Origin of the sequence: Pseudomonas frederiksbergensis (assembly GCF_900105495.1) — a bacterium.
In the GTDB taxonomy this organism is placed as follows: Bacteria; Pseudomonadota; Gammaproteobacteria; order Pseudomonadales; family Pseudomonadaceae; genus Aquipseudomonas; species Aquipseudomonas frederiksbergensis.
Genome location: NZ_FNTF01000002.1, coordinates 1550935 through 1608605, shown reverse-complemented (window position 1 = coordinate 1608605; position 57671 = coordinate 1550935). Strand labels below are relative to the sequence as shown.

Here is a 57671-nt window from a genome sequence, read left to right as displayed (position 1 = left end):
TGACCGCCGATGTCAGGCGCGGCCAATCGTCGTCTTCCAGGCGACCGGCACGAACCTTGGTCTGGTCGATCCGGCCGAGGGACGACAACATACGCATGATCAGCGATTCGCCTGGCATCTCCAGCGAGTAGACCAATACGCATTTGTCACTGCGCAGCACGGCGTTTTCCACCAGGTTCATCGCAAAGGTGGTTTTACCCATGGATGGACGGCCGGCAACGATGATCAGGTCAGACGGTTGCAGGCCGCTGGTCATACCGTCGAGATCGGTATAACCGGTGGACAGGCCGGTAATCGCGTTGTCGGTGTTGAACAAGGTGTCGATGCGGTCGATGGCCTTGGTCAACAGGTCATTCACGCTCACCGGGCCGCCGGTTTTTGGCCGGGCCTCGGCGATCTGGAAAATCTGCCGTTCGGCTTCGTCGAGAATCTCTTCAGCCGAGCGGCCTTCCGGGTTGAAAGCGCTGTCGGCGATTTCTGTGGCGATGCCGATCAACTGTCGCAACGTTGCCCGTGCACGGACGATCTGGGCATAAGCCTTGATGTTGGCGACGGACGGCGTGTTTTTTGCCAGTTCGCCAAGGTATCCGAGACCACCGACTTGCGAGGTCTGACCTTCCTTGTCCAATTGCTCGGCAAGGGTCACGACATCGATCGGGGAGTTCTGGTCGGCGAGCTTGGCGATCGCGCGGAAGATCAGGCGGTGGTCATGTCGATAGAAATCACCGTCCGACACTTGATCGAGCACGCGTTCCCAGGCGTTGTTGTCCAGCATCAAACCACCGAGCACGGCCTGTTCGGCCTCGATGGAATGCGGCGGCACCTTCAGGGCAGCGGTTTGCAGATCGTATTGCTCAGGAGCGGAGATATCGTTCATGGCCACTTGAAATAGTTTTGTGAAAATCAGGAACTGCAGAAAGACAAAGGGCACGACCTGTAAACAGGATCGTGCCCGATGTTACCGGCAAGTACCCGAGGGTACCAGCCGACAAGTGCTGCTTAAGCTGCTACCACGACAACGCGTACGGTGGCTTCAACTTCGGCGTGCAGGTGCACGGCTACGTCGAATTCGCCTACGTTGCGGATAGTGCCGTTCGGCAGACGAACTTCGCTTTTTGCAACTTCAACGCCAGAGGCGGTCAGTGCATCAGCGATGTCGTGAGTACCGATCGAACCGAACAGCTTGCCTTCGTCGCCAGCGGTGGCAGTGATAGTCACTTCCAGCTCAGCCAGTTGGGCAGCGCGGCTTTCAGCCGAAGTTTTACGATCTGCTGCGGCTTTTTCCAGCTCAGCGCGACGCTCTTCGAACGCAGCCAGGTTGGCAGCGGTCGCAGCGGTAGCTTTGCCGTAAGGCAGCAGGTAGTTACGACCGTAGCCAGCCTTAACGTTCACTTTGTCACCCAGGTTGCCCAGGTTGGTGACTTTTTCCAGAAGGATCAGTTGCATGTGAAAATCCTCTTAACTTTTAACCTTCACCGTTCGCGCTATCGACGTCTTTCGGCGTCGAACGACCGCGAAAATCAATCAGGCTGTCGACGATGGCCAAGACCACCAGCAACGGATAGATCAGCTGCATGAACAGCAACAGCGTGACGTACAACCCCACCAGCCAGAACCTGGCCAGTCGCTTTTGCGCCACCAGCCCATGAATCAGGGCCAGCCCGGCGAACACCAGCGGTACACTGCACAACGGCGTCAACATGGCCATCTGCGGACCGATGTTCGGCCCCAGAAGCATGAACGCCAGCAGTAACATCGCCAGCCCCAGCGGGAATCGGATGGCGCGAAACTCGCGACCAAAACCACCCGGGTTGTACAACAACGCCTGCCAGTAGCGCCCGACAAGCAGGCTCAGCACACTGACGATTTGCAACAAAGCCGCAATCAGGCCGGTCAGGACCGGTGCGATCAGGGACGCAAATTGCGCTTGCTCGTCTACCGACAACTTCTGGTAGACATCACCGAGTAGCGACGGCATGACTTTTATCAAAGCCTGCGCCAGCATCTCGATTTGGGGAGCAAAAACTGTCCCCAGCACCACTGAAAACACCACTCCCATCGCTATGCTGACCAGCAGCACGCGGTTCCAGGACTCGCTTGCGCGCAAAACCAACGCAAGGCTCCAAGACCCCAGCAGCACCAGAAGTGCCCGTGGGTCATCGGAATAAAACCACCAGATCAACGCCGGCAGCAGTCCCAGAGCAAGAACGCCCAGGGCGTCCTTCAATCCGCGCCGCAGGAGCACAAGGCAACCCGCGGCAGCACCCAACCAATACAACAACGGCAACGTTGCGCATCCGGCCACTACCAGAGTGGCCTGCATACGGCCGCGCATGATGAACTCAGCTATGGCACGCATGCTTTCAATCCTTTGCTACGTGTCGACTGCCCGGTCTCAGCGGCCGTGGCTGTCGGTGTAGGCCAGCAGGGCCAGGAAGCGGGCGCGCTTGATAGCGGTGGCCAGCTGACGCTGATAACGTGCTTTGGTACCGGTGATGCGGCTTGGAACGATTTTGCCGGTCTCGGATACATAAGCTTTCAGAGTGTTGAGATCTTTGTAATCGATCTCTTTCACGTCTTCAGCGGTGAAGCGGCAGAATTTACGACGACGGAAGAAACGTGCCATGTAATAGGCTCCTCAAAAGGTCCGTGGATTACTCGTCAGCGTTATCGCTGTTGTCGCTGTCATCACTATCAGCGCTTTCAGCGCCTTCGTGCTCAGGACGGTCGCGACGCTCACGGCGCTCACTGCGGTTTTCTTCAGCCTTGAGCATCTCGGATTGGCCGGTAACGGCTTCTTCGCGACGGATGACCAGGTTACGGATCACTGCATCGTTGTAGCGGAAGTTGTCTTCCAGCTCGGCCAGGGCCTTGCCAGTGCACTCAACGTTCAGCATCACGTAGTGAGCCTTGTGAACATTGTTGATTGCGTAGGCCAGTTGACGACGGCCCCAATCTTCCAGACGGTGGATTTTGCCGCCGTCTTCTTCGATCAGCTTGGTGTAACGCTCTACCATGCCGCCGACTTGCTCGCTTTGATCCGGGTGGACCAAAAAGATGATTTCGTAATGACGCATGAATGCTCCTTACGGGTTGTAGCCTGCCGCTCAAAAGCGGTCAGACAAGGAGTGAATGACACTTATGGACTTGCTTGCGATAGACACATGCGTGCCTGCCGTCACAGCAAGGGGCGCAATTGTAGAGAAGGGACGGAAGAGGCGCAAGGCAATTGGTGATTATTTGAACAACCACGACTATTTGCCCAAAACACAAACCACTGTGGGAGCTAGCCTGCTAGCGATGAGGAAATAACATTCAATATTGATGTTGAATGTGACTCCGCCATCGCTAGCAGGCTAGCTCCCACAGGAGGGGTTTAGCGCTGGATCAGGACTTCTTGGCCGTTCCGGCAGCCTTGACGCTGCGCTGGCGCCGGGCTTCGAACAGGCAGACGCCGGTCGCCACGGAAACGTTGAGACTGCTGACGCTACCCGCCATCGGCAGGTGCACCAGGTAGTCGCAAAGATCGCGGGTCAGGCGACGCATGCCGCTGCCTTCAGCCCCCATGATCAGGATGGTCGGGCCGGTCATGTCTTGCTGATACAGACTCTGCTCAGCTTCACCCGCCGTACCGACGACCCACAAGCCGCGCTGCTTGAGCTTTTCCAGGGTGCGCGCCAGATTGGTCACCGCAACCAACGGAATCACTTCCGCCGCGCCGCAAGCCACTTTACGCACCGTCGGGGTCAAGGTCGCCGACTTGTCCTTTGGAACGATCACCGCCAGTGCGCCCGCCGCATCGGCAGAACGCAGGCAAGCGCCAAGGTTGTGCGGATCGGTCACGCCGTCGAGCACCAGCAACAGCGGTGCGCCTTCGGTGCGATCGAGCAGTTCGTCGAGCATCGCCTCGCCCCAGACCTGGCTCGGACTCACCTCTGCCACCACGCCCTGGTGCACGCCTTCAACCCAGGCATCCAGCTCACGGCGCTCGGCATTGCCGACGGCCACGCGATTTTCGCTCGCCAACTCGATCAGCGTTTGAACACGCGGATCACTGCGGCCTTCGGCCAGCCAGATCTGCTTGACGCGTTTTGGGTGGTGACGCAGCAACGCTTCTACAGCGTGCACGCCGTAGATCTTTTCCAACTGACTCATGACTTGGCCTTCGGTTTACGCGCCCCGCCGCTTTTGGCGGCTGGAGCAGAACCCGCTTTTGGCGGGCCTTTACGGTGTTTGCTCGGTTTGGCTGGCTTGCCGCCGGGAGCCTTGTCAGGCGCCGACCGTCCGGTCTTTCCCCCAGACGCCGCTTTACCGCCGCTTTTCGCTTCAGACAGCAACGCCTGCTTCAATTCGCGGCTTTTGCGCAGCTCGGCATTTTTCGCCGCGGCATCGCTTGGGCGATAGGCTTCGACAGCCTTTTCCTTGGCAGGACGACGACCGGTTTTCGCCGGGGCCGGTTCTGCAGCCGTTTTGGCAGCCGGTGCAGCCGTTTCAGTCCCGCGCTTCTTGCGACCGATCGGCGCACTGATGGTCTTTTCAGCCATCTCGAAGTCGATCTTGCGTTCGTCGAGGTCGACGCGCATGACCCGCACTTCAACGGTATCGCCAAGACGGAAGCTGCGACCGGTACGCTCACCGGCCAGGCGATGGTGCACAGGATCGAAGTGGTAGTAATCGCCCGGCAGCGCGGTGACGTGCACCAGGCCTTCGACGTAGATATCAGTCAGCTCGACGAACAGGCCAAAACCGGTCACGGCAGTGATCACACCCGGGAACGACTCGCCCACACGGTCTTTCATGAACTCGCACTTGAGCCAGTTCACAACGTCGCGGGTCGCTTCGTCGGCACGGCGCTCGCTCATCGAGCACTGCTCGCCGAGCTGCTCCAGGATCGCTTCGTCGTACGGGTAGATGCGCGCTTTCGGAATGGTCATCGCGCCAGCACGGCGAACGTGCGGGGTGTCCATTTTCGAATGGATGACGCTGCGAATCGCCCGGTGCGTGAGCAAGTCCGGGTAGCGACGGATCGGCGAGGTGAAGTGGGTATAGGCTTCGTAATTCAGGCCGAAGTGGCCCTGGTTATCGGCGCTGTACACCGCCTGGCTCAACGAACGCAGCATGACAGTCTGGATCAGATGGAAATCCGGACGGTCCTTGATGCTCGCCAGCAATGCCTGGTAGTCCTTCGGCGACGGGCCGTCCTTGCCTTTGTGCAGGGACAGGCCGAGCTCGCCAAGGAAGGCGCGCAGCTTTTCCAGACGCTCCGGTGGCGGGCCATCGTGGACGCGGTACAGCGCAGGAATTTCGTGCTTTTTCAGGAATTCGGCGGTGGCCACGTTGGCCGCCAGCATGCATTCCTCGATCAGCTTGTGCGCATCGTTACGAACGGTCGGACGGATTTCGGCAATCTTGCGCTCGGTCCCGAAGATGATCCGGGTTTCCTGCGTTTCGAAATCGATCGCGCCACGCACGTGACGCGCGGCCAGCAGCACTTTGTACAGTGCGTAAAGCTGCTTGAGGTGCGGCAGAACGTCGTTGTACTCGCCACGGAGCTCACGCGCCTCGGTGAGTTTCGGCGTTTCCAGCATCGCGCTGACTTTGTTGTAGGTCAGGCGAGCGTGGGAGTGAATCACCGCTTCGTAGAAGCAGTAGTCGGTCATCTCGCCGGATTTGGAGATGGTCATCTCGCAAACCATGGCCAGGCGATCCACGTGCGGGTTCAGCGAGCACAGGCCGTTGGACAGCTGCTCAGGCAGCATCGGCACGACGCGCTCGGGGAAGTACACCGAGTTGCCACGAACCTGGGATTCGTTGTCCAGCGCCGAACCTATTTTCACGTAGCTGGAAACGTCGGCGATCGCCACGTACAACTTCCAGCCGCCGGAGAACAGGCGCAGCTTGCCCGGCTTGGCTTCGCAATAGACCGCATCATCGAAGTCACGCGCATCTTCACCGTCGATGGTCACGAACGGCAGATGGCGCAGGTCGATGCGCTTCTCTTTGTCTTTCTCTTCGACTTCCGGCTTGAGCTTGGCGGCTTCTTTCAGCACAGCCTCAGGCCAGACGTGGGGAATATCGTACGTGCGCAGGGCAACGTCGATTTCCATGCCCGGCGCCATGTAGTTACCCACGACTTCGACCACGTCGCCTTGCGGCTGGAAGCGTGGCGTCGGCCAGTGAGTGATCTTCACTTCGACGAACTGACCGATCTGGGCGTTGGCGTTACGGCCTGGAGTCACCAGCACTTCCTGCTGGATCTTCGGATTGTCCGCAACGACGAAGCCAATACCGCCCTCTTCGAAGTAACGGCCAACGATGGTCTCGTGGGCACGGGACACCACTTCGACGATCATGCCTTCGCGGCGACCGCGACGGTCGAGGCCGGAAACACGGGCAAGGGCACGATCGCCATCGAACACCAGACGCATTTGCGCCGGGCTCATGAACAGGTCGTCACTGCCGTCGTCCGGGACCAGGAAGCCGAAACCGTCACGGTGACCGCTGATGCGGCCCAGGATCAGGTCGAGCTTGTCCACCGGCGCATAGGTGCCGCGACGGGTATAGATGAGTTGAGCGTCGCGCTCCATGGCGCGCAGGCGGCGGCGCAGGGCTTCGATCTGGTCTTCTGTGGTCAGACCAAACTCTTCAACCAACTGCTCGCGGTTAGCAGGCGAACCCCGATCAGCAAGATGCTGAAGGATCAGTTCGCGGCTAGGGATAGGGTTATCATATTTTTCCGCTTCACGAGCGGCCTCGGGATCGAGGGACTGCCAATCGGCCATTAGAGAGTTTTCACCTTGTCTATATGCGGGTTAGTTTGGCATAGGCGTAATGAAACGGGAAATTTCAGGCTGTGACAGCCCATCTAAAGCCCTATATCGACACCGAGAAGCTGAATTAAATGCCACTGGTAAAATTTTCCAGGTTTTTTCGACCTCAGGGGTTTACAGTTAAAAAGACGCTCCGTATAGTGCGCGCCATCGACGACGCAGACGCATTGCCGATAATGCCCAGATGGTGAAATTGGTAGACACGCCAGCTTCAGGTGCTGGTGACCGCAAGGTCGTGGAAGTTCGAGTCTTCTTCTGGGCACCAATTTCGAGCTTGAGATTAGATCAATTTCAAGACTCATACAAAAACCCGCGAAAGCGGGTTTTTTGCATTCCAGGCCCCTGGATTATTAAAACTAAATCAGGGGTTTACAGATCAAAAAGCTCTCCGTATAGTGCGCCACATCAACAGCGGCGACGCTGAAGATAATGCCCAGATGGTGAAATTGGTAGACACGCCAGCTTCAGGTGCTGGTGACCGCAAGGTCGTGGAAGTTCGAGTCTTCTTCTGGGCACCAATTCAAATTTCAGAGTCGATCTGAAATTTCACAAAAACCCGCGAAAGCGGGTTTTTGCGTTTCTGGCTTTCGAAAAACCAGAGGCCGCACGTACGCTGGGCGCGGCGTTTGCGCTGGTGTTTCTGGAGCGATGAGGGAACTGACGGCGACGCTACTGCTGAGTCCAACCGGGCTCAATACGCTGGCGACGGAAGTCTGGGCACATACCGCGAATGTGGAGTTTGCGGCGGCTGCGCCTTATGCGGCGTTGTTGATTTTGGTGTCGGGTTTGCCGGTTTATCTACTTAAACTACCCGGGTGTATTTGAGCCGCTGAGATTGCCATCGCGAGCAGGCTCGCTCCCACAGGGAAATGCATTCCCATGCGGGAGCGAGCCTGCTCGTGAAGAGGCCAGCCCAATCAATACACATTTAAGCCCTGAACTGCCCCAGGCTTGCCTTCAATTGCGCCGCCAACCCATCCAGCACCTTGCCGCTGGCCGTGGTTTCCACCACTGCCTGAGCCGCTTTCTCAGCCTGTGCATGAATGGTCTCAACCCGACCGCGTACCGCTTGCGCGCCTTGCGCCTGATGCGCCGCTGCCTGCGTTGCCAGACCAATCGCCGCATGAACCTGCTCGACTGACGCCTGCACCGATTGCTGCAACCGCGCACTGTCACGCAGCACCAGCAAACCTTCGCTGGCCTGACGCCCAGCCTGACCGATCGCTGCCACCGCCTCACGCGCACCTTGTTGCAAGGCAACGATGTGCGCCTGAATGTCGCCAGTGGAGCTCTGCGTCTTGCTCGCCAGCGCTCGCACCTCGTCAGCGACCACGGCAAACCCGCGACCAGTCTCGCCCGCACGCGCCGCTTCGATGGCGGCGTTCAGCGCCAGCAGGTTGGTTTGCTCGGCGATCCCGTGAATCACCGTCAACACCACTTCAATCTGCTCACTCTGCTGTGCCAGCCGCTCGATGACTTTCGCCCCGGTGTCGACCTGCCCGGCCAACGCCTCGATCAGGCCGCCGACTTTCGCCGAGGTCCGCGTGTTTTCATCTGTCGCCGAACGAATATCCACCACTTGCTGCAAGGCCGCCTGCATGGCATGACTTTCAGACTGTGCTTCGTCAGCCATTTGCGATAGCGCACGCAGGCTTTCGGCCACTTCATCGCGTTGCATGCCCGCCGCTTTGTCGGCCCCGGCATTGCGCAAGGTCATCGCGCCGATTTCCACACCGGTACGCTGAGCCACATCGCCCGCTTCGCGCACGATCGGCTGCAACTTATCCACAAAGCGATTGACCGCCGAGGCCATGTCGCCGATCTCATCCTTACTGTTGATCTGCACGCGCTTGGTCAGGTCGCCCTCGCCCGCCGCCAGGTCATCCATGGCCGCAATCAGCAGCTTCAGACGATTGACCACGCGACGACCCAGCACCACAGCCAGCAACAGCAATACGCCGAAGCCCACCACCGCCAGGCCCATGCCGATGCGCCAGCGCAAAGTGCCCGCGGCTTCCTGCACGGTGCTGGTGGTGTTGGCCTGCATCTCTGAAGCCGTTGCCTGCGCCGACTTCAGGCGCGCGCCCATCGCTGCCGCACTATCAGCCGCCGCGCCTTTGAGGCTGTCGCCCACCAATTGATCACTGCTGGCGATCAGCGCCGAGAAGCGCTTGTCGAGGGCGGCCAGATCGACTTCCACGGAAGCAGTCGAGACGCCCATCAAGACCTTGCCGATTTCCACGCCATTGGGGCTGATGGAGGCTTCGAGGTAGTAGACCGACGGATCGTTCTTCGCCGCATCCAACACTTTGTCCAATGCGCGCTCGCCCTGGCCTTTCTCCAGCAGCGCTTTGTTGATCGGGTTCTCGCGGTTCAGATAGCGCGTCAGGTGCTGGCCGGTAGCGTCGTCGTAGATTACGAACAGCACGTTGGGATTGCGCTGGGCCCGGCGGGCGAATTCGGACAGGGTTGGAACGTCGCTGTCCCACATGGCCCGAGGTGCGACCGAAGCCAGAAGCTGCGCCATATCGTTGGCGGAGTCCTTCAGATCCTTCTCCAGCGTCGCACGCAGCTGTGCTTGTTCGTCCTTCAATCGCGAGGACAAACCCACCGCAAGACGCTGACGCGTGCTGGTAGAAAGGCTATCGAGGCTCGACGTGACTTCACGCCCTGCCTGCTCAAGTTCCCCGGAAAGTTTTTGACTGTCGGCACCCAGGCGCACACCCAGATCGGCTTCGAGCGCGGTCACTGTGCTCCGGGTCAGAGCGACAGCTACAAGCACTTGCACCAAAAGGGCGATACCCAGGGTAACGAACACAGGCCGCAATAGACGGCTTTGTAACAGTGAGAGAATGGCTGACACTTAAAATCCCTCTGCTTGGCGCCATTAAATTGATGGCGCACTGGAAGCGATGCTTTTAATCAACATCACAGCAAAGGTCGTGCCGCCCGACAGGCAGATACGACAAAGGCCCCAAATGAGGGGCCTTTGTGTTTTACATCAACGACTTATTAAGCGAACGGATGACGCAAAACGATGGTTTCGTTGCGGTCCGGGCCCGTCGAAATAATGTCGATCGGCGCACCGATCAGCTCTTCAACGCGCTTGATATAAGCACGGGCGTTAGCTGGCAGCTCTTCCATGGTTTTGGCACCCACAGTCGACTCGGTCCAGCCCGGCACTTCTTCGTACACAGGCTGCAGGCCCACGTAGCTGTCAGCATCAGTCGGGGCAACGGCATTGCCTTGCGCATCTTTGTAGCCGACGCAGATGTTGATGGTTTCAAGGCCGTCGAGCACGTCGAGCTTGGTCAGGCAGATGCCCGAGATGCTGTTCACATCGATGGCACGACGCAGGATAACGGCGTCGAACCAGCCGCAACGGCGGGCACGGCCGGTGGTAGCACCGAACTCGTGACCTTGCTTGGCCAGGTGAGCACCCACTTCGTCAAACAGCTCAGTCGGGAATGGACCCGAACCTACGCGAGTGGTGTAAGCCTTGGTGATGCCCAGGATGTAATCCAGGAACATCGGGCCAACGCCCGAACCGGTCGCCACGCCACCAGCGGTGGTGTTGGAGCTGGTCACGTACGGATAGGTACCGTGGTCGATGTCGAGCAACGAACCTTGGGCGCCTTCGAACATGATGTCTTTGCCGGCGCGACGCAGGTCGTGCAGCTCGGCCGTCACGTCCAGCATCAGCGGCTTGAGCAGCTCAGCGTATTCCTTGCACTCGGCCAGGGTTTTTTCGAACTCGATGGCAGGCTCTTTGTAGTAACCCACCAGCATGAAGTTGTGGTAATCCACCAGTTCACGCAGCTTGTCTTCAAAGCGCGGCATGTTGAGCAGGTCGCCCACACGCAGGCCACGCCGTGCAACCTTGTCTTCGTACGCCGGGCCGATGCCGCGACCGGTCGTACCGATCTTCAGTTCGCCACGGGCCTTTTCACGGGCCTGGTCCAGCGCTACGTGGAAGGACAGGATCAGCGGGCAGGACGGGCTGATGCGCAGGCGTTCGCGCACCGGTACGCCTTTCTCTTCCAGCTTGATGATTTCCCGCAGCAGAGCGTCGGGTGCAACCACCACGCCGTTGCCGATCAGGCACTGCACGCCTTCACGCAGCACGCCCGACGGAATCAGGTGCAAGACGGTTTTTTCGCCGTCGATCACCAGGGTGTGACCAGCATTGTGGCCACCCTGGTAGCGCACTACGGCGGCAGCATGTTCGGTCAGCAGATCAACGATCTTGCCTTTGCCCTCATCACCCCATTGGGTGCCCAGGACTACGACATTCTTACCCATAACACTTGTCCTCATTCGCGCAAACTTGGTGCCGGCGGCAGCCGGCAGGAAAACTCAAGAAGCCAGTGGCGATACTTGCCAAAGCCCGTTCTGCTGAATCAATTGCCGGTCGCAGTCCGCTTCACGGGCGGCGGCCAAAGGTTGTCCAGGCAACGCCTGAACGACACGCTGACCCTCACTGCGCAACTGGCAAACCTGCTGCCAGAGAGCGGCATCCGTACTGTCAGGCATCCAGATACCGCCAGACGGTAACTCGATCTCAGCACGCCCCAGGGTCACCAGGGTTTTCAAATCGGTAGAGAAGCCGGTTGCCGGACGGGCGCGACCGAAGTCGGCACCGATGTCGTCGTAACGACCGCCCTGAGCAATGGACTGGCCAACACCCGGTACGAATACCGCGAACACCACACCGGTGTGGTAGTGGTAGCCGCGCAACTCGCCCAGGTCGAAATACAACGGCAACTCAGGGAAACGCGTGGACAGACGCTCGGCAATCGCCAGCAGATCATCCAGAGCCGCCAATACTGGCGCCGGCGCATTCGCCAGGCGCTCGCGGGCAGCGCTCAATACTTCACGGCCGCCACACAGATCGACCAGCGCCCGCAGCATGCCCGACAGATCGGCTGGCAGGCCTTCGGTCAAGGTAATGACCTCGTCGATGGCCTTACGTTGCAACGCATCGAACAACTGTTGCTCGACTTCACCGGACAGACCGGCGGCGCGAGCCAGCCCGCGATAGATACCCACATGACCGAGGTCCATGTGCACATCCGGCACATCGGCCAGTTGCAGCATAGCCAACATCAGGCTGATGACTTCCACGTCGCTGCTCGGGCTGGCATCGCCGTACAGCTCGGCACCCAGCTGGATCGGGCTGCGCGAGGACGACAAGGCGCGCGGCTGAGCGTGCAGCACGCTACCGGCATAGCACAGACGGCTCGGGCCTTCGCGTCGCAAGGTGTGCGCATCGATGCGCGCCACTTGCGGCGTGATGTCGGCACGGAAACCCATCTGCCGGCCCGATTGCGGGTCGATGACCTTGAAGGTACGCAGATCGAGGTCCTGGCCCGCGCCGGTCAGCAGGGATTCCAGGTACTCGATATGGGGAGTCACGACAAACTCGTAACCCCAGCTCTGGAACAGATCCAACACCTGACGACGCGCGACTTCAATGCGCGCCGCTTCTGGTGGCAGTACTTCTTCGATGCCATCTGGCAGCAGCCAGCGGTCTACCGTTGCCATTACGCCATTCCCCTATGATCCGGGCGGCAAGCCTTTGGGCGAGCCTTGAGTGAAGCAGAAAATGATCGGTTCATGCGCAAACCACGCGCATGAACAACGCGGCGAAAAGCCCAAATCGGCTTCACCAACCACTTTCCTCGAAAAACCTGTCGAGTCATTCAACTCGCACGCCTGCATAAAAACAGCAATCAAACGTGCAGACGCAAAAAAGCCGGGAATTTCCCGGCTGCCGCATCATACACACGTTTTCCCAAAGGATCACCCCGCCCGAGGCGTTAGCCGCCAGGCGGGGGATGATTCAGGTCAGCGCCGTATCAAGGCTTGGCTTTTTCCAGGTAACGGAAGAAGTCGCTGCTTGGGTCCAGGACCATGACGTCGGATTTGTTCGCGAAGCTTTCACGGTAGGCACGCAGGCTACGGTAGAAACCGTAGAACTCCTGGTCCTGGCCGTAGGCCTTGGAGTAGATCGCAGCGGCCTGGGCATCACCATCACCGCGAACCTCTTCAGATTCACGATAGGCTTCAGCCAGCAACACGCGGCGTTGACGATCAGCATCGGCACGAATGCCTTCTGACAGCTCGTTACCCTTGGCGCGGTGCTCGCGAGCTTCACGCTCACGCTCGGAACTCATGCGTTCGAACACGCTGCGGTTCACTTCTTTCGGCAGATCAATGGCCTTGACCCGAACATCGACAACTTCGATGCCCAGCTCTTTTTCCGCCATCTTGTTCAGCGAAGCCGTGATATCGGTCATCAGCGCATCGCGCTCACCGGACACCACTTCATGCAGCGTGCGCTTACCGAACTGGTCACGCAGGCCCGATTCCAGACGACGGGAAAGACGCTCGTCGGCAATCTGCTTGAGGCCGGAAGTCGCGGTGTAGAAGCGCTCGGCATCTTTCACGCGCCACTTGGCGTAGGCATCGACCATGACGGCTTTCTTTTCCAGCGTCAGGAAGCGTTGTGTCGGCGCATCGAGCGTCATCAGGCGTGCGTCGAATTTGCGCACCTGGTTGACGTAAGGCACTTTCACATGCAGGCCTGGCTGAACATCAGCCTGGACCACGCGACCGAACTGCAGCAGCACCGCACGCTCGGTCTGAGCCACGATGTAGAAGCAGTTCCAGGCAGCGATCGCCACGACGACGCCGACAATAAGGGCGATCAGCGATTTATTGCTCATCAGCGACTCTCCCTGGTACGTGCTGGCTGTTGCTGCAGATCGGCTGCCGCACGCGCATTCGCTTCATTGCTGCTGGCTGCCGCACCGGTCACCGAAGTGCTGGTGTTGCGACCACTTTCGACCATTTTATCCAGCGGCAAGTACAGCAGATTGCTCTGGCCATTCTTGTTCCCGGTTACGAGAACCTTGCTGGTATTGCTGAAGACTTCCTGCATGGTGTCCAGGTACAGACGCTCACGGGTGACTTCAGGTGCCTTGCGGTACTCGGCCACCAGTTTGGTGAAGCGATCGGCCTCACCCTTGGCTCGCGAGACGGTTTCGTCACGGTAGCCATTGGCATCTTCGATGATGCGCTGGGCCTGACCACGAGCTTCCGGCACGACGCCGTTGGCATAGGTTTCAGCCTGGTTGCGCGAACGCTGCTCGTCTTCACGGGCGCGGATCACGTCATCGAAGGCTTCCTGCACTTCACGCGGTGCGGCTGCGCTCTGTACGTTGACCTGGGTGACGGTGATGCCGGTGCGATAGGTATCCATGAAGCGTTGCAGACGCTCCTTGATTTCGCTGGCCATCAATTCACGACCTTCAGTCAGCACCTGGTCCATCGCGGTGGAACCCACTACGTGGCGCAAGGCACTTTCGGTCGCGTGCTGAAGGCTGATTTCCGGCTGGTCAACGCTCAACACGAAGTCCTGCAGGTTGCTGATCTTGTACTGCACGGTCAGCGGCACTTCGACGATGTTTTCGTCTTCAGTGAGCATTTGACCCTGCTTGGTATAGGCACGCTCACGCGTGACGTTTTCCAGGTACTTGCGATCCAGCGGCGGGAAATAGATGTTCAGACCCGGGCCGACAGTCTCGTAGTACTTGCCGAAGCGCAGCACCACGGCTTGCTCCTGCTCGTCGACGACATACACCGCGCTGTACAGCCACACCGCTGCCAACACGACCAGACCGATGCCGAGCAGACCGCCGAAGCCGCTACTCCTGCCCGAACCGCCACCGTCATCACCGCGTTTCTTACCACCACCGAACAACCCGTTCAGGCTTTCCTGCAGCTTTCGGAAGGCCTCGTCGAGATCCGGTGGTCCCTTGCGGTCGCCGTTATTGCGGCGCTTGCCACCCCAAGGATCCTGATTATTCGAGTTGCCACCCGGCTCATTCCAAGCCATAGCGCTCTCCATCTGATAAAGCAAAGACGCACCCACGGCGCGCCGACCAATGCTACAGAATGCCTGTCACCGCGGCACAACCGCTTTTTCAGGCTTTTATTGCAAAGTGTGTTGTTCGATGAACTCTGTCGGCACAACGCCTTCACGGCTGACCAGCCGATTGAGCTCCGAGCGCGGTAATCGAACGGCCAGCAAGCTGACACCTTCTTCGTCGTGTTCTTCTTTCTGCACCGCTCCGAGCTCGAAAAACTGCGCACGCAGTCGAGCGAATCGTTGCGGCAAACGCAAGGTACCGATAAACAACTCACTGCCCAGCAACTCGGCAATGGCTTGCTCAAGCAATTCCAGACCACTGCCATCACGCGCCGACAGCCAGACCCGTTGAGGCTTACCGTTTTCGTCTCGCTGGATTTGTGGCTCAACGCCTTCAAGCAAATCGAGTTTGTTATAGACCTCGAGGATCGGCAAGTCCTGGGCACCAATCTCGCCCAGCACCACCATCACCTGCTCGATCTGCAACATGCGATCCGGTTCGGCCGCATCGATCACGTGCAACAGCAGGTCTGAGTTGCTCGACTCTTCGAGCGTAGACCGAAATGCCTCGACCAGTTTGTGGGGCAAGTGGCGTATGAAACCCACCGTATCGGCCAGGACAATCGGCCCCAGGTCGTCGAGTTCCAGACGGCGCAAGGTCGGGTCCAGCGTGGCAAACAACTGGTCAGCCGCGTAAACGTCGGATTTCGTGACGTTATTGAAGAGCGTGGATTTGCCGGCGTTGGTATAGCCCACAAGGGACACGGTAGGAATATCCGCACGCGAACGGCCGCGTCGCGACTGTTCGCGCTGACTGCGTACTTTTTCCAGTCGGCCCTTGATCTGTCGCAGGCGTACCCGCAGCAAACGGCGGTCGGTTTCCAGCTGGGTTTCACCCGGGCCACGCATACCGATACCGCCACCCTGACGCTCAAGGTGGGTCCAGCCACGAACCAGCCGGGTGCTCATGTGATCAAGCTGGGCCAGTTCTACCTGGAGCTTGCCTTCATGGGTACGGGCGCGCTGGGCGAAAATATCGAGAATCAGACCGGTACGGTCGATCACGCGACACTCGAAAACACGTTCGAGGTTACGTTCCTGACTGGGCGTGAGGATGTGATTGAAGATGACCAGATCGGCCTCTTTGGCATGGACCAGGTCGCGCAACTCTTCGACCTTGCCGCTGCCAATCAGGAATTTGGCGGTTGGCCGATGACGCGGCACGTTAAAAAACGCAACGGTCTCGGCGCCGGCCGAATTAGCCAATTCCTGAAACTCCTGCGGATCTTCGCGCGCCTCAGGGTCCTGTCCATCCAAGTGAACGAGGATCACTCGCTCACCACCACCGTGGCGCTCAAAGAACAAAGGAGACTCCTATCAGGCGTTACCTGGCTCAGCATCACCTGCTTCGGATTCGGTTGCACTAGGCAGACGAATTGGACGAACCGGCACCACTGTAGAGATAGCGTGTTTGTAAACCATCTGGCTGACGGTGTTTTTCAGCAGGATAACGAACTGGTCGAAAGACTCGATCGTGCCTTGCAGCTTGATCCCGTTGACCAGATAGATGGAAACCCCCACTTTCTCTTTACGTAAAGTATTCAAGTAAGGGTCTTGTAGCGAATGCCCTTTTGACATGTGCCGCACTCCTTTAAGGATTCAATATTAAAAAATAGGTAATCAGATGACTTGTGGCCGTCACACCCCCAAGGATAGACGGCAATTGCAAGGACTCAGCTCAATATGGAGATGGTCCCAAGGTATTTCAAGGCGCGCGGCAGATTGTCGCAATCGAGGCTGTCCAACCAATGTAAATCAGCCCAACTGCGCAGCCAGGTGAACTGGCGCTTCGCCAATTGGCGCGTGGCAATGATTCCACGCTCCTGCATCTCGGCTTGCGTCAGCTTGCCATCCAGGTAATCCCAGACTTGTCGGTAGCCTACTGCACGTATAGACGGCATCCCCGAATGCAGGTCACCTCTATCTCGCAGGGCTACGACCTCGTCGATGAATCCCTGTTCCAACATATTCGTGAATCTTTGTTTAATTCGCTCGTGCAGTACCTGGCGATTTGCCGGAGCAATGGCCAAGTTCGCGACAGTATAGGGCAATTGTTGCAGTCCAGAGGCGGCTGCTTCAGTACTTTGCGCAGATTGTTGCAACCTGAGTGCAGTCATGCTCTGACCACTGACGCGATAAACTTCCAGCGCTCGACTCAGTCGCTGCGGATCGTTCGGATGAATACGCGCCGCAGATTGCGGATCGATGACTGCCAATTGATCGTGCAAGGCTTGCCAGCCAAGGCGTGCGGCCTCTTCTTCGATCTGTGCGCGAATGGCCGGGTCAGCCGCCGGCATGTCTGCCAGACCTTCGACCAAAGCCTTGTAATAGAGCATTGTGCCGCCCACCAGCAGCGGAATTTTGCCCCGCGCGGTGATCTCGGCCATGGCTTCGAGGGCATCGCGACGGAAATCGGCGGCCGAATAGCTCTCTGCCGGATCAAGAATATCGATCAAACGGTGTGGAAATTCAGCCAGAAGCTCTTTTGAAGGCTTGGCGGTGCCGATGTCCATGCCACGGTAGACCAGCGCCGAATCGACGCTGATCAGCTCACACGGCAAGACTTTGGTGAGTTCGATAGCCAGGTCGGTCTTGCCGGCGGCGGTCGGGCCCATCAGGAAAATCGCAGGAGGGAGCTGGTTCATCAACGACCGCGCAAGAACAGTTTGTCCAGATCGTCCAGACCCAGTTGGGTCCAGGTCGGTCGGCCATGGTTGCATTGACCGCTGCGTTCGGTGTTTTCCATATCGCGCAGCAGACCGTTCATTTCGGGGATCGCCAGACGCCGATTCGCCCGAATCGCGCCGTGGCAGGCCATGGTGCCGAGCAGTTCGTTCAGGTGCGCCTGAATCCGGTCGCTGGTGCCGTATTCCATCAAGTCCGCCAGAACGTCACTGACCAATCGATTGGCTTCAGCTTGCTTGAGCAAGGCCGGAATCTGCCGGATCGCCAGGGATTCCGGGCCCAGACGCTGCAATTCAAAGCCCAGGCGCTGGAACCACGCGACGTGTTCTTCGGCGCAATCGGCTTCACGCTGACTGACCGCCAGCGACTCCGGCACCAGCAGCGGCTGACCGCTCAGGCCTTCGCTGGCCATGGCGATTTTCAGGCGCTCGTACATGATCCGCTCATGAGCCGCGTGCATGTCCACCAGCACCAGGCCCTGGGCGTTTTCCGAAAGAATGTAGATGCCTTTGAGCTGCGCCAGCGCATAACCCAGCGGCGGAATGTCGTCCTGCCCGGCTGGCAGCGCTACCGCGTTGGCTTCTGGCAATGGTGCAAAAAACTCACGATACGCTGCCTGGGCCTCAGCAACCGGCACACCGGATTGAGGCCGTGGCGAGTACTGATATTGATAACCGGCACCCGCGCCCGAGCCGGCCGGCGTATTGAACGACGGCTGGGCTTGAGGCTGTTCCAGCAAGGCATTGGCCGCCAGACGCATTTCGCCCTGTGGACCGAATTCGCCAGCATCAATGCCGGTCGGCCGAACGATGGCCGTCGCGACAGGCGCGGCCAAATGGTCTTCCGGCCGCACATCGCCCAAGGCGCGGTGCAGGGTGCCGTAGAGGAAATCGTGAACCATGCGTCCGTCACGGAAGCGCACTTCGTGCTTGGTCGGGTGCACGTTGACGTCAACGCCTGCCGGATCGACTTCGAAAAACAACACGAAGGTCGGGTGCCGACCGTTGAACAGCACATCGCGGTAAGCCTGGCGCACCGCGTGGGCCACCAGTTTGTCGCGTACGGCGCGGCCATTTACGAAGAAGTACTGCAAGTCCGCCTGGCTGCGGTTGAACGTCGGCAAACCGACCCAGCCCCACAAATGCAGGCCATTGCGTTCGATCTCGATCGGCAGCGCCTGCTCGAGGAAACCCGAACCGCAAATCGCCGCCACACGCCGGGCACGGGCCGCGTCGTCATGGGCTTCATGCAGACTGAGGATGGTCTTGCCGTTGTGGCGCAGATGGAACGCCACGTCGAAACGTGCCAGCGCCAGACGCTTGATCACTTCTTGCAGGTGATCGAATTCGGTTTTTTCGGTTTTGAGAAACTTGCGGCGTGCCGGAGTGTTGAAAAACAAATCACGCACTTCCACCGAGGTGCCCACCGGATGGGCCGCCGGCTGCACGCGAGGCGCCATGTCCCGGCCTTCGGTTTCGACCTGCCAGGCCTGATCAGCGTCTTTGGTGCGGGATGTCAGGGTCAGGCGCGCCACGGAGCTGATCGACGCGAGTGCCTCACCGCGAAAGCCAAGGCTCATGACCTGCTCGAGGTCTTCCAGATTGCGGATCTTGCTGGTGGCGTGTCGCGCCAGGGCCAGCGGCAGGTCATCGGCAGAAATGCCGCTGCCATCGTCGCGCACCCGCAGCAACTTGACGCCGCCCTGCTCCACATCGACATCGATACGCCTGGCGCCGGAGTCGAGGCTGTTTTCCAGCAGTTCCTTGATCACCGAAGCCGGGCGCTCAACCACCTCACCGGCGGCAATCTGGTTCGCCAGTCGCGGGCTGAGCAGCTCGATACGAGCCGTATTGGTCAGCACCTGGTTCATTCTTTGGCCGCCAGCTCAGTGCCAGGGATGGTCAAGTGCTGACCGACCTTGAGCTCATCACTCGACAGCTTGTTGGCGCTGCGCAGCGTGGCCGGAGAAACCTGATATCGCACGGCAATCATCGCCAGCGTCTCGCCGGGGTTCACCCGATGGTCACGCGGGCCTTGGGCGATCCCGCCGGAGTCGCGCAGCCAGGCAATGTAGGTGCCTGGCGGCGGGTTCTGCTGGAAGAACTGGCGCACGCCGCTGCTGATCGAACGCGCCAGCGCTTGCTGGTGGTTCGCTGCGGCAAGCTTGGACGCTTCGTTGGCGTTGGAGATGAACCCGGTTTCCACCAGGATCGATGGAATGTCCGGCGACTTCAGCACCATGAACCCGGCCTGCTCCACGCGCTGTTTGTGCAACGGCGTGACGCGGCCGATGTTGCTCAGGACTTTCTGGCCGACGTTCAGGCTAGAAGTCAGGGAAGCCGTCATCGACAGGTCAAGCAGCACGCCCGCCAGCATGCGGTCCTTGTCGTCGAGGCTGACGTTGCCGGCACCACCGATCAAGTCGGAACGGTTTTCGCTGTCGGCCAGCCAACGGGCGGTTTCCGAGGTAGCGCCGCGATCAGACAGGGCGAACACCGAGGCACCGAAGGCTGCGGCCGAAGGCGCGGCGTCGGCGTGGATCGAAACGAACAGGTCGGCGCCCTTCTTGCGGGCGATTTCGGTACGGCCGCGCAACGGGATGAAATAGTCGCCGGTGCGGGTCAGTTCGGCGCGGAAGCCTTTCATGCCGTTGACCTGACGCTGCAGTTCACGGGCGATGGCCAGTACCACGTCTTTTTCACGCTGACCGCGAGAGCCGGAGGCACCCGGGTCTTCGCCGCCGTGACCGGCATCGATGACGACAATAATGTCGCGCTTGCCGGCCGGGGCTGGCGGCAGCTTGACCGGAGGCTCCACCGGAGTGACCGGCACCGGGGCTACCGTCGCGACGTTGGTCGGCGCCGGAATTGGCGCGGCATCGGCAGCGTTGTCGAACAAGTCGACCACCAGGCGATTGCCGTACTGGGCGTTTGGCGCCAGGGTAAAACTTTTCGGCGTCACGGCTTTTTTCAGGTCGATGACCACCCGCAGATCGGTTGGCGTACGTTGAGCCGAGCGCATGGCGGTGATCGGAGTGTTCGAGCTGTTGACGTTCAGCGGCGCCCCCAGAGTCGCGCCATTGATGTCGATGACCAGCCGATCCGGGGCGGTCAGGGTAAAGACGCTGTGCTGGACAGGCCCGGTCAGGTCGAACACCAGTCGCGTGTTGTCCGGAGCCCGCCACAGGCGAACGCTGTTGACCTTCGTCTCGGCCACAGCATCGACGGTCACCGCCAAAAACAACAATCCTACGGCAGCTACCATCGCGCGAAAGCGCATACCTAACCCCATCATTTAATTGGTTTCCAATGCCAAAGCGGCACACCACGACTCGCCACGCGAGCCCTGGGACAAAATTTTCAGCGAACGCCCGCCATCTTGCGGGCTAATGGTAATGGTCAGGTCGGGCTTTGGCAAAAAGCCTGCACCCTTTTCGGGCCACTCGATCAAGCACAACGCGTCGTCTTCGAAATAGTCGCGGATGCCGAGGTACTCCAACTCCTCAGGGTCGACCAAGCGATAGAGGTCGAAATGGAAGGCACGGATGTCACCAATCTCGTAGGGTTCGACCAAAGTAAACGTAGGGCTTTTTACCGACCCTTGATGCCCCAGCCCCCTGATGATGCCCCGGGACAGCGTGGTTTTCCCCGCGCCCAGATCACCCTCGAGAAAAATCAGACCGTGCCCTTCAGTGGTTTGTGCGATGCGTGCGCCAAACGCAGTCATCGCCTCTTCATCAGCCAGGTACAGGGTTACTTCAGACACGGTGTTTGCTCCTCCAACAACTGACGAATGGCTGGAATCAGATCACTGGCCGCCAGCCCACGGCCCGATTTACCTTCTTGCGCGCCAGCATTGGCGTGCAGCCAGACGGCCAGGCAGGCGGCGTCGAACGCTGCCATGCCTTGCGCCAGCAACGCGCCAACCAGACCGGCCAGCACATCACCCAAACCGGCGGTGGCCATGGCCGGATGGCCCTGATGACACAACGCCAATCGTCCATCGGGGCTGGCGATCAAGCTGCCGGCGCCTTTGAGCACCACGACAGCTGTATATTTTTTGCTCAATGCGTGAGCCGCCGCAGGACGATCGGCCTGCACTTGGGCAGTACTCATCCCCAACAAGCGCGCCGCCTCGCCCGGATGTGGGGTGATCACACAATCCCTGGGCAAGCTCACGTGCTCTGTGGCCAGCAGATTCAATGCATCGGCGTCCCAGACTTGCGGCAGCGGCGCATTGGCAGCCGCCGACAAAAGGCTGCGCCCCCAGGAAGCCTGACCCAAGCCTGGGCCGACCACCAGCACGGAAACCTTTTGCAGCAGTTCCATCAGCTGATTGGCCGACGAAGTGCCCAACACCATGGCTTCAGGAATTCTCGCCAGCGCGGCCGGAACATGTTCACTGCGCGTCGCCACGGACACCATGCCCGCACCGCTGCGCAGGGCACTTTGCGCGCTCAGCAGGATGGCGCCACCAAAGCCGCGATCGCCGCCGATCAGCAGGACGTGGCCGAATTTGCCTTTATGGGAGGTTGGAGCACGGCCCGTCAGACGCGGCAAGGAACTGGCCGTCAGGCGACGTGCACTGATGGCGACTCCGTTGAACGACTCGGGGGAGGCCTGCAGATCGTTGAATACCAACTCGCCGACCACGTCCGCAGCATCGCCGGTGAACAGACCCAGTTTCAGGCCGATGAACGTCACCGTCAGGTCCGCCCGCACCGCCGCGCCGAGTATTCGGCCGGTATCAGCGCACAACCCCGAAGGGATATCCACCGCCGCAACTGGCAACCCGCTGCCGTTGATCGCCGCGATGGCGCCAGCGTAGGGCTCTCGCACCTCCCCCGTCAGACCGGTGCCGAGCAAGGCATCCAGCACGACACCGCGCAATTCGGACTGCGCGCTCCAGGCTTGAACCGCGACACCTTCAGACACAGCCTCGGCATGGGCCAATGCCGCATCACCTTGTAAACGCTTGGGATCACCGACCGCGAACACCCGCACATGCCAGCCAGCACGTCGGGCCAGCACGGCCACCAGATAACCGTCGCCAGCGTTATTGCCATGACCGGCCACGACACTCAATTCATTCGCCGACGGCCAATGGCGGACCAGCGCACGCCAGGTCGCCCGCGCCGCGCGCTGCATCAATTCGAAGCCCGGTGTGCCGGCCGCGATCAGGCTCGCATCGAGGGCTCGCACTTGCGCGGCGCTATACAGCGCGTCGGGTAAATCATCTTTAGTGTGCGGCATGCGTCTTCGGGCTCCGATGTCTGGCAGAATTATACGCACCTCAGCTCCGGTTTCTCTCGCCTCATGCCCGCAATTACCACAGACCTGCCCGCCCTCGCCCAATCCATCAAGGACTGGGGCCGCGAGCTGGGCTTTCAGCAAGTCGGCATCAGCGGCCTCGACCTGGCCGAGCATGAGCAGCACCTGGAGCGCTGGCTCGCGGCCGGCTACCACGGCGAAATGGACTACATGGGCGCCCACGGCAGCAAACGCTCACACCCGGAAGAGCTGGTGCCCGGCACGCTTCGGGTGGTTTCCCTGCGCATGGACTACCTGCCGGGCGATACCGAAATGGCCAAACGTCTGGCACAACCGGAAAAAGCCTACGTCTCGCGTTATGCCTTGGGCCGCGATTACCACAAATTGATCCGTAAACGCGTGCAACAACTGGCCGATAAAATTCAGGCCGAAATCGGCCCGTTTGGTTTCCGCGCCTTCGTCGACAGCGCGCCGGTGCTGGAAAAAGCCATCGCGGAACAGGCTGGTCTTGGATGGATCGGCAAAAACACCCTGGTCTTGAATCGAAAGGCCGGCAGTTACTTCTTTCTGAGCGAACTGTTTGTCGACCTGCCGCTGCCGGTTGACCCGCCACACAGCACCGAACACTGCGGCCGTTGCACCGCGTGCCTCGACATCTGCCCGACCAACGCCTTCGTCGGCCCGTACGTGCTGGATGCCCGACGCTGTATTTCCTACCTGACTATCGAACTGAAAAGCGCGATCCCGGAAGATCTGCGGCCACTGATCGGCAATCGGGTATTTGGCTGTGATGACTGCCAGATCGTCTGCCCGTGGAACCGCTTCGCCCGTCCGTCCGGCGAAAGCGACTTCAAGCCACGGCACAATCTGGACAACGCGGAGTTGGCAGAGCTGTTCATGTGGGATGAGGAGAAGTTTCTCAGCAGCACTGAAGGTTCGCCGTTACGCCGGGCGGGTTATGAGCGTTGGTTGCGAAACCTGGCGGTTGGCCTGGGCAATGCCCCGTCGAGCATTCCGGTAGTTGAAGCGCTTAAGGCGCGCCGTGAATACCCTTCAGAACTGGTCCGCGAACATGTGGAATGGGCCCTGAAACAACACGGACTCCTGTAGCAGCTGCCGAAGGCTGCGTCCGACTGCAAAGCAGTCGTCATCCTGCAAAGCGAGTCCTGCGGCCTCGAACGCAGCCTTCGGCAGCTGCTACAAGGACTTCGCGATGTCAGGCTTCGTCGTTGTAGACGAATTTAGGCATTTCCCAGTGAAAACGGATCGCCAGTAACCGCAGCAGGAAGCCGCCAAACAAGGTGATCAAAATCGCCTGTTCCCCCGGCAATTGCAGGTAAATGCACAGCATGTAGCACCACGCCGCGGCGAACGAGACGCTGGCGTAGAGTTCGCGGCGGAAGATCAGCGGGATGTCGTTGCAGAAGATGTCGCGCAGGATGCCGCCGAAAACCCCGGTGATTACGCCGCTGACCGAGGCCACCAGCATGCCGTGGCCCATTTCCAGCGCGGTCATGCAGCCGATCAGGGTGAACGCCACCAGGCCCACGGCGTCGAGCACCAGAAACAGCGAGCGCAGGTGGCGCATCCAGCGTGCGGCGAAGACCGTGAACATCGCCGCCACCGAGGTCAGCACCAGGTATTCCGGGTGTTTGACCCACGTCAGCGGGTAGTGACCGAGCAGCACGTCACGCACCGAACCGCCGCCCAATGCCGTGACACAGGCGATCAGCACCACGCCAAACCAGTCCATCCCGCGACGACCGGCAGACAGGGCACCGGTCATGGCTTCGGCGGTGATGGCAATCAGGTAAAGCATCAGCAACATGGTGGCGGTCCTTGCAGGAAGGCGCGCAGTCTACTCACTTCGCTGAGGTACCAAAAGAGAGCGTCGAAGCATTCACGCATACCTGTGGCGAGGGGGCTTGCCCCCGTTGGGTCGCGTAGCGGCCCCAAAACCTGGCACCGTGTTTTGTCAGGCAGTACGCGCCAGCCGATTTACGACTGCTTCGCAGCCGAACGGGGCGGTGCGACGTTTCGACAAGCCCCCTCGCCACAAAAGCCCTCACCGCTCTGCATCAGAACTTGATGAAATGCTTGCGATAGTGCTGCAGCTCGGCGATCGATTCGCGAATGTCGTCCAGGGCCAGGTGAGTGCTGCCCTTTTTGAAGCTGTCGCGCACGTCCGGCGCCCAGCGTGCGGCCAACTCTTTAAGAGTCGATACGTCGAGGTTGCGGTAGTGGAAGAAGCTTTCCAGGGATTTCATGTGCGTATAAAGGAAGCGACGGTCCTGGCAGATGCTGTTGCCACAGATCGGCGATTTACCCTTCGGCACCCATTTTTCCAGGAAGGCGATGGTTTCGGCTTCGGCTTCGGCCATGCTGATACGGCTGTCGCGAACCCGCTGGGTCAGCCCGGAGCCGCCGTGTTGACGGGTGTTCCACTCATCCATGCCAGCGAGAATTTCGTCGCTGTGGTGGATGGCGATCACCGGACCTTCGGCCAAGGTGTTCAGGTCACTGTCGGTGACGATGGTGGCCATTTCGATGATGACGTCGGTATCAGGGTTCAGACCGGTCATTTCCAGGTCGATCCAGATCAGATTCTGCGGGTTTTGCATGTGTCGGCTCCTAGGCAATGCTGCGCAGTTTAGCCTAGGGCGGCGGCCGGGCGTGCTAAACTCGCGGCCGTTTTACCTAATCGCTGCATTCTTGATACGGAACACCCATGGCCAAACGCCAACTCAATCGTCGTCAAAACTGGCGCATCGAAAAGATTCAGGGCGAACGCGCTGCCCGCGCCGCCAAACGCGAGTCCTCGGCTGTCGAGGCACTTGAAGGTGGCGACCTGGGTCCGGAACAAACCGGCCTGGTGATCGCGCACTTCGGTGTGCAGGTCGAAGTCGAAGCCCTCGATGGCGATCTGGCCGGCCAGGTGTTCCGCTGCCATTTGCGCGCCAACCTGCCTGCGCTGGTGACCGGCGATCAGGTGGTCTGGCGTGCCGGCAACCAGGGTATCGGCGTGATCGTGGCGCAACTGCCGCGTAAAACCGAACTCTGCCGTCCGGACAGCCGTGGCCAGCTCAAGCCTGTCGCCGCCAACGTCGACATGATCGTCATCGTCTTCGCGCCGCTGCCCGAGCCCCATGCCAACCTGATCGACCGTTATCTGGTCGCCGCTGAGCACGCCGGGATTCGTCCGCTGCTGCTGCTCAACAAGTTCGACCTGATCGACGAGCAGAACGCCCCGGCGTTGAATGCCTTGCTGGCGGTTTACCGCACGCTGGGTTACCCGGTGCTGGAAGTCTCGGCCCACCACGGCAATGGCATGGAGCAATTGCAGGCACAACTGGACGGGCACATCAGCGTATTCGTCGGCCAATCCGGCGTCGGCAAATCCTCGCTGGTCAACACTCTGCTGCCGGAAGTCGAAGCCCGTGTCGGCCCGCTGTCCGAGCTGTCCGGCCAGGGCACTCACACCACCACCACCGCGCGGTTGTTCCACTTCCCCGGCGGCGGTGAGTTGATCGACTCCCCGGGTATCCGCGAATTCGGCCTGGGCCACGTCAGCCGTGCCGACGTCGAAGCTGGCTTCATCGAGTTCAACGACCTGATCGGCACCTGCCGCTTCCGCGACTGCAAGCACGACCGCGAGCCGGGTTGCGCATTGCTCAAGGCCCTGGAAGAAGGCCGCGTGCAGCAGCAACGGATGAACAGCTATCGCTCGATCATCGCGAGTTTGCCGGAAACCAGCTACTAGACCGGCACAAAACCTGTGGGACCGTGCACACACTGAAAATGAAGTGGCTTCCAAACCAGTGAAAGCCGCAAAAAAAAGCCGACATCACTGTCGGCTTTTTCATGGGTCACTGCTTCGGCGGCTCACCCGGCTTCGGTGCCGGATCCTCGAACAGATTCAACCGCTGCCGAAGCTCATGCGCCGGCAACGGCTCTTTATCCGCCGGCAGCGCATTCGGATCGGCTGGCGTGGCGGGCACTTCGCCCGGGCCGCCCTGCCCTTGTGTCGGCGCTGGCTCTGGAGCCGGTTCCGCACCTTGCGAGCCTTCAATGGCACGCTGGGCTTTCTTGGTCAGCACCACGATGTCGATACGGCGGTTGACCGGGTTGAACGGGTTCTTGCGATCGAACAGGGCTGACGAGGCATAACCGACGACCCGCGCCACCTGAGTGTCCGGATAACTACCTGCGACCAGCGCACGACGTGCTGCGTTGGCGCGGTTGGCCGAGAGTTCCCAGTTACCGAAATCACCCGTGCCCGAATACGGCTTGGCATCGGTGTGGCCGCTGATGCTGATCTTGTTCGGCACCGCTTTGATGGTGTCGGCCATGGCCAGGAGGATGTCTTCGAAGTACGGCTTCAAACGCGCCGAGCCTGAGTCGAACATCGGCCGGTTTTCGGCGTCCACGATCTGGATGCGCAAACCATCCGATGTAATTTCGAACAGGATCTGGTCTTTGAATTTCTTCAGTTGCGGGTTTTCTTCGACTTTGTTCTGCAGTTCTTGCAGCAACAGCTCGAGACGTTCCTTCTCGACCTGTTCGGCCATGCCCTCAACCTGCTCGGCGTCGATGGTGACTTTGTCCGGTTGCGGCTGGGATTTCACCTCGGGGTTGAGGGTGCTCTCCGGCGCCAGGGTCGGTGTGCCGCCCAGGTCGATGATGTACGGCGTGCCGCTTTCGGAAAAGCCGACCGGGTCCTTGAAGTAACCGGCGATGGCGATCTTCTGTTCAGGCGTTGCGGTGGACAGCAGCCACAGCACCAGGAAGAACGCCATCATCGCCGTCGCGAAGTCGGCGAAGGCGATTTTCCAGGCGCCCCCGTGATGCCCGCCGGCGATGCGCTTGACGCGCTTGATGATTATCGGCTGGTTATTTTCCATGCCTTAACGTCCGCGAACCGCTTGTTCCAGCTCAGCGAAGCTAGGACGGTGCGCCGGGTACAGAACTTTACGACCGAACTCCACCGCCAGCGATGGCGGCATACCGGAAGCCGAAGCGACCAGCGAGGCCTTGATGGCTTCGTAGACGTTGAGTTCTTCCTTGGCATCGTGGGCCAGGGAGTGGGCCAGCGGACCGAAGAAACCGTACGCCGCGAGAATACCGAAGAAGGTACCGACGAGGGCCGCACCGACGTGCAGGCCGATGGATTTCTGATCGCCCTCACCCAGCGAAGCCATGGTCACCACGATACCGAGTACCGCCGCGACGATACCGAAACCGGGCATGGCGTCGGCAATACCGTTCACCGCGTGGGACGGATGCTCGAGGTCTTCCTTGAGGCTGTAAAGCTCCATGTCGAACAGGCCTTCAAGCTCATGGGGCGCCATGTTGCCGGAGGACATGATGCGCAGGTAATCGCAGATGAATGCGGTCATGCGTTCGTCTTTGAGCACGGCCGGATACTTGGCGAAGATCGGGCTCGCAGCAGCGTCTTCGATGTCGCCTTCGATGGCCATCATGCCTTCGCGGCGGCTCTTGTTGAGGATCTCGTAGATCAGGCCCAGCACTTCCAGATAGAACGTGTGGCTGAAACGCGAAGTGAACATGCCCAGGGATTTCTTGAGCACGTGCATGGTCATGTAACTGGGGTTGGCCTGGAGGAATGCGCCGAGGGCCGCACCACCAATAATCAACACCTCGAAGGGCTGAATCAGGGCGGCAATTTTGCCGTGGGAGAGCACGTATCCGCCGAGCACGCTCGCGAATACGACGATGATGCCGATTATTTTAGCCATAGGTAGGAGAGCACTTACTGAGTCGGGTTCAAGGTCATATTCGGAAGTTAAAAAATCTCTTCTTCTACTTATCGGCAAAACTGCGCCAGACTATAGCCAGTTCAGGCGAAAAGCCAATTTGGCCCGCTCCGGGCATAGGTAATGCAGACGGTGATCGCGTCCAGACATGGCTAACGAAACGAACGTTCCAATTCCAAAACCGACCACTCTCGAAGGCTGGGTCAAGCTTCTCGATGGCGTGCGCCTGCCGGTTCCGCAAGCCAGTCATGACCGTGTCTGCAAGGCCATCGCCAACAGTCGCAGCTCTCTGCGCGATATCGCCGAACTGATACAGGACAGCCCGGCGCTGGCCTTGAGCGTGATTCGCGAAGCCAATCGCCACACCCATGGCAGCATGACCGAACCTGCGGAAAACCTTGAGGTGGCGATCAATCGCCTCGGTTTGAAACGCACCGAAGAACTGCTCGCCCGGTTGCCTGCCCTGCCGCAATCGGAGATCCCGATTGCCCTGCGTCAGCTGCAGCTGATCAGCCAGCACGCGACCCAACAGGCCAACGGTTTTTTCGCCAGTCGCCTGGCGCGACTGTGGCAGGACATCCACTGGGGCAGCCTGCTGTTTCTCTCGCCGCTGTGGCCGATGGCATTGACTCATCCGCAGTTGCTCGAAGAGTGGGAACTGCGGGTCATGCACAAAGGCGAGTCGGCACACAACGTTGAAAAGCAATTGTTCGGCACGCGTCTGCTGGAAATCTGCCTGGCGCTCGTGGACATCTGGCGCCTGCCGATCTGGGTGCAGCAGGGTTATCGGCTGCTGCTCAACGAGCAGCGTGAGCTGGTGAAAGTGCTGCGCATCGCGCGCGACAGCGATCATCCATTGCGCCAGCAGAACCGCCTCGATGACGACCCGACGCTGCGTCGCTGGCTCAATCAGCCGGCCAATACGGTGCTGCTGGCCAACGGTCTGGCGCTGTCGGCGCAGCAGTCCTGGAACAGTCCACACAGTGAGCGCTGGCAGTTCCTGACCAGCCTTTACCTGCAAATGCCGATGGACGAAGTGCAGCAGCAGTTGCACCAACAGGCCGCCAACAGCGCCCGCCATCACGCCATGCCAGACCTTTGGCACCCCGCCGTTTCGCTGATCTGGCCGTGGGGCATGAACCGCGTGCACGCAGGCTTGCTGCCGGCCCCGGCGCCGACCGCCGAAGACCTGGCGAAATGGCGCAGACAATGCGCCGAGCTGCTGGTCGAGCCCAGCCGCTTCACCAATGCCATGCACTTGACCACGTCTGCCCGGGACGCTTTGGTCGCGTGCGGCATGCGTCGGGTGATGATCCTGATGGCCGACCGCACCCACGCCCATCTGCGAGTGCACCAGACGGCCGGGCTGCCAAAGGAAGCGGCCGGCCTGAATTTTGTCGTCAGCCAAAGCACCGTGCTGCAACGCCTGCTCTCGCAACAAGCCCAGGTGCGCCTGACGCCGACCAACAACGCACAATTCTCGGCCATGCTGCCGGCCAGCCTGCGCTCGCAGTTCGGCGGCGAACACCTGCTGCTACGCTCACTGGTCAATAACGGCCGGGTGATCATGATTGTGGTGGCGGATCAGGGCGGCGGACCGTTCTCTGAAATCACCGTACAAGCCTTCGGCAAAACCGCGCAGTGCATCGAAAAGGCACTGCACAGCTTTAGTCACCGCTAGCAACGAAAGCCGCATCGGCCTGTAGCAGCTGTCGAGCCCCGGCGAGGCTGCGTTCGGCTGCGAAGCAGTCGTAAAATCAGGGATTGCGGTATATCCGGCAGATCGCATTCGCCAGGTTCACGACTGCTTCGCAGCCTCGCCGGGGCTCGACAGCTGCTACAAGCCCCGTTGTTTCCCCTGCCGAAATAACTGATAACAGGCCCTCATGACGCTGCTATACAATCCTCCCCTTTGTGCTCTGGAGACCTCACATGTCTGACTTCTCTGGCTTGCCGCTGGTGATCGAGCCGAGCGACTTGCTCCCGCGTCTCGACGCCCGCGAACTGATTCTGGTAGACCTGACCAGCAGCGCCCGCTATGCCGAAGGGCATATCCCCGGTGCGCGTTTTGTCGATCCGAAACGCACGCAACTCGGTCACGCGCCTGCGCCGGGACTGATGCCGCCGCAAGCGGCGCTCGAAGCGTTGTTCGGTGAGCTGGGACACAACCCTGATGCGGTCTACGTCGTCTATGACGACGAAGGCGGCGGTTGGGCCGGGCGCTTTATCTGGCTGCTGGATGTCATCGGCCACAGCAAGTACCACTATGTCGACGGCGGCCTGAAGGCCTGGCTGGCAGAAGGCTTGCCCATGTCGATCCAGATCCCGGCGCCGGTCGGCGGCCCGGTTGCGTTGACCCTGCACGACGAACCCACTGCCACCCGCGAATACCTGCAAAGCCGTCTCGGTGCCGCCGACCTGGCGATCTGGGATGCACGCGGGCCGCTGGAATACTCCGGTGAGAAAGTCCTGGCAGCCAAGGGCGGGCACATTCCCGGCGCGGTCAATTTCGAATGGACCGCGGGCATGGATCAGGCGCGCAACCTGCGCATCCGCACCGACATGCCGCAGATCCTGGAAAAACTCGGGATCAGCAAAGACAAAGAAGTCATTACCCACTGCCAGACTCACCATCGTTCTGGCTTCACCTATCTGGTGGCCAAATCCCTCGGTTATCCGCGGGTCAAAGGCTACGCCGGTTCCTGGGGCGAATGGGGCAACCATCCCGATACGCCCGTAGAGCTTTAAGGTTTTTAAGGACAGTTAATGAATAAGCGTTTGTTTATCCTCAGCCAATACCTGCTGCCCCATCACTTGCTGTCGCGCCTGGCCGGCTGCATTGCCGAATGCCGCGTGCGCTGGTTCAAGAACGCCTTCACCGCCTGGTTCGCCAAGCGTTATCAGGTGGACATGTCCCAGGCGCTGGTCGAAGACCTGACTGCCTACGAACACTTCAACGCATTCTTCACCCGCGCCTTGAAGGATGGCGCTCGCCCGCTGGACGAGACGCCTGGCGCGATCCTCAGCCCGGCCGACGGTGCGGTCAGCCAACTTGGCCCGATCGAACACGGTCGCGTGTTCCAGGCCAAGGGCCACAGCTTCAGCGTGCTGGAATTGCTGGGCGGCGACACTGCCAACGCAGCGCCGTTCATGGGCGGCGATTTCGCGACTATTTATCTGTCGCCGAAGGACTACCACCGCGTGCACATGCCGTTGGCCGGCACCTTGCGCGAGATGGTCTACATCCCGGGCCGGATCTTCTCGGTCAACCAGACCACCGCCGAAAACGTTCCGGAACTGTTCGCCCGTAACGAGCGTGTGGCGTGCATTTTCGACACCGAGCGCGGGCCGATGGCCGTGGTGCTGGTGGGCGCAATGATCGTTGCGTCGATCGAGACCGTCTGGGCCGGGCTGGTCACGCCGCCGAAACGCGAGCTGAAAACCTTCCGCTACGACGAAGCTGCCCGTGCGCCGATCCATTTGGAGAAAGGTGCAGAACTGGGTCGCTTCAAACTGGGTTCGACCGCTGTCGTGCTGTTCGGGCCTGATCAAGTGAAGTGGGCTGAAGAGCTGGCGGCCGGTTCGCCGGTGCAGATGGGCCAGGGCATGGGCCTGGCAAAAGACTGATCACTGATCCGACCCCGCGAACGTCTTCGCGGGGTCGGACATTTCGGTGGTGCCGTTACTCTATCTGTCCACGGAAGCCGATTGGCCCTTCGTTGGCGTAGGTATTGGTGCCACTGAGGTTTTTCCCTCCATCACTGGAGGTCACGCTCAACGCCACAACGTTCTGATTATCACGGCCACCGATGACCCATTTGCCACCCGGATGCCATGGAGCGTCGTTGCCGCCCCACTGATTTTCAACGTTGTACTGGTTCTGGCCCGTGCGCTGAGCCTTGAAGCCAATGGGACCTTCACCCGCATACGTCATGGTGCCGGTGAAACTCTTGCCGCCATCGCCCGATTTGATCTCGATCGCGACAACGTTCTGGTTGTCCCGCGCGCCTAGCGTCCAGTCTCCGCCCGGATGCCAGGGTGCCGAACTACCGCCCCATTGATTTGCCACTACGTATCTAGACATAAACTTCATCTCCTTGAAGTTACAAGAGACCTGCCCTGCGTAGGCAGCAGGCCGTACGACTGTGCGTATCCAGTCGCACGACTGTCAGATTAGTAGTACGCCCGGATGACACTCGACTGACAGACAAACGGTAAAAATCCATAGCTGCTACAGTCAGATCATTCACTGCCCATTGACCGGTTGGAGTTTTTTCACGGCATGAATGAGACCAGCCCCCATCTTCTGCTACGCGCGCCCGTTCCGCTGCAGGTGCGCCTGTCGTTCTGTGAAGCCACCCCGCGCGATCTCAAGCGCTGGATCGCCAATCTGCCCAAAGCCAACATCGGTGAAACCGCTCGTCAGCTATATAAAGGCTTGAGCGAACTCAATCAGCTGTTCACACCCAGCGACAATCGCCTGCAATTGCTCGAACTGCTGCGGCCTGAGGTGTATTACGTCTGCAAACACCTTGAGCAGCATTTCCTGCATCAATCGATTGTCCTCGACGAGCGTTCCCGCAAGATCGCCAACCTCTGCCAGGCGCTGCAAAGTCACTTGGCCATTGGCTATAAACAGATCGTGGTGCGCATTACACCGAAGTTCAGCAAGGACCGTGCGCCGCTGCTGACCCAGGCGCTGCAACGGGCGATCCATTGCCTGAACGGGCCGCTGATTCGCGCGACCAAACTCTATTGCCCGGTGCCGGAAGGCTTGTGGCTGGAGTTGCATCAGCTCTACCGAATCGCCTGCGCGCACCGGCTCCAGCACACGAGCCTGCGCGATGAGCTGGCCAGCCAGACGCAAATCCTGAGTATCGAACAGACGTACGTGGTCGCCTTGCTGCTGGGCGCCTCACGCTGCAACCAACTGCGCCAGCATCAGATTGCCCGGGTGGCCGAGGTGCTGGAGCCCTGGAGCCGATGGATCAAGCTGCAACCGGGCATGCCGGCCACCGGGTTGTTTGCCGTCGCGCAAGACCTCGACACCGGGCCGCGTTACCGCACCAAGTTCCGCGCAGAACAGCAGGAGAGTTTGCTGGGGATCGATCCGCAGCCGTTGGTCGCGGCAATTGAAGCTCATCTGCAAAAAAATGACAGTTCATCGCCACTGCCCGTGCCGGCGGGATTAAGCCTGGACACGTTGCAACACCTTCATGCCGCCTGGGGCCAGACGGCCGAGCGCGGTTTCCAGCGTACCGTGGGCCATGGCACGCTGACCCTGTGCCTGGGCATGAGCGCGCTGCATTTTTATCTGGGTGGGCAACGCTCATTCAGCGACATCCTGAAAAACCCCGGCGCCCGGCCTGCACAGTTTTCGGTGACGCCTGTGTCCGGCCGGGAAAAGGACCAATGGCACCATGCCTTCGACGCTGCACCCCAAGGCAATCCAGACGCTTTATTGCCCTACGAAGAGATCGAATATCCACAACTTCAGAATGACGACAGTCGCGAAGCGTCCGACCGCAATCAGCACTTCCCGACCCATGTCCTGTCGGTGGTCAATCACAGCCCCGGCGGTTACTGCCTGGCCTGGCCTGGCGCAGTGCCGGCCGAGTTGCAGGCCGGTGAGATGGTCGGCATCGAGGATGCTGCCGGTCAGGGTTGGAGCATCGCGGTGGTGCGCTGGATCCGCCAGGTGCGCGGCGGTGGCACGCAGATGGGGATCGAGCAGGTTGCGCCCTGCGCCGAGCCTTGCGGCCTGCAACTGGTGCGTACCCACGATGACCACAGCCAATACCTGCGCGGCCTGTTGCTGCCGCAAATCAGCGCCATCGACGTGCCGGCCACTTTGCTCGCGCCGCGCCTGCCCTTTCAGGAGGGCAACAAAGTCATGATCAATACCCACGGCGAGGAACGTCGAGTCGGGCTGGAACGGCGGCTGGCGAGCACCAACAGTTTCAATCAGTTCGCCTACCGTCCACTGGAGGCAGCCAGAAACGACAACGCCGCGGTGAGCGGCGCTGAGGAGGATTTTGATTCGCTGTGGAAAACACTTTGAGGAAGTAGCCGATCCCTGTGGCGAGGGGACTTGTCCCCGTTGGGCTGCGAAGCGGCCCCCAGCGTTCTCTCAGGCAGACCGAGTTATCTGGATTTGCGACTGCTGCGCAGCCGAACGGGGCGGTGCGGCGTTCCGACAAGCCCCCTCGCCACAGGCGCCTTGTCAGTCAATACGAGACTTAAAGCTGCCCGTCGCGATCCCGGAAACCCAGCAGATACAGCACGCCATCCAGCCCAAGGGTGGAAATCGCCTGCTTCGCCGACTGCTTGACCAGCGGCTTGGCACGGAACGCTACGCCCAACCCGGCAATCGCCAGCATTGGCAAATCGTTGGCGCCGTCGCCGACCGCAATGGTCTGCTCCAGACGCAAACCTTCCTTGTGCGCCAGTTCCTTCAGCAGATCCGCCTTGCGTTGCGCATCAACAATCGGCTCGACCGCCACGCCAGTCACTTTGCCGTCCACGACTTCCAGTTCATTGGCGAACACGTAGTCGATGCCCAGCTTGGCCTGCAATTGCTTGGCGAAATAGGTAAAGCCGCCCGACAGGATGGCGGTCTTGTAGCCCAGACGCTTTAGTTCGGCGAACAGTGTTTCGGCACCTTCGGTCAACCGCAGGGAGGCGCCGATGGAATCCAGCACGCTGACGTCCAACCCTTTCAACAAGGCCAGGCGCTCCTTGAAGCTGGCGCGGAAGTCCAATTCGCCGGCCATCGCCCGCTCGGTGATCGCAGACACCTGATCACCGACGCCGGCAGCCTTGGCCAGTTCGTCGATGACTTCGGCTTCGATCAGCGTCGAGTCCATGTCGAACACCGCCAGGCGACGGTTACGACGGAACAGTGAATCTTCCTGGAAGGCGATGTCGACGTTCAGTTCCTGCGCGACGCTGAGGAATTCGGCCCGCAGCGCTTGCGGATCAGCCGCTTCGCCACGAACGGAAAACTCGATGCAGCCCTTGCCCTGATCGGCCGGGGTGTCCAGCGGCATGCGCCCGGACAGACGATCGATGTGGTCGATGTTCAGGCCATATTTGGCAGTGATCGAACTCACGGCCTGCAATTGCCCGGCGGTCACTTTGCGGGTCAGCAGGGTCACGATGTGGCGTTTCTTGCCTTGATTGCCAACCCACTGCTGGTAATCCTCTTCGGACACCGGTGTGAAGCGCACCTGCTGATCGAGCTTATACGCCGTGAACAGGATGTCCTTGAGCACCGACTTGCCTTGCTCGGTGTCAGGAATTTCAACCAGGATGCCGAACGACAGGGTGTCGTGGATCACCGCCTGACCAATGTCGAGAATGTTCACACCACCCTGGGCCAGAACGCCGGTAATGGCCGCAGTCAGACCCGGACGGTCGACTCCCGTGATGTTTATCAGGACGATTTCGCGCAAGGCGCACCCCCGCAAGTGGAAAAAAACCGCATTCTACCTACATTCAGTGACCATCGGGCACCGTGAGCGCTTTGACGGTCTAGGGCCTGTCGCTATACTGCGCGTCAACTTCACGGACAAAAGAGCCGAGCTCAAGTGAACCGGCCCACGCCAGTAAAAACCGATAACTTCTTTCTGCTGATCTTCCGTGCACTGCGCCACCGCCGTGTACCGATTGCATTGCGCATCGCCAGCCATAACGTGATCCTGGTCGCTCTGGCCCTGGTGATCTACGCCTGCGTAATGGGTTTGCAGTTCAAGCAGGCCATGCACGAACAGGCGGATGCGCTGGGCGAAAGCCTGACCACGCAGACGGCCACGTCCGCCACGGAGCTGTTGGTGTCCAACGACATCCTCAGCCTCAACGTGCTGCTCAACAACCTGACCAAAAACAAGCTGGTGGCTCACGCTGCCATCTACAGCGTGGATAACCGCATCCTCGCCGAAGCCGGTCAGCGCCCCAAGCACAGCCTGCTGGGCGAAGCCGAAGGCATGTACCAGAGCAAGATCACCTTCCAGGATGTGACCGCCGGGCAACTGCGCATCAGCCTGGACATGGATCAGTTCCAGCAGCCGATGACCATCAGCCTGCAAAGCATGGGCATTTTGAGCGCGATTCTGCTGGCGCTGTCCCTGGCCTTGAGCCTGCGCCTGGGTCGGCACATCTCCACGCCGTTGCTGCAATTGCGAGTGTGGCTGCGCCATATCGACGAACACACCCCGGCCACCGAGCGTCAGGATGAGATCGGCGATCTGGCCCGCCAGCTGCACGCCGACTTCGCGCCAGAGCCCGCCGAGCCGGAACCCGCTCCCGAGCCTGAATACGACGAAAGCGACTACGAAGACGCGGACGATAACGAGCCAACCTTCGAAGTGCGCAATTTGCGTGACCCGAGTTTCGATGAAACCAAGCCTGTGGCCGGCCTCAAACCTGCACCACGGCGCATTGTCAGCACCGTTGAAGACGATGATGACGACGATGCCTTTGCCGACTTGCGTGATGAATCAGCGGCGACCGCGCCGAAACCGCTAGTCAAACCGCAACTGTCGAACGTGCCGCAGCACAGCGCAGTGCTGGCCGTGCAACTGGGCGCCCAGGATCAACTGCGTCGCCTGCCCCGCACACGCCTGGAAGAACTGCTCAAACGCTATCGCGACTGCCTCGATCAGGCCGCCTCGCTCTACCAGAGCGAACTGCACACCCTGAACGATGGCAGCACGCTGATGCTGTTCCACACCGAAGACAGCGGCGACGACTACCTGACCAACGCCATCTGTTGCGGTGAGCTGTTGCGGGCTCTGGGCCATCAATTGCAGATCGAAGTCGCCGACAGCGGCATCACCCTGCAATTGCAATTGGGCCTGACCCTGGGTGACGAGCTGTTCGGCCTGAGCCAGATCGATCTGCTGCTGACCGAATCCGCCCAGGATGCGTTGGCCCTGTCGCAACACAGCCGCAACCTGTTGCTGGTGGAGCGCAAGATCGGTGACGACGCGCTGATCCGCCAGCGCGCACGAATCCGACCGATCGCCAGCCCGGAAGGCGCTTGTTGCGTAGAGCGGCTGATGGAGCCTTATCCGTCGATGCTCGAGCGGCAACTGGCGCGGATGCACGAACGCCGGGCGTAACTAGCCCCGTTATGAAAAAGCCCGCAGACGAGTGATTGTCTGCGGGCTTTTTTGTTGCCTGTCCTGGCCTCATCGCGAGCAGGCTCGCTCCCACAGGGATCTTCTGTGGACGCATCCTCTGTGAGCATCAGATATCCCCTGTGGGAGCGAGCCTGCTCGCGATGAGGCCCTCAGCAGCAAAGGAGATCCCCAACCCGCAGAAACAACAAAGCCCGCACATGGCGGGCTTTGTTCCTGGATCAATCCAGGCTTAGAACCTGAACACTTCCATATCGGTCCTGATCGGCGAAGCCATCGGGATCTTCGGTTGTTTGTCTTGCCCGGCTGCCGGTGCCGCAGGCTTTGCAGGAGCTTTACGTGGCGCCTCGGCGATCGGTGGCTGATTCGCCAGCGGCTTCAGCGCCGTCGACAGTTGCTGGGCCAGACGCTGCAACAACACACCCTGGGCCTGAACCTGAGCCGCCGTCCCACCCGCATGTTGCTCTTGCAGATGAATGATGCGGTTATCACGAACCTGGCCACGACGGTCGATCAGACGCCATTGCGCATCAAGGATCGCCGGTTGCGACTCACCCGAGTCCAGGCGAGTAATCGTCAGGAGAACCTGCACATCCGGCGTGAAGCCTACTGTCGCTGGCGCCAGCACCACGCGCTGGCTGTCCAGATGACCGGCGACCTGACGCAGCAGCAGCTGGTCGATATCCGACGACAGGCTACCCGCCCAACGACCATCCGTCGAAGCTTGCAAGCTGCCATCCGGCTGTCGCTGCAACAACGTTTCGCGTTGCAGGTAATCGGCAACCGTTACCGGACCCAACAATACCGCCATGCCCGCGCTTTGCGCAGGCTGAGCCGGACTTCCGCTGTCCAGCTGATACAGCGACACCGGTTGGTGAACGCTGCAACCCGCCAGGCCAAGAACGCCGGCGAGCATCAAAATAAAAGGAAGGCGCAGAGCAGTCATCGTCCCATCCAGGTGGTTGCCACAAGGCTAACCACAGTGAAAATACTCAAAAAATGTGAAGAACGCTCGGCCACGCCGGCGCTTGAAAGGCCATATCATCCGTGAATATGCGTTCCGACTCCAGCGGCAAAGCGTCGATCTACGCGTTAAATCGTAGATCGAGCGCTCTAGGACGCTTAATTGAGGTTTTCGACGAGCAGTGCATCTACCCTCTGAAAGCCACGTGGCAGTTTGTTACCACGACGCCCACGCTCACCTTTGTAGTGTTCGAGGTCGTCTGCTTTTAGTGACAAGGTACGTTTTCCGGCCTGCAACACCAATGTGGCGCCATCCGGCAGTACGGCGATGTCCGTGACATATTCTTCGCGGCTGGCCACACGCTCGCCGGAAATCCCGATGATCTTGTTGCCTTTGCCCTTACCTAATTGTGGCAGGTCGCTGATTTTGAAAATCAGCAGGCGACCTTCGGTAGTCACCGAAGCCAGCCAGTTCTGTTCACGATCAGCCACCGGACGCGGCAGAATCACCTTCGCGTTGTTCGGCAGACTCAACAGAGCCTTACCCGCCTTGTTCTTGGCTTGCAGGTCTTCACCTTTTACCACGAAACCGTAACCGGCATCGGACGCAATCACGTACAGCGAGTCGTCTTCCGGCATCAGCACGCATTCAAAGCTCGCCCCCGGTGGCGGCGTCAGACGACCGGTCAGCGGTTCACCCTGGCCTCGGGCCGATGGCAGCGTGTGCGCGGCCACCGAATAGCTGCGACCGGTGGAGTCGATAAACACCGCAAACTGGTTGGAGCGCCCGGGCGCCAGAGCCTTGAAACCGTCCCCGGCCTTGTAGGAAAGCCCGGTGGCGTCGATTTCGTGACCCTTGGCGGACCGAACCCAGCCTTTTTCCGACAGGACGACGGTCACTTTCTCGTTTGGCAGCAGATCGTGCTCGGTCAGGGCCTTGGCTTCGGCGCGTTCGACGATTGGCGACCGGCGGTCGTCGCCGTACGTTTCGGCGTCCTTGATCAGTTCGGTGCGCACCAGTTTTTTCAGTTTGGCTTCGCTGCCCAGCAGGGCTTGCAGCTTGGCTTGTTCCTTGAGCAATTCATCCTGCTCGGCACGCAGCTTCATTTCTTCCAGTCGCGCCAATTGACGCAAACGGGTGTCGAGAATGTAGTCGGCCTGGATTTCGCTCAGGGCGAAACGCTCGATCAGCGCGGCTTTCGGGTGCTCCTCGGTGCGGATGATGTGAATCACTTCATCCAGGTTGAGGTAGGCGATCAACAAACCGTCCAACAGGTGCAGGCGACGCTCGACCTTGTCCAGGCGGAATTGCAGGCGACGACGCACAGTCTGCACCCGGAATTCCAGCCACTCGACCAACAGCGCGCGCAGGTTTTTCAGTTGCGGCTTACCGTCCAGACCAATGATGTTGATGTTGACCCGGTAGCTCGACTCCAGCTCGGTGCTGGCGAACAGGTGGGTCATCAATGCATCGTGGTCAAAGTTTTTGCGTGCGCCGGGAATAATCACGATCCGGCACGGGTTTTCGTGGTCGGATTCGTCTCGCAGGTCGGCGATCTGCGGGGCTTTCGACGGTTTGGCCTGCATCATGGCCGCGATCTGTTCCAGCACCTTGGCGCCAGACACCTGATGCGGCAGCGCGGTGACGATGATGTCGCCGTCTTCGACGTGGTAAACAGCGCGCATGCGCACCGAGCCCTTGCCGGTTTCGTACATTTTCAGCAGGTCGGCGCGAGGCGTGATGATTTCCGCTTCGGTCGGGTAATCCGGGCCCTGGATGTGTTCGCAGAGTTGCTCGACCGTGGCTTTGGGCTCATCGAGCAAACGCACGCAAGCCGTGGCGACTTCGCGCAGGTTGTGCGGCGGTACGTCGGTGGCCATGCCCACGGCGATGCCGGTGGTGCCGTTGAGCAGGATGTTGGGCAAACGCGCCGGCAACACCAGCGGCTCTTCCAGCGTACCGTCGAAGTTCGGCCCCCAGTCCGCGGTGCCCTGGCCCAGTTCGCTGAGCAGCACTTCGGAATAACGCGACAGCCGCGCTTCGGTGTAACGCATGGCGGCGAAGGACTTGGGATCATCCGGCGCACCCCAGTTACCCTGGCCGTCGACCAGCGTGTAGCGGTAGCTGAATGGCTGGGCCATCAGGACCATGGCTTCGTAGCAGGCCGAGTCGCCGTGCGGGTGGAACTTGCCGAGCACGTCACCGACGGTACGCGCCGACTTCTTGTGCTTGGAATCGGCGTCCAGCCCCAACTCGCTCATCGCATAGATGATGCGCCGCTGTACCGGTTTCAGGCCGTCGCCGATATGCGGCAAGGCACGGTCCATGATCACGTACATGGAGTAGTTGAGGTAGGCATTTTCGGTGAAGTCAGCCAGTGACCGGCGTTCTACACCGTCCAGGCTGAGATCAAGGGAGTCGCTCATGCGGGCCTCATCGGTTCGTTGTCTGGCGCAGCAGCATGGTGCCACCGCGCTGGGTAAATTCAAGTTTGTTCAGCGCGCTCATTCCGAGCAGCACTTGTTTGCCATCCAGACCCGGCACGACGAGGGCGCGCACATCACGCAGCACAATGTCGCCCAGTTGCAGGCGCTCGATGCGGGTTCGATAACCCTGGGTGCGGCCGTTGGCCGTGCTCAGAGTCACCCCGAAGCCTTTTTCCAGTTTCAGCCGTTCGGCCATTTCCGCCGGGATCGACACGTCGGTCGCCCCGGTATCAAGCATGAAATCCACCGACTGGCCGTTGATCTGGCCGCTGGCGACGAAGTGCCCCTGGTTGTTACTGGCCAGTTTGACCTCGATAAAACCTTCGCCCTGCTCCGAGCTGACCACAATATTAGGATTCTGCTGACGCGCTTCCCACTGGCCGAAAAATCGAGTGGCCAGAAACAGCGCCGCGCACCAGGCCAGCACCATTAACACCCGACCAACGCGTTTGCCTGGCGGCTGCTGACTCATGACTTGGCACTCCAGCCACCTTCAGGCGCGGCAAAGCGCCAGACGATCGGCCGTTCCTCGCCATCGGCGCGGGCATCGTTGTTGTTGTCAGTGCCAATCCACGCGCCCTCGGCGTCAACAATCAACGCTTCGGTCAGGCCATAGGGATTTGAATAGCGGCGCTGCACCTGCAAGGCTTCATCGGCAAAGGACCAGCAGCGCTCGACCTTGGCCGTCACCGAATCACGGCGGCAGATCTGGTAGGCGTTGCGCTCAAGGGTAAACAGCTTGCCGTTGAACAGCGACAGGTCGGCGAAGTCTCGGGTCACCGCTTTGGCTCGGGGAAACGGCGCCGGCTGCATTTCTTTCCCGGCTTCGCTCAGCAACACACAGCCACCATCGCAATCCCAGACCGTCTGTTTGCGCTTGATCAGCAACAAGCCACGGCTTTGACGCTCAGAGGCGAGCCACAATTGATCACCCGCCGGATTGATCGCCAGACCCTCGAACAACGCATTGAAGTGCAACAGCATGCCGCTGGCCCGGGCTTCGCGAATCAGCATCGGCGAGATTTTCAGCCAGGACGATGGCCCAACGGGTGGCACTTGCAGAATCGCGGCATGGGATTCGCTGACGAGGTAGCGATTACCGGCGCTGTCGCAGGTGATGCCTTCAAAGTCCAGATCCCCACCACGGACAAACGACGCCACCCAGGTTCGTGAACGCAAGCCCCAGGGCAAACCGCTGTCTGGCACCGGTGGTACGCCGATGGCCACGGTTTCGGCCTGCCATACCTTGTCGCGGGTATCGAGCCGGTAAATCTGGTCGTCGTCGCGATCCGACACCGTCCACAGGTCATTACCGCACTGGGCCAACCCTGACAGGTTGCCGCCGCGCATACCTTCAACGGGATGCTCGGACAACAGGCGCAGTTCCGGCACCGGCTCGGCAACCGCCGAAATCGAGGTCAGAAGCAACGCACACGCCAGGGCAAAGCCAACCCGCATCAGCCAAGAACCTCGGCCAGGTTGCCTTTGGATTCCAGCCAGGATTTGCGGTCACCGGCGCGTTTCTTCGCCAGCAGCATGTCCATCATTTCAGAGGTTGCGTCGAAATCTTCCAGCGTCAACTGCACCAGACGCCGAGTGTTCGGGTCCATGGTGGTTTCGCGCAGCTGCGGCGGGTTCATTTCACCCAGGCCTTTGAATCGTGTGACCTGCGGCTTGCCGCGTTTCTTCTCGGCCACGAGGCGATCGAGGATGCCATCGCGCTCGGCTTCGTCCAGGGCGTAGTAAATCTCTTTGCCCAGGTCGATTCGGTACAGCGGCGGCATCGCGACGTAGACATGACCGGCATCCACCAACGGGCGGAAATGCTGGACGAACAACGCGCACAGCAACGTGGCGATGTGCAGACCGTCGGAGTCGGCGTCGGCGAGGATGCAGATCTTGCCGTAACGCAGCTGGGCGATATCTGCCGAACCCGGATCGACACCAATGGCCACGGCGATGTTGTGGACTTCCTGGCTAGCCAGCACTTCGCTGCCGTCGACTTCCCAGGTGTTCAGAATCTTGCCGCGCAACGGCAGGATCGCTTGAAATTCCTTGTCTCGCGCCTGCTTGGCCGAACCGCCGGCGGAATCACCTTCCACCAGGAACAGCTCGGAACGCATCGGGTCCTGCCCGGCGCAGTCGGCGAGTTTGCCCGGCAGTGCCGGCCCCGCCGTGATGCGCTTGCGCTCGACCTTCTTGCTGGCCTTCAGACGTCGGCCGGCGTTGTTGATCGCCAGCTCTGCCAGCAACATGCCGGTTTCCGGGTTGGCGTTGAGCCACAGGCTGAACGCGTCCTTGACCACACCGGACACGAATGCAGCCGCTTCACGGGACGACAGACGCTCTTTGGTCTGGCCAGAGAATTGCGGCTCTTGCATCTTCATCGACAGCACGAAAGCGATGCGTTCCCAGACATCTTCCGGCGCCAGCTTCACGCCGCGTGGCAGCAGGCTGCGGAATTCGCAGAACTCGCGCATCGCATCGAGCAAGCCCTGGCGCAGACCGTTGACGTGGGTACCGCCCTGCGCCGTCGGGATCAGGTTGACGTAGCTTTCCTGAACGCTGTCGCCACCTTCGGGCAACCACAACAGCGCCCAATCGACAGCTTCTTTGTTACCGGCCAGGCTGCCGCAGAACGGTTCGTCAGGCAGGCGCTCGAATTCGTTGACCGCGTCCACCAGGTAGGAGCGCAGGCCGTCTTCGTAATGCCACTCGACTTTCTCGCCGGTGGCCTTGTCTTCAAAACTGACCAGCAGCCCCGGGCACAGAACGGCCTTGGCCTTGAGCACATGCTTGAGGCGGCTGATGGAGAATTTCGGCGAATCGAAGTATTTCGGGTCCGGGGCGAAGAACACGCTGGTACCGGTGTTGCGCTTGCCGACGGTACCGATGATTTCCAGCTCGGTTTTCTTGTAACCGTCAGCGAAAGTCATCTGGTATTCGTTGCCGTCACGCTTTACGCGCACCCGGACTTCGTTCGACAAGGCGTTGACCACGGAAATACCCACCCCGTGCAGACCGCCGGAGAACTGGTAGTTCTTGTTGGAAAACTTGCCGCCCGCATGGAGCTTGGTGAGGATCAGCTCGACGCCCGACACGCCTTCTTCGGCGTGGATATCCACCGGCATGCCACGGCCGTCATCGCTGACTTCCAGGGAGTGATCGGCGTGCAGGATGACCTGCACCGAGGTCGCGTGCCCGGCCAAGGCTTCGTCGACGCTGTTGTCGATGACTTCCTGGGCGAGGTGGTTGGGCCGACTGGTGTCGGTGTACATGCCGGGGCGTTTACGCACCGGGTCGAGGCCCGAGAGGACTTCGATGGCGTCTGCGTTATAAGAGCTAGCGCTGGGAGTGGCCATGGGGTCTCGTCGTCCGCCTGTAAAAAGAGTGTTCGTTGAAAATAGGGGCGACGGTTCACAAAGCAGTGAAATCAATCGCCTGATACAAATCTGCGCCGATGCCGGCAAAACTCAGCATTGCCGGCAATTGCTCGGCAAAACCCTGGAAGCTATGGTCGCCGCCGGCCTGGATGCGCAAGGCACAGGCCCGGTAATACTGCTGGGCGAGGCGGTAGTCCAGCGTTTCATCGCCGGTCTGCAACCATACCTGATACCGCTGCGGGTCCTGGGGCGCCGGCACTTCCAGCTCGGCCAAGGCCGTCACGTGGTCGTGGGTCAATTCCCAGGCCTCATCGGTATACAGGTTTTTCTGCGTCCCCAGATACCCGTCGAACATCCGGTGCGGGCTGACGGCAGGGTTGATCAACAGGGCCTTGAGGCCATGGCGCTCGGCCAAGTGAGTCGCATAGTAGCCGCCGAGTGAGCTGCCGACCAGCAGTGGCCGCCCAAGCTCCTCAATCGCCTTGTTTAGCTGACCGATGGCCTCACGCGGATGGTGATGCAAGGCCGGGACGCGCAACTGTTCGCTCAAGCCCAGACGTTCCATTACTTGAACCAACTGCGTGGCCTTTTTAGACGAAGGCGCGCTGTTGAAACCGTGGATATAAAGGATCGAACCAGACATTTGAGCTCCCTGTGCGTCGGGTAAAGAAGGCGGAGTTTACAGGGAGTCGGGGGGATCGGGGATATCCGTGGGAACCAGGTTGTCTTGGCGGACGCCATCGCGAGCAGGCTCGCTCCCACAGGGATATGCATTCCAATGTGGGAGCGAGCCTGCTCGCGATGGCCGCGCCGCGGTCTTTCTGAGAGTTCAGTAACCGTTGGAGCCGTAATCGATCTGGAAGTCGAAACCGGTAACGCGTTCCACGCCGGTTTCCAGCTGACCATCCGGCAAAAGCCGCAACCACCGATACCCCGGCGCCTGGTCACTGACCTTGAAATCATCACTGCCCGGTTCGAACTGAATACAGGTCGAAGGCGAGGCAATCAGCCGCACGCCATTGCGAACCTGATCGATCTCTTGATGCACATGCCCCCATAAAACAGCGCGCACCTGCGCAAACCGATCCAGCACGGCAAACAATGCGTCTGGATTGCGCAATCCGATCGGCTCCATCCACGCACACCCGATCGACACCGGATGATGATGCAAGCACACCAGATGATGCCGTTCTGGCGCCTCGCTCAACGAGCGGACCAGCAACTGTAACTGCTCATCCTGCAAATACCCCGGCACCGAACCCGGTACGGCCGAATCGAGCAATGTGACGCGCCAGTTACCGACATCCACCACCGGCTCCAGCAACGCACTCTGCACGGCGGCCTGCGCCATGATCTGCGGCTCATCGTGATTGCCGGGAATCCAGCGCGCCGGCGCATCGAGTTGCCGCGTCAGGTCACGAAACTGCTGATAGGACTCCAGCGTCCCGTCCTGAGAAAGATCGCCACTGGCAATGATCAAGTCGATCTGCGGCTGCTGACGCCGCACCAGCTCGATGACTTTTTGCAGGCTGTCCCGGGTATTCATGCCCAGCAACGTTTCGTCCGTTTCGGCAAACAGATGACTGTCGGACAGTTGCACCAGCAACGCCGGATCGGCGGTGGTCAAAGTGGATACGCTCGGCAAGGCGTTCTCCCAGGGCTGAATCACGGGATGGATGAGTGCCGCAATTATGCTGGGGGATGATCAAAAGGGGAAACCTGTGAACCTGACGCAGTTCACATCTACCGCTACCGCACCACCGCGTACTCGTGTCCGCAGGCCAGGCAATGGCTCAGCCACTCGCCCAGGAACATATTCAGCTGGGCCTTTTCGTCCGGCTGATGCATTGAGGCATTCGGGTAAGGATAGATGCCGCGAAAGCGTCGTGCATGTTCGGCGCTGACCACTTCGGCCATGCACGCGTCGTGATAGACCTGAACTTCCAGTTGCGGCACCGGCAGCCACGGCAGGCTGTGTTCCTGGCGTACTTGCAGGGTTGTGGTGTACGGGCAGACTTGAAGGACTTCGAGGGCCAGTACGCCGAGCATCTGCTCGCCGTGGGTCACGGCTATGCGCCGCGCCTCCGGTTCGTTGCGCATGTCGGGCAGCAATCGCATCAGGCGCGCGTAGTTGGCCTCGCAGGAGGCTTGCAGCCCCACCAGGTCGACCCTATAGCGATCGCGCAACTTGTTTACGACCATAACCCCCTCACTTCAACGCGGTTCAAAGCTAACCATTGCAAGGCAATGATGCTGGCCGCGTTGGCAATTCGTCCGTCGCGTACGGCTTGCAAGGCATCTTCGAACGCCCAGACCGTGACGCGGATATCTTCTGCTTCTTCCTCCAGCCCATGCAGGCCACCGACCCCTACACTGTCACAGCGCCCCAGGTACAAGTGCACAAATTCATTGCTGCCGCCCGGCGATGGAAAATATTTGGTCATCGGCCAAAGCGCCCCGAACACAAGCCCAGCTTCCTCCTGCGCTTCGCGGTGAGCAACTTCTTCCGGCACCTCATCCTTGTCGATCAGACCGGCGACCAGTTCGATCAGCCATGGATTGTCGGTTTTGCTCATGGCGCCGACGCGAAACTGCTCGATCAACACCACTTCATCGCGCTGCGGATCGTACGGCAGCACGCACACCGCATCGTGGCGAACGAACACTTCACGATTGATCTCGCGACTCATGCCCCCGGCGAACAATTCGTGGCGCAAGTGCACACGATCGAGCTTGTAGAAACCCTCGTAGCACTTTTCGCGCCGAACGATATCAACGGCGGTCGGAACGGCGTTGGCAAAATCAGTCATGACTATCCTCGTTTACTGCAAATCCGTTATGAGGCTCCTTTTTGTTACTTGCAACCTCGACTTCGCGCCATCCTAACGCGCCCGCGATGTTTGATGCAGCCCCTTTCCAGTCAGCGGGATAGACGGTGAGAGCAAAACCAACTCTAATCAGCTTAGTGGCGAACTGACTGCTTCGTTGAGAGTCGAAGCGGATAACTTTTTGCCTTTCCCAGTTTCATGAAGGACGCCCATGTCGCTTTTTAAAATCGCCTCCGTGGCTGCAATCGCCCTGACTTTGGGCGCCTGCCAGAGTTTGTTCCAACCCAACTACCGGGCGCCGCTGGAAACTACCCGCGATGCATCCGAACAGCTGAAACCGGGTTGCACAACCGCTGACTGCCCGCTGGTTAACATCGATACGCTGCGCTTCCCTGCCGAACCTGCGCTTGACGGCATCATCGAAAAACGCCTGCTGCAACTGACTCGCACCTCGCCCGACGCCCCGGTGGCGCCGACGCTGGCCGCGTATCGCGAGCAGTTTTTGAGCAGTGCCGGCCCGCGTAACAGCAGTTACTTGCAAGCCAAGGTACGTGAGCAGCATGACGGCTTGGTGATCGTCGAATTTTCCAGCTACCTGGACACTGGCGGTGCCCATGGCACGCCGGGCCGCAGTTTCATCAACTATTCACGCCAGCAGCATAAAGTGCTGACGCTGTCGGACATGTTGGTCCCGGGGCAGGAAGAAGCGTTCTGGAAAGCGGCGCAAGTAGCGCACAACAGCTGGCTGATCAGCACCAAGCTTGATCAGGAGCCAGAGTTCGTGAAGAGCTGGCCCTTCGTCAAAACCCAAAACATTGCGCTGACGTACGGCGGGGTGATCCTCAAGTACGAAGTGAGCACCATCGCGCCATACGCGCTGGGCCACGTCGAACTGAAGATCCCCTACCCGCGCCTGAACGGTATTCTCAAGCCCGAGCTGTTTCCCGGCCGTAGCTGAAGGCTCGACCGAGCAGCAGTTGCAGCAGCCCTGCCAGGATCAGCGACGGCAGGGTTGCGCCGATGTCAGGATACAGATTGGCCAGCAAATGATAGGTACTCACCCCGCCCAACCAGGCGAGCAACGCCGGCCAGCGCAATGCGGCTGACGCCACGCGAGCACTGCGCTTGCGCAGGATGAAGTGATCCACCAGCACCACGCCGAACAGCGGCGCAAACACCGAACCGATCAACAGCAGGAAGTTTTGGTACTGGGCCAGCGGCGCCAGGCAGGCGATTAGTGTGCAGATCACGCCAATTGCCAGTGCCAGATGCTCAACTTTCAAGCGCAGCAGTATTCCGCTGGAAACGGCCGCCGAGTGAATGTCGGCGAAGGCGTTTTCCGACTCGTCCAACAGGATCAGCAGCAGCGGAATCCCCAAGCCGGCACCTGCCAATGCCAACAGCAAGGCATTCACTTCTCCGCTCGGCGCGAACGCCAGGGTGTAGGCCACGCCCAGGCTCATCAACCAGAAGTTACCGATAAAGAAGCCGATCGCTGTACCGCCGAACACGTTTTTTGCACGCTTGCCGAAACGTGAGTAGTCGGCAATCAGCGGCAACCACGACAGCGGCATGGCGATGGCAATGTCGAAGCCCACGGCGAACGGCATCGAACCATCACCGGCCTGCGCCCACAGCGCCGCCAGATCAGCTTTGGCGAACAGGTTCCAGGTCAGCCAGATGCACGCGGCCAGCAGCAACCAGATGCCCCACTTGCGTAGGATCTGTCGCACGAATGTCAGCGGACCACTGACGGCCAGCAAGGTCGCCAAACCACCAAAGAACACAGTCCACAGCAGTGGATTGGACAGCAGGCTGCCTTCGCTGAACGCCCGCGCACCGAGCAGGCTGGCGGCGTCGCGCATGACGATGATTTCGAACGAGCCCCAACCGATCAGTTGCAGCAGGTTCAGCACGGCCGGCAGGCTCGCGCCTTTTGCACCGAGGCTGAGTTTGAGCGCGGCCATCGACGACAGACCGGTGTCGCTACCGATCACGCCGACCGCGGCCAGCAGCAAAACGCCGACCAGCGTGCCGAGGAAGATTGCCAGCAGCGAGCCGGACAGGCCCAGACCTGGCGCGAGCAGAGCGCCGGTCTGCAACACCATCAGACCGATGCCGAGGGAAAACCACAGGGAAAACAGATCGCGGCCGCCGAAGACACGTTTGTCTTGGGGCACCGCGATATCAGGGGAATACGTGCTGGGTTGAATGCTCAAGGGTGTTATCTCAGAGGGGCATTTGTTGTGATCGTTCCCACGCTCCGCGTGGGAATGCCTCTAGGGACGCTCCGCGTCCAGTGACGCGGAGCGTCACGGGCTGCATTCCCACGCAGAGCGTGGGAACGATCAGTACAGGATCAAACCTTCTTGTACAGCTGACTGCCTTCCTGCTTGAACCGCTCGGCCTGTTCCGCCAATCCCTGGGCGACTTCGGCGTCGACGGTTTCGATGCGCTGGTTGGCCGCATATTCGCGGACTTCCTGAGTGATCTTCATCGAGCAGAATTTCGGTCCGCACATGGAGCAGAAGTGCGCGACCTTGGCCGAATCCTTCGGCAGGGTCTCATCGTGATACGAACGAGCGGTGTCCGGATCGAGGCCCAGGTTGAACTGGTCTTCCCAGCGGAATTCGAAACGCGCCTTGCTCAAGGCGTTGTCGCGGATCTGCGCGCCCGGATGACCTTTTGCCAGATCGGCGGCGTGCGCGGCGATTTTGTAGGTGATGATCCCGGTCTTCACGTCATCCTTGTTCGGCAGACCCAAGTGTTCCTTCGGCGTCACGTAGCAGAGCATCGCGCAACCGAACCAGCCGATCATCGCCGCACCGATACCCGAGGTGATGTGGTCGTAGCCTGGCGCAATGTCCGTGGTCAGCGGGCCGAGGGTATAGAACGGCGCCTCGTCGCAGCATTCCAGCTGCTTGTCCATGTTCTCTTTGATCAACTGCATCGGCACGTGGCCCGGGCCTTCGATCATGCACTGTACGTCGTGTTTCCAGGCGATCTTGGTCAGCTCGCCGAGGGTTTCCAGCTCACCGAATTGCGCCGCGTCGTTGGCGTCGGCAATCGAGCCCGGACGCAGGCCATCGCCCAGCGAGAAGCTGACGTCGTAGGCCTTCATGATTTCGCAGATGTCTTCGAAATGGGTGTAGAGGAAGTTCTCTTTGTGGTGCGCCAGGCACCACTTGGCCATGATCGAACCGCCACGGGAAACGATACCGGTCACGCGTTTGGCGGTCAGCGGCACGTAGCGCAACAGTACGCCGGCGTGGATGGTGAAGTAGTCGACGCCCTGCTCGGCCTGTTCGATCAGCGTGTCGCGGAACAGCTCCCAGGTCAGGTCTTCGGCAGCGCCGCCGACTTTTTCCAACGCTTGATAGATCGGCACGGTACCGATCGGCACCGGCGAGTTACGGATGATCCACTCGCGGGTTTCGTGAATGTGTTTGCCGGTGGACAGGTCCATGACCGTGTCCGAACCCCAGCGAATGCCCCAGGTCAGTTTCGCCACTTCTTCTTCGATGGACGAACCCAAGGCGCTGTTGCCGATGTTGCCGTTGATCTTCACCAGGAAGTTACGGCCGATGATCATCGGTTCCAGTTCGGTGTGGTTGATGTTGGCCGGAATGATCGCGCGACCGCGGGCGATCTCTTCACGGACGAATTCAGGGGTGATGATTTTCGGCACGCTGGCGCCAAAGCTGTAACCGGCGTGTTGCTGGTCCAGCAGGCCGGCGGCGCGAGCCACTTCGAGCTTCATGTTTTCGCGGATGGCGACGTATTCCATCTCGGCGGTGATGATGCCTTTGCGCGCGTAGTGCATCTGGCTGACGTTGGCGCCGGCCTTGGCGCGGCGCGGGTTGTTCACGTGAGCGAAACGCAGCTTGGTCAGCTCTTCATCAGCGAGGCGTTCCTGGCCGAAGTTGGAACTCAGGCCTGGCAGGCGCTCGGTGTCGCCACGGGATTCGATCCACGGCGAACGCACATCGGCGAGGCCTTTGCGTACGTCGATGATGACGTTGGGATCGGTGTAAGGGCCGGAGGTGTCGTACACAACGACCGGCGCGTTGACCTCGCCGCCGAAGTCGGTCGGGGTCACATCAAGGCTGATTTCGCGCATCGGCACGAGGATGTCCGGGCGGGAGCCCTGAACGTAGATTTTTTGCGAGCGGGTAAACGGCTGAACCGATTGCTGATCGACTTGGGCCGAATCACTCAGGTTCGTAGTGTTTTTTAGTTTTATCGTCATCACGGGCTCTCCAGACACATCCAGGCAGTGGATTTTTGTCGGAGCGAACCTGTAAACGAATGGACGCACGTGCGCTGGGGAAACCAGCTGTGCTGTGCTCAGTGCTCGAGGGGTGTTCGATTGTCGAACAACATCCCGGACGAAGCACAAGAGGACTCGCCGGGTGACGAGAAATCTTGTTCCCTACGCAGGCGCTAACCTGATCAGGTTCAACGGGATCCGAAATTATTCGATCTCAGCCTCATAGCAAGGCACCCCGACAAGAACCCGGCCAGTCTAGACACAACCGGCAAAGAACGCCAACACCGCGGTAAACACCGTGATGAATGGCGCAATTACAGGATTGTTGCGGTCGTTGCGCACAACTACACTCGCTACGCCATACCGCGCCTTGACGCTGTATGGGCCGCGCCGTAGCCTTGGCGCTCAAATTATCAGCGTAATTTTTTAGGGATGGCCTCATGCTGCGCAAACTCTCACTGGCCGTTGCCGTGTCTTGTGCGTCCAATGGAATGGCCTGGGCAGCAGAAGCGCCCTTATCGACCAAAACCGATCTGGTCAGCGTCTACCAGGAAGCGGTGGACAATAACGCCGACCTTGCTGCCGCCATCGCCCAATATGGCGCCCAGAAAGAAGTCGTGCCCCAGGCTCGCGCCGGGCTGCTGCCGAACCTCTCTGGCGGTGCCGAAGTGGCTAACGTGCGCACGTCGATCGATCAGCCTGCGTCCACCTTTACCCGCAATGCTCATTCGTATCAGGCAACGCTGGCGCAACCGCTGTTCCGGGCCGATCGCTGGTTCCAGTTCCAGGCTGCCAAGGACGTTAATGAACAGGCCGCGTTGCAACTCTCGGCGACCCAGCAAAACCTGATCCTGCAGACCGCCGAAAGCTACTTCAACGTATTGCGCACCCAGGACAACCTGGCCTCGACCAAGGCCGAGGAAGCCGCATTCAAACGCCAGCTCGATCAATCCAACGAGCGCTTCGATGTCGGCCTGTCGGACAAGACCGACGTGCTGCAATCCCAGGCCAGTTACGACACCGCGCGGGCCAACCGGATCGTCGCGCAGCGTCAGGTGGATGATGCGTTCGAAGCCCTGATCACCCTGACCAACCGTCAGTACAACTCGATTCAGGGCATTGTCCACACCCTGCCGATTCTGCCGCCATCACCGAACGACGCCAAATCCTGGGTCGATACGGCGGCCAGGCAGAACCTCAATCTGTTGGCCAGCAACTACGCCGTTAGCGCCGCCGAAGAAACCCTCAAGCAGCGCAAGGCCGGCCACGCGCCGACCCTGGACGCCGTGGCGAAGTACGAGAAAGGCGATAACGATGCCCTGGGCTTCAGCAACCCGAATGTCTTCGGCTCGCCCTACAAGGGCGACGTTGACCAGACCACCGTGGGCCTGCAACTGAATATCCCGATCTACAGCGGCGGCCTGATCAATTCCCAGGTGCGTCAATCGTATGCCCAGCTGGATCAGTCCGAGCAGCAACGTGAAGCCCTGCGCCGGCAAATCGTCGAAAGCACCCGCAACCTGCACCGCGCGGTGAACACCGACGTCGAGCAGGTGCAGGCGCGCAAGCAGTCGATCATCTCCAACCAGAGCGCGGTGGAAGCGACCGAAATCGGTTATCAGGTGGGCACACGGAACATCGTCGACGTACTGGATGCCCAGCGTCAGCTGTACACCTCGGTGCGCGACTACAACAACACGCGTTACGACTACATCCTCGACAACCTGCGCTTGAAACAGGCCGCGGGCACGTTGAACCCGGGGGACTTGCAGGACCTGGCGCGTTATCTGAAGGCTGATTACAACCCGGATAAAGACTTCTTGCCGCCGGACCTGGCGAAGGCTGCGGCGGAGCAACTCAAAGCCAATCCAACGCAGTAAAGGTAAACCTGTGGCGAGGGGGCTTGCCCCCTCGCCACAATGGATCAGCGACAGATTCAGGACTTGTCGATCAACCGCCCCAACCCATCCAGCAATCGCTGCAACGCGCCCTGATTGGTGCGCATCACTTTCAACCCCGCCTGCGCCATCCGTTGCGCATCGCTCGGCAATTCGAACAGCCGCTGCACCGCCAACGCCAGACCTTCGGCATCCTCCACTTCCTGCAACGCCCCGGCACTGCGCAGTTGTGCGGCGATCTCGAGGAAATTGAACAGGTGTGGCCCGCTCAACACCGGTTTGGCCAGAGCCGCCGGCTCCAGCAGGTTGTGCCCGCCGTTCGGCACCAGACTGCCGCCGACAAACGCGCTGTCGGCCAAGGCATACAGAAACAGCAACTCACCCATGGTGTCGCCCACCAGCACCGACGTTTGCGCGGTGACCGGGTCGCCAGTGGAGCGACGCACCGTGGCGAAACCCTGTTGCCTGCACAGCTCGAACACCGTATTGAAACGCTCAGGATGGCGCGGCACCAGAATCAGCAATGCATCGGGATGATTGGCCAGCAACTGACGATGAGCCGCCAGCACTACTTCGTCTTCGCCTTCGTGCGTACTGGCCGCAATCCACACCGCGCGCTCCTGCGCCTGCCATTGCGCACGCAACTCGGCGGCACGCTCAAGCAGTGCCGGGTCGATGGTCAGGTCGAACTTGATCGAGCCGGTCACTTCGACGGTTTCCGGGCGCGCACCCAAATCGCGGAAGCGCTGGGCCTCGGCTTCGGTCTGCACCGCGAACAGGCTCATCTCGGCGAGCATCGGCTGGGTCAGTTTGCCGAAGCGGCCATAACCCTTGGCGGAACGCTCGGACAGTCGCGCATTGGCCAGGGCCACGGGAATCCCGCGCCTGGCGCACTGATGGATATGGTTCGGCCAGAGCTCGGTTTCCATGATCACCGCCAGTTTCGGCTGGACCCGATCAAGAAATCGCTTCGCGGCGCAAGGCAAGTCGTAAGGCAAATAGCAGTGCTGGATGCGCGGTTCATTGGCGAACAGCGCGTGGATGCGCTCCGAACCGGTCGGGGTCATGCAGGTCACGGTAATGGGCAACTGGGGATAACGTTGCAGCAAAGCGCGAATCATCGGCGCCGCGGCAATGCTTTCGCCCACCGACACCGCGTGCACCCAGATGCCGCCCGTTTTCATCGTCGGTAACCCGAGGGAGAAACGTTCGCCAATGCGCTTGGCATACGCCGGCGCCTTGCGCGCCCGCAGCCACAGCCGAATCGCTACCAATGGCAGCCCCAGGTAAAACAGCGCGGTGTAGAGAGTTCTATTCATGGCGGCGGAGTTTATCGGCTTTTTTCACCGATCGTCTGCAAGTGCACGGCAAAACGTTCCGCCAACCAACGAGCCGCCGGCCCCAGAGGCTCATCACGGCGCCAGACCAGCTCCACCACCAGCGCTGGCGGGGTCCATTCGCTGTCCAGCTCGACCATCAGATCCTGATACGCCGGGTACTGCACCACATGACGCGGCAGCCAGGCCCAGCCGAGGCCGCGCACCAGCCACTCAGCCATCACGTAGAAACTGTCGGCCCGCCAGACTTGCGGGCTGGCGGGTTCGCTGCCGGGATAGACACTCGACTGCGTGGACATCAGCAACTGTCGATGCTGCGCCAGTTGCTGGCAATCGACCCGGGCCTGTTGCGCCAGTGGGTGGCCGACGCCGCACACCGTGACCATTTCAACGCTGCCCAACACCCGGCGCTCGAGCGCTTCGGGAATCTGGTCGTGATAGAACAGCAACCCCAGATCGGCCCGACGCTCCACCAGTTTGCGCGCGACATCGCCTTGGGCCGCACTGGTCAGTTGCACTTCAAGGCTGGGAAATTGTTCAGCCAGGGCTTCGAAGCTTTCGATGATCGGCTGATAAGGCATCGCCTCATCCTGGGCCACACGCAAACGCGCCTCCTGGCCGCGCATCATCGCCAGCGCCCGACCGTTAAGGCGTTCGCATTGGCGCAGCACTTCCCGCGCCTCGTCCAGCAACGCGTGACCGGCCTCGGTGAGTTTCGGCTGACGGCCGCTGCTACGGTCGAACAGGCTGACGCCCAGGTCCTCTTCCAGCAGCGCAATCGAACTGCTGACTGCCGACTGCGCCTTGCGTTGATCCCGCGCTACCGCAGAAAACGAACGCTGCTCCGCTACGCTGACAAACAGCCGCAGCTGCTCCAGATTCCATTGCGTGTTCATGGCTCAACCCATCTTCTAAACAGATAGGTAATGACTTTACCGCATCTGGGGAATCTCTAAAATGCCGACCTCAGAAAGCAACACTTCACACGAGGATGCACCCATGACCGCTTACTACTACCTGGCCATTGCCATCTGCGCCGAAGTGATCGCCACCGTTTCGATGAAAGCGGTCAAAGGCTTCAGCACCCCGCTGCCGCTGATTCTGGTTATCGTCGGTTATGGCATCGCCTTCTGGATGCTCACGCTGGTGGTGCGCAGCGTTCCGGTCGGCGTGGCTTATGCGGTATGGGCCGGCATGGGAATCGTGATGGTCAGTGTCGCGGCGCTGTTTATCTACGGGCAGAAACTGGATGTGCCGGCCATGCTGGGGATGGCGCTGATCGTATTGGGCGTCGTAGTGATCCAACTCTTCTCCAAAACCGCCGGGCACTAAGCCCGCACCCAATCCACTGTGGGAGTGAGCCTGCTCGCGATAGCGGCAGAGCATTCAACATCAATGTTGATTGACCCACCGCTATCGCGAGCAGGCTCGCTCCCACAGGGTTTTGCATTCGCCGTGTTGATCGCCAGCAAAACCTCCAATCTTCGAGTCTGTATACTGCGCCCTCGTCTTGAACACTGAGGTCGCTGCATGCCATCCGTTATTTCCACCGACGTTCTGATTGTCGGCGCTGGTGTCGCCGGCCTCTGGCTGAATGCGCGCCTGCGCCGCCAGGGTTTTTCGACCGTGCTGGTGGAAAGCGCCAGCCTCGGTGGCGGGCAAAGCGTGAAATCCCAAGGCATCATCCATGGCGGCGCCAAGTACGCCTTGCATGGCGCCCTGACCGGCGCCTCGGAAGCCATCGCCGACATGCCTCGGCGCTGGCGCGAAGCCCTGGCCGGTGACGGCGAACTGGACCTGAGCGGCGTGCGCCTGCTGTCCGAAGCCCATTACCTGTGGTCCCCCGGCACGATCGCCGGCAATCTCACCAGTTTCTTCGCCAGCAAAGCGGTGCGCGGCCGCGTCGATCAAGTCAAGGGCGAGCAACTGCCGCCCGCCCTGCAAGACAAGCGTTTCAAGGGCAAGGTCTATCGTCTGGCCGAATTGGTGATCGACGTGCCGAGCCTGATCCGGCGCCTGGCCGATCTGGCGGGTGATGGCCTGCTCGCCGGCCAGAACATCGAACCGTTGCTGGAGGATGGAAAACTGGTCGGCCTGAAGGTCGACGAGCGCGAGATTCGCGCCCAGCGCATCGTCTTGAGCGCCGGTGCCGGGACGGCAGCGCTGCTCGAAGCCCTGGGCTTGAGCCAGCCCGCCATGCAGCGCCGGCCGTTGCACATGATCATCGCCAAAGGTCCGGGCCTCAAACCGCTGTATGCCCACTGCCTGGGCGGTGGCACCAAGCCGCGCATTACCGTGACCACCCATCCGGCCGCCGATGGCCAATGGGTCTGGTATCTGGGCGGTGACATCGCTGAAGCCGAAGGGGTCGCCCGCGAACCCGCCGAGCAAATTGCCACCGCGCAAAAAGAACTGGGCCAGTTGCTGCCATGGATCGACCTGAGCACAGCGCAATGGGCCACCCTTCGGGTGGATCGCGCCGAGCCACTGCAATCGGGACTGACCCGTCCTGACAATGCATTCCTTGCCGAAGAAGGCCGGCTGCTGGTCGGCTGGCCGACCAAACTGGCGTTGGCTCCGGACTTTGCTGATCGCGTCATCGCGTCCTTGCAGCGCGACGGCATCCAGCCAAGCCATCCGGCGCCGCTGCCCGAGCTGCCAAAACCGCCGATGGGCGTCCCTGCCTGGGAGCAACTGCTGCCATGAGCCAACCGACCTTGCACGATCTGCATCGCCCGCTGGGCAGCACCGGCCTGCTGGTTTCCCCCTTGGGCCTGGGCACGGTAAAACTCGGCCGCGACCAAGGCGTTAAA

Annotated in this window: 50 protein-coding genes, 2 tRNA genes, 1 pseudogene and 1 riboswitch (2 of these 54 only partly in view); of the genes and pseudogenes, 15 read left to right on the top strand and 38 right to left on the bottom strand. The window is 60.3% G+C overall.

Annotated features, from left to right (window positions below):
- The 7 genes from dnaB to rnr form a co-directional block, all read right to left on the bottom strand.
- Nucleotides 1-877 carry the 5' portion of a replicative DNA helicase gene (dnaB, locus tag BLW70_RS07865; protein ID WP_033055553.1) on the bottom strand. 518 nt of this gene lie to the left of the window's left edge, so 877 of the gene's 1395 nt are visible here — the first part of the coding sequence; its start codon is at nucleotides 875-877; its stop codon lies beyond the left edge, outside the window.
- A gap of 122 nt (nucleotides 878-999) precedes the next feature.
- A complete protein-coding gene (rplI, locus tag BLW70_RS07860; protein ID WP_003197251.1) occupies nucleotides 1000-1446 on the bottom strand; it encodes a 50S ribosomal protein L9 in 447 nt (148 codons plus the stop codon).
- A gap of 19 nt (nucleotides 1447-1465) precedes the next feature.
- Complete coding sequence (locus BLW70_RS07855; protein ID WP_074873225.1) at nucleotides 1466-2359, bottom strand: YybS family protein; 894 nt, start codon at nucleotides 2357-2359, stop codon at nucleotides 1466-1468.
- Between the two features lie 36 nt (nucleotides 2360-2395).
- The gene (rpsR, locus tag BLW70_RS07850) at nucleotides 2396-2626 is read right to left on the bottom strand and encodes a 30S ribosomal protein S18 (RefSeq protein ID WP_002551829.1); all 231 of its coding nucleotides are present in this window, start codon (nucleotides 2624-2626) and stop codon (nucleotides 2396-2398) included.
- Between the two features lie 28 nt (nucleotides 2627-2654).
- Nucleotides 2655-3077, bottom strand: coding sequence for a 30S ribosomal protein S6 (rpsF, locus tag BLW70_RS07845; RefSeq protein WP_003217491.1), 423 nt, complete (start codon nucleotides 3075-3077; stop codon nucleotides 2655-2657).
- A 310-nt stretch (nucleotides 3078-3387) separates the two neighbouring features.
- The gene (rlmB, locus tag BLW70_RS07840) at nucleotides 3388-4155 is read right to left on the bottom strand and encodes a 23S rRNA (guanosine(2251)-2'-O)-methyltransferase RlmB (RefSeq protein WP_074873222.1); all 768 of its coding nucleotides are present in this window, start codon (nucleotides 4153-4155) and stop codon (nucleotides 3388-3390) included.
- On the bottom strand, nucleotides 4152-6782 hold the full coding sequence (rnr, locus tag BLW70_RS07835; RefSeq protein ID WP_074873219.1) for a ribonuclease R: 2631 nt from the start codon (nucleotides 6780-6782) through the stop codon (nucleotides 4152-4154). The genes rlmB and rnr overlap by 4 nt, the downstream gene beginning before the upstream one ends.
- Before the next feature lie 226 nt (nucleotides 6783-7008).
- Here rnr and BLW70_RS07830 point away from each other — a divergent pair.
- The 3 genes and pseudogenes from BLW70_RS07830 to BLW70_RS31005 all read left to right on the top strand — a co-directional run.
- Nucleotides 7009-7095, top strand: a tRNA-Leu gene (locus BLW70_RS07830).
- A gap of 166 nt (nucleotides 7096-7261) precedes the next feature.
- Nucleotides 7262-7348 (top strand) — tRNA-Leu (locus BLW70_RS07825).
- Nucleotides 7349-7440: 92 nt separating this feature from the next.
- Nucleotides 7441-7663, top strand: a pseudogene (locus BLW70_RS31005) (iron ABC transporter permease); the annotation flags it as partial.
- Nucleotides 7664-7758: 95 nt separating this feature from the next.
- On the opposite strand, the gene BLW70_RS07815 reads toward BLW70_RS31005, so the two are convergent.
- The 12 genes from BLW70_RS07815 to BLW70_RS07760 all read right to left on the bottom strand — a co-directional run bounded on the left by BLW70_RS07815 (nucleotide 7759) and on the right by BLW70_RS07760 (nucleotide 22760).
- Entirely contained in the window at nucleotides 7759-9693 is a 1935-nt protein-coding gene (locus tag BLW70_RS07815; protein WP_074873216.1) for a methyl-accepting chemotaxis protein, read from the bottom strand.
- Between the two features lie 149 nt (nucleotides 9694-9842).
- A complete protein-coding gene (locus BLW70_RS07810) occupies nucleotides 9843-11132 on the bottom strand; it encodes an adenylosuccinate synthase (protein WP_074873214.1) in 1290 nt (429 codons plus the stop codon).
- Nucleotides 11133-11186: 54 nt separating this feature from the next.
- Nucleotides 11187-12374, bottom strand: a complete 1188-nt coding sequence (locus BLW70_RS07805; protein WP_007939588.1) for an ATP phosphoribosyltransferase regulatory subunit — start codon at nucleotides 12372-12374, stop codon at nucleotides 11187-11189.
- A 314-nt stretch (nucleotides 12375-12688) separates the two neighbouring features.
- Entirely contained in the window at nucleotides 12689-13558 is an 870-nt protein-coding gene (hflC, locus tag BLW70_RS07800) for a protease modulator HflC (protein ID WP_056746351.1), read from the bottom strand.
- Entirely contained in the window at nucleotides 13558-14730 is a 1173-nt protein-coding gene (gene hflK / locus BLW70_RS07795) for an FtsH protease activity modulator HflK (protein WP_074873211.1), read from the bottom strand. Before hflK ends, hflC begins: the two co-directional genes overlap by 1 nt.
- 96 nt (nucleotides 14731-14826) lie before the next feature.
- Nucleotides 14827-16128, bottom strand: coding sequence for a ribosome rescue GTPase HflX (hflX, locus tag BLW70_RS07790; RefSeq protein WP_074873207.1), 1302 nt, complete (start codon nucleotides 16126-16128; stop codon nucleotides 14827-14829).
- A 12-nt stretch (nucleotides 16129-16140) separates the two neighbouring features.
- Complete coding sequence (hfq, locus tag BLW70_RS07785) at nucleotides 16141-16401, bottom strand: RNA chaperone Hfq (RefSeq protein ID WP_007902656.1); 261 nt, start codon at nucleotides 16399-16401, stop codon at nucleotides 16141-16143.
- A 95-nt stretch (nucleotides 16402-16496) separates the two neighbouring features.
- The gene (gene miaA / locus BLW70_RS07780; RefSeq protein ID WP_074873204.1) at nucleotides 16497-17468 is read right to left on the bottom strand and encodes a tRNA (adenosine(37)-N6)-dimethylallyltransferase MiaA; all 972 of its coding nucleotides are present in this window, start codon (nucleotides 17466-17468) and stop codon (nucleotides 16497-16499) included.
- A complete protein-coding gene (gene mutL, locus BLW70_RS07775) occupies nucleotides 17468-19378 on the bottom strand; it encodes a DNA mismatch repair endonuclease MutL (RefSeq protein ID WP_074873201.1) in 1911 nt (636 codons plus the stop codon). Before mutL ends, miaA begins: the two co-directional genes overlap by 1 nt.
- Nucleotides 19375-20802, bottom strand: a complete 1428-nt coding sequence (locus BLW70_RS07770) for an N-acetylmuramoyl-L-alanine amidase (RefSeq protein WP_074873198.1) — start codon at nucleotides 20800-20802, stop codon at nucleotides 19375-19377. Before BLW70_RS07770 ends, mutL begins: the two co-directional genes overlap by 4 nt.
- Nucleotides 20803-21273 (bottom strand): tRNA (adenosine(37)-N6)-threonylcarbamoyltransferase complex ATPase subunit type 1 TsaE, encoded by a 471-nt coding sequence (gene tsaE / locus BLW70_RS07765; protein WP_074873195.1) that lies wholly within the window; start codon nucleotides 21271-21273, stop codon nucleotides 20803-20805.
- On the bottom strand, nucleotides 21261-22760 hold the full coding sequence (locus BLW70_RS07760) for a bifunctional ADP-dependent NAD(P)H-hydrate dehydratase/NAD(P)H-hydrate epimerase (RefSeq protein ID WP_074873192.1): 1500 nt from the start codon (nucleotides 22758-22760) through the stop codon (nucleotides 21261-21263). Before BLW70_RS07760 ends, tsaE begins: the two co-directional genes overlap by 13 nt.
- Before the next feature lie 63 nt (nucleotides 22761-22823).
- Here BLW70_RS07760 and queG point away from each other — a divergent pair, with 63 nt between their 5' ends.
- Nucleotides 22824-23888, top strand: coding sequence for a tRNA epoxyqueuosine(34) reductase QueG (queG, locus tag BLW70_RS07755; RefSeq protein ID WP_074873189.1), 1065 nt, complete (start codon nucleotides 22824-22826; stop codon nucleotides 23886-23888).
- 106 nt (nucleotides 23889-23994) lie between these two features.
- Here the strand turns inward: queG and BLW70_RS07750 are convergent, their stop codons facing one another.
- Both BLW70_RS07750 and orn read right to left on the bottom strand, forming a co-directional pair.
- A complete protein-coding gene (locus BLW70_RS07750; RefSeq protein WP_008153267.1) occupies nucleotides 23995-24606 on the bottom strand; it encodes a trimeric intracellular cation channel family protein in 612 nt (203 codons plus the stop codon).
- Between the two features lie 250 nt (nucleotides 24607-24856).
- Nucleotides 24857-25399, bottom strand: coding sequence for an oligoribonuclease (orn, locus tag BLW70_RS07745; protein WP_008035288.1), 543 nt, complete (start codon nucleotides 25397-25399; stop codon nucleotides 24857-24859).
- Nucleotides 25400-25506: 107 nt separating this feature from the next.
- Between orn and rsgA the strand changes: the two genes are divergently transcribed.
- The gene (gene rsgA / locus BLW70_RS07740; RefSeq protein ID WP_074873186.1) at nucleotides 25507-26538 is read left to right on the top strand and encodes a small ribosomal subunit biogenesis GTPase RsgA; all 1032 of its coding nucleotides are present in this window, start codon (nucleotides 25507-25509) and stop codon (nucleotides 26536-26538) included.
- Nucleotides 26539-26644: 106 nt separating this feature from the next.
- On the opposite strand, the gene motB is transcribed toward rsgA, so the two are convergent.
- Both motB and motA read right to left on the bottom strand, forming a co-directional pair.
- Nucleotides 26645-27679 carry a flagellar motor protein MotB gene (gene motB / locus BLW70_RS07735; RefSeq protein ID WP_074873183.1) on the bottom strand — a complete coding sequence of 345 codons (1035 nt, stop codon included), beginning with the start codon at nucleotides 27677-27679 and terminating at the stop codon, nucleotides 26645-26647.
- Between the two features lie 3 nt (nucleotides 27680-27682).
- On the bottom strand, nucleotides 27683-28534 hold the full coding sequence (gene motA, locus BLW70_RS07730; RefSeq protein WP_074873180.1) for a flagellar motor stator protein MotA: 852 nt from the start codon (nucleotides 28532-28534) through the stop codon (nucleotides 27683-27685).
- 166 nt (nucleotides 28535-28700) lie between these two features.
- Between motA and BLW70_RS07725 the strand changes: the two genes are divergently transcribed.
- The 3 genes from BLW70_RS07725 to asd all read left to right on the top strand — a co-directional run bounded on the left by BLW70_RS07725 (nucleotide 28701) and on the right by asd (nucleotide 32179).
- Nucleotides 28701-30233: an HDOD domain-containing protein gene (locus tag BLW70_RS07725; protein WP_074873178.1), complete on the top strand. Its 1533-nt coding sequence runs from the start codon at nucleotides 28701-28703 to the stop codon at nucleotides 30231-30233.
- A gap of 251 nt (nucleotides 30234-30484) precedes the next feature.
- The gene (locus BLW70_RS07720; protein ID WP_074873175.1) at nucleotides 30485-31300 is read left to right on the top strand and encodes a rhodanese-like domain-containing protein; all 816 of its coding nucleotides are present in this window, start codon (nucleotides 30485-30487) and stop codon (nucleotides 31298-31300) included.
- Nucleotides 31301-31318: 18 nt separating this feature from the next.
- Nucleotides 31319-32179 carry an archaetidylserine decarboxylase gene (gene asd, locus BLW70_RS07715; protein ID WP_074873173.1) on the top strand — a complete coding sequence of 287 codons (861 nt, stop codon included), beginning with the start codon at nucleotides 31319-31321 and terminating at the stop codon, nucleotides 32177-32179.
- A 55-nt stretch (nucleotides 32180-32234) separates the two neighbouring features.
- Here the strand turns inward: asd and BLW70_RS07710 are convergent, their stop codons facing one another.
- Nucleotides 32235-32636, bottom strand: a complete 402-nt coding sequence (locus tag BLW70_RS07710) for a lectin OAA family protein (RefSeq protein WP_042932429.1) — start codon at nucleotides 32634-32636, stop codon at nucleotides 32235-32237.
- A 198-nt stretch (nucleotides 32637-32834) separates the two neighbouring features.
- On the opposite strand from BLW70_RS07710, the gene BLW70_RS07705 reads away from it, so the two are divergent.
- Nucleotides 32835-34613, top strand: coding sequence for a molecular chaperone (locus tag BLW70_RS07705; protein ID WP_074873170.1), 1779 nt, complete (start codon nucleotides 32835-32837; stop codon nucleotides 34611-34613).
- Nucleotides 34614-34791: 178 nt separating this feature from the next.
- On the opposite strand, the gene serB is transcribed toward BLW70_RS07705, so the two are convergent.
- Nucleotides 34792-36006, bottom strand: coding sequence for a phosphoserine phosphatase SerB (serB, locus tag BLW70_RS07700; RefSeq protein ID WP_008153333.1), 1215 nt, complete (start codon nucleotides 36004-36006; stop codon nucleotides 34792-34794).
- A gap of 135 nt (nucleotides 36007-36141) precedes the next feature.
- Between serB and BLW70_RS07695 the strand changes: the two genes are divergently transcribed.
- On the top strand, nucleotides 36142-37674 hold the full coding sequence (locus tag BLW70_RS07695) for an AhpA/YtjB family protein (protein WP_074873167.1): 1533 nt from the start codon (nucleotides 36142-36144) through the stop codon (nucleotides 37672-37674).
- A 250-nt stretch (nucleotides 37675-37924) separates the two neighbouring features.
- On the opposite strand, the gene BLW70_RS07690 is transcribed toward BLW70_RS07695, so the two are convergent.
- The 9 genes from BLW70_RS07690 to BLW70_RS07650 form a co-directional block, all read right to left on the bottom strand.
- Nucleotides 37925-38638, bottom strand: coding sequence for a PqiC family protein (locus BLW70_RS07690; RefSeq protein WP_074873166.1), 714 nt, complete (start codon nucleotides 38636-38638; stop codon nucleotides 37925-37927).
- 176 nt (nucleotides 38639-38814) lie between these two features.
- Nucleotides 38815-41082 carry a DNA topoisomerase IV subunit A gene (gene parC / locus BLW70_RS07685; protein WP_074873163.1) on the bottom strand — a complete coding sequence of 756 codons (2268 nt, stop codon included), beginning with the start codon at nucleotides 41080-41082 and terminating at the stop codon, nucleotides 38815-38817.
- Nucleotides 41083-41089: 7 nt separating this feature from the next.
- On the bottom strand, nucleotides 41090-41614 hold the full coding sequence (locus BLW70_RS07680) for a retropepsin-like aspartic protease family protein (RefSeq protein WP_074873160.1): 525 nt from the start codon (nucleotides 41612-41614) through the stop codon (nucleotides 41090-41092).
- Nucleotides 41611-42600 (bottom strand): esterase-like activity of phytase family protein, encoded by a 990-nt coding sequence (locus tag BLW70_RS07675; protein WP_074873158.1) that lies wholly within the window; start codon nucleotides 42598-42600, stop codon nucleotides 41611-41613. The genes BLW70_RS07680 and BLW70_RS07675 overlap by 4 nt, the downstream gene beginning before the upstream one ends.
- Nucleotides 42600-44504: a DNA topoisomerase IV subunit B gene (gene parE, locus BLW70_RS07670; RefSeq protein ID WP_074873155.1), complete on the bottom strand. Its 1905-nt coding sequence runs from the start codon at nucleotides 44502-44504 to the stop codon at nucleotides 42600-42602. The genes BLW70_RS07675 and parE overlap by 1 nt, the downstream gene beginning before the upstream one ends.
- Before the next feature lie 55 nt (nucleotides 44505-44559).
- Complete coding sequence (locus tag BLW70_RS07665) at nucleotides 44560-45168, bottom strand: YqiA/YcfP family alpha/beta fold hydrolase (protein ID WP_074873152.1); 609 nt, start codon at nucleotides 45166-45168, stop codon at nucleotides 44560-44562.
- A gap of 186 nt (nucleotides 45169-45354) precedes the next feature.
- Nucleotides 45355-46170 (bottom strand): 3',5'-cyclic-AMP phosphodiesterase, encoded by an 816-nt coding sequence (cpdA, locus tag BLW70_RS07660; protein WP_074873149.1) that lies wholly within the window; start codon nucleotides 46168-46170, stop codon nucleotides 45355-45357.
- Between the two features lie 104 nt (nucleotides 46171-46274).
- Nucleotides 46275-46727, bottom strand: a complete 453-nt coding sequence (locus BLW70_RS07655; protein ID WP_074873145.1) for a DUF1249 domain-containing protein — start codon at nucleotides 46725-46727, stop codon at nucleotides 46275-46277.
- Entirely contained in the window at nucleotides 46718-47335 is a 618-nt protein-coding gene (locus tag BLW70_RS07650) for an NUDIX domain-containing protein (RefSeq protein WP_074873142.1), read from the bottom strand. Before BLW70_RS07650 ends, BLW70_RS07655 begins: the two co-directional genes overlap by 10 nt.
- A 229-nt stretch (nucleotides 47336-47564) precedes the next feature.
- On the opposite strand from BLW70_RS07650, the gene BLW70_RS07645 reads away from it, so the two are divergent.
- Nucleotides 47565-48311: an RsiV family protein gene (locus BLW70_RS07645; protein ID WP_074873139.1), complete on the top strand. Its 747-nt coding sequence runs from the start codon at nucleotides 47565-47567 to the stop codon at nucleotides 48309-48311.
- Here the strand turns inward: BLW70_RS07645 and cytX are convergent.
- Both cytX and thiC read right to left on the bottom strand, forming a co-directional pair.
- A complete protein-coding gene (cytX, locus tag BLW70_RS07640) occupies nucleotides 48280-49572 on the bottom strand; it encodes a putative hydroxymethylpyrimidine transporter CytX (RefSeq protein ID WP_074873136.1) in 1293 nt (430 codons plus the stop codon). The genes BLW70_RS07645 and cytX overlap by 32 nt on opposite strands.
- A gap of 140 nt (nucleotides 49573-49712) precedes the next feature.
- Complete coding sequence (thiC, locus tag BLW70_RS07635; protein WP_074873133.1) at nucleotides 49713-51602, bottom strand: phosphomethylpyrimidine synthase ThiC; 1890 nt, start codon at nucleotides 51600-51602, stop codon at nucleotides 49713-49715.
- Nucleotides 51603-51765: 163 nt separating this feature from the next.
- Nucleotides 51766-51871, bottom strand: a riboswitch (TPP riboswitch).
- Nucleotides 51872-52063: 192 nt separating this feature from the next.
- Here thiC and BLW70_RS07630 point away from each other — a divergent pair.
- Nucleotides 52064-53503, top strand: a complete 1440-nt coding sequence (locus tag BLW70_RS07630) for a TolC family outer membrane protein (RefSeq protein WP_074873130.1) — start codon at nucleotides 52064-52066, stop codon at nucleotides 53501-53503.
- Between the two features lie 56 nt (nucleotides 53504-53559).
- Here the strand turns inward: BLW70_RS07630 and waaA are convergent, their stop codons facing one another.
- On the bottom strand, nucleotides 53560-54840 hold the full coding sequence (waaA, locus tag BLW70_RS07625) for a lipid IV(A) 3-deoxy-D-manno-octulosonic acid transferase (RefSeq protein WP_074873126.1): 1281 nt from the start codon (nucleotides 54838-54840) through the stop codon (nucleotides 53560-53562).
- An 11-nt stretch (nucleotides 54841-54851) separates the two neighbouring features.
- A complete protein-coding gene (locus BLW70_RS07620) occupies nucleotides 54852-55754 on the bottom strand; it encodes a LysR family transcriptional regulator (protein ID WP_074873123.1) in 903 nt (300 codons plus the stop codon).
- A 103-nt stretch (nucleotides 55755-55857) separates the two neighbouring features.
- Between BLW70_RS07620 and BLW70_RS07615 the strand changes: the two genes are divergently transcribed.
- The 3 genes from BLW70_RS07615 to BLW70_RS07605 all read left to right on the top strand — a co-directional run.
- Nucleotides 55858-56190 carry a DMT family transporter gene (locus BLW70_RS07615; RefSeq protein WP_008027887.1) on the top strand — a complete coding sequence of 111 codons (333 nt, stop codon included), beginning with the start codon at nucleotides 55858-55860 and terminating at the stop codon, nucleotides 56188-56190.
- Nucleotides 56191-56388: 198 nt separating this feature from the next.
- The gene (locus tag BLW70_RS07610; RefSeq protein ID WP_074873120.1) at nucleotides 56389-57564 is read left to right on the top strand and encodes an NAD(P)/FAD-dependent oxidoreductase; all 1176 of its coding nucleotides are present in this window, start codon (nucleotides 56389-56391) and stop codon (nucleotides 57562-57564) included.
- Nucleotides 57561-57671, top strand: the 5' end (the start) of a protein-coding gene (locus tag BLW70_RS07605) for an aldo/keto reductase (RefSeq protein ID WP_074873116.1). 702 nt of this gene lie beyond the right edge of the window; 111 of the gene's 813 nt are visible here — the first part of the coding sequence; it begins with the start codon at nucleotides 57561-57563; its stop codon lies off the right edge, out of view. The genes BLW70_RS07610 and BLW70_RS07605 overlap by 4 nt, the downstream gene beginning before the upstream one ends.

Excerpts from the sequence above, each read along its gene's own strand:
- rpsR (WP_002551829.1), bottom strand. The coding sequence starts at position 2,626 with ATGGCACGTTTCTTCCGTCGTCGTAAATTCTGCCGCTTCACCGCTGAA.
- BLW70_RS07650 (WP_074873142.1), bottom strand. The coding sequence starts at position 47,335 with ATGACTGATTTTGCCAACGCCGTTCCGACCGCCGTTGATATCGTTCGG.
- BLW70_RS07810 (WP_074873214.1), bottom strand. The coding sequence starts at position 11,132 with ATGGGTAAGAATGTCGTAGTCCTGGGCACCCAATGGGGTGATGAGGGC.
- hfq (WP_007902656.1), bottom strand. The coding sequence starts at position 16,401 with ATGTCAAAAGGGCATTCGCTACAAGACCCTTACTTGAATACTTTACGT.
- motB (WP_074873183.1), bottom strand. The coding sequence starts at position 27,679 with ATGGAAAATAACCAGCCGATAATCATCAAGCGCGTCAAGCGCATCGCC.
- BLW70_RS07855 (WP_074873225.1), bottom strand. The coding sequence starts at position 2,359 with ATGCGTGCCATAGCTGAGTTCATCATGCGCGGCCGTATGCAGGCCACT.
- miaA (WP_074873204.1), bottom strand. The coding sequence starts at position 17,468 with ATGAACCAGCTCCCTCCTGCGATTTTCCTGATGGGCCCGACCGCCGCC.
- rpsF (WP_003217491.1), bottom strand. The coding sequence starts at position 3,077 with ATGCGTCATTACGAAATCATCTTTTTGGTCCACCCGGATCAAAGCGAG.
- waaA (WP_074873126.1), bottom strand. The coding sequence starts at position 54,840 with ATGAATAGAACTCTCTACACCGCGCTGTTTTACCTGGGGCTGCCATTG.
- BLW70_RS07645 (WP_074873139.1), top strand. The coding sequence starts at position 47,565 with ATGTCGCTTTTTAAAATCGCCTCCGTGGCTGCAATCGCCCTGACTTTG.
- parC (WP_074873163.1), bottom strand. The coding sequence starts at position 41,082 with ATGAGCGACTCCCTTGATCTCAGCCTGGACGGTGTAGAACGCCGGTCA.
- rlmB (WP_074873222.1), bottom strand. The coding sequence starts at position 4,155 with ATGAGTCAGTTGGAAAAGATCTACGGCGTGCACGCTGTAGAAGCGTTG.
- parE (WP_074873155.1), bottom strand. The coding sequence starts at position 44,504 with ATGGCCACTCCCAGCGCTAGCTCTTATAACGCAGACGCCATCGAAGTC.
- BLW70_RS07725 (WP_074873178.1), top strand. The coding sequence starts at position 28,701 with ATGGCTAACGAAACGAACGTTCCAATTCCAAAACCGACCACTCTCGAA.
- rnr (WP_074873219.1), bottom strand. The coding sequence starts at position 6,782 with ATGGCCGATTGGCAGTCCCTCGATCCCGAGGCCGCTCGTGAAGCGGAA.
- queG (WP_074873189.1), top strand. The coding sequence starts at position 22,824 with ATGCCCGCAATTACCACAGACCTGCCCGCCCTCGCCCAATCCATCAAG.
- BLW70_RS07610 (WP_074873120.1), top strand. The coding sequence starts at position 56,389 with ATGCCATCCGTTATTTCCACCGACGTTCTGATTGTCGGCGCTGGTGTC.
- BLW70_RS07665 (WP_074873152.1), bottom strand. The coding sequence starts at position 45,168 with ATGTCTGGTTCGATCCTTTATATCCACGGTTTCAACAGCGCGCCTTCG.
- asd (WP_074873173.1), top strand. The coding sequence starts at position 31,319 with ATGAATAAGCGTTTGTTTATCCTCAGCCAATACCTGCTGCCCCATCAC.
- BLW70_RS07805 (WP_007939588.1), bottom strand. The coding sequence starts at position 12,374 with ATGGCAACGGTAGACCGCTGGCTGCTGCCAGATGGCATCGAAGAAGTA.
- thiC (WP_074873133.1), bottom strand. The coding sequence starts at position 51,602 with ATGACGATAAAACTAAAAAACACTACGAACCTGAGTGATTCGGCCCAA.
- rsgA (WP_074873186.1), top strand. The coding sequence starts at position 25,507 with ATGGCCAAACGCCAACTCAATCGTCGTCAAAACTGGCGCATCGAAAAG.
- motA (WP_074873180.1), bottom strand. The coding sequence starts at position 28,534 with ATGGCTAAAATAATCGGCATCATCGTCGTATTCGCGAGCGTGCTCGGC.
- orn (WP_008035288.1), bottom strand. The coding sequence starts at position 25,399 with ATGCAAAACCCGCAGAATCTGATCTGGATCGACCTGGAAATGACCGGT.
- BLW70_RS07615 (WP_008027887.1), top strand. The coding sequence starts at position 55,858 with ATGACCGCTTACTACTACCTGGCCATTGCCATCTGCGCCGAAGTGATC.
- BLW70_RS07760 (WP_074873192.1), bottom strand. The coding sequence starts at position 22,760 with ATGCCGCACACTAAAGATGATTTACCCGACGCGCTGTATAGCGCCGCG.
- BLW70_RS07680 (WP_074873160.1), bottom strand. The coding sequence starts at position 41,614 with ATGAGTCAGCAGCCGCCAGGCAAACGCGTTGGTCGGGTGTTAATGGTG.
- hflK (WP_074873211.1), bottom strand. The coding sequence starts at position 14,730 with ATGGCTTGGAATGAGCCGGGTGGCAACTCGAATAATCAGGATCCTTGG.
- BLW70_RS07630 (WP_074873130.1), top strand. The coding sequence starts at position 52,064 with ATGCTGCGCAAACTCTCACTGGCCGTTGCCGTGTCTTGTGCGTCCAAT.
- rplI (WP_003197251.1), bottom strand. The coding sequence starts at position 1,446 with ATGCAACTGATCCTTCTGGAAAAAGTCACCAACCTGGGCAACCTGGGT.
- BLW70_RS07710 (WP_042932429.1), bottom strand. The coding sequence starts at position 32,636 with ATGTCTAGATACGTAGTGGCAAATCAATGGGGCGGTAGTTCGGCACCC.
- BLW70_RS07720 (WP_074873175.1), top strand. The coding sequence starts at position 30,485 with ATGTCTGACTTCTCTGGCTTGCCGCTGGTGATCGAGCCGAGCGACTTG.
- BLW70_RS07675 (WP_074873158.1), bottom strand. The coding sequence starts at position 42,600 with ATGCGGGTTGGCTTTGCCCTGGCGTGTGCGTTGCTTCTGACCTCGATT.
- BLW70_RS07620 (WP_074873123.1), bottom strand. The coding sequence starts at position 55,754 with ATGAACACGCAATGGAATCTGGAGCAGCTGCGGCTGTTTGTCAGCGTA.
- BLW70_RS07705 (WP_074873170.1), top strand. The coding sequence starts at position 32,835 with ATGAATGAGACCAGCCCCCATCTTCTGCTACGCGCGCCCGTTCCGCTG.
- mutL (WP_074873201.1), bottom strand. The coding sequence starts at position 19,378 with ATGAACCAGGTGCTGACCAATACGGCTCGTATCGAGCTGCTCAGCCCG.
- hflC (WP_056746351.1), bottom strand. The coding sequence starts at position 13,558 with ATGAGCAATAAATCGCTGATCGCCCTTATTGTCGGCGTCGTCGTGGCG.
- BLW70_RS07655 (WP_074873145.1), bottom strand. The coding sequence starts at position 46,727 with ATGGTCGTAAACAAGTTGCGCGATCGCTATAGGGTCGACCTGGTGGGG.
- BLW70_RS07690 (WP_074873166.1), bottom strand. The coding sequence starts at position 38,638 with ATGACTGCTCTGCGCCTTCCTTTTATTTTGATGCTCGCCGGCGTTCTT.
- BLW70_RS07750 (WP_008153267.1), bottom strand. The coding sequence starts at position 24,606 with ATGTTGCTGATGCTTTACCTGATTGCCATCACCGCCGAAGCCATGACC.
- BLW70_RS07770 (WP_074873198.1), bottom strand. The coding sequence starts at position 20,802 with ATGATGGGGTTAGGTATGCGCTTTCGCGCGATGGTAGCTGCCGTAGGA.